Genomic DNA, 42,429 nt, shown 5'->3' on the forward strand with positions numbered 1-42,429 from the left:
CGGCGTCGGCGGCGGCCGCGGCTGTCGCGGCGGCGCGGCGGCGGCTCGGGAGGGCCAGGCCGATCACGGCGGCGACCGCGAGGGCGGCGGCCCCGACCCAGACGGCGGGGACGGCGGCGTCGACGTAGCCCGTCGGCGTCAGCGTGCCTCCCGCGCCCGTGAAGACCGCTGTCAGGACGGCCACGCCCAGGGCGACGCCGATCTCGCGGAGGGTGGAGTTGGCTCCCGACGCCTTCGCATGGTCGGCGGGGCGCATGTTGGCCAGGACCGCCGTCGAGCTCGGCGCGAAGACGAGGCCCATGCCGATGCCCGCCAGCAGGAACGGCGGCCACATCTCGGAGTACGGCAGGTCTGCGGAGAGGGTCAGTGCGATCCAGCCCATCGCGACGGCCATCAGGGTGAGGCCGGCGACGATCGGGAGGCGGGTGCCGGTGCGCGACGACAGCAGGCCGGTGAGCGGCGCGACGACCATCGGCGCCAGCGTCCACGGCATCGTCATGACGCCGGCCTCCAGCGGGGTGTGCCCCTGCACGACCTGGAGGAACTGGATGAGGATGAAGATCGCCCCGAAGATGCCGAAGCTGAACGTCACGCCGACGAGGTTCGCGACGGTGAAGCTGCGGTCGCGGAACAGCCGCAGCGGCAGCAGGGGAGCGGCGGCGCGCTGCTCCCACAGCACGAACGCGACGAGGAGGGCGGCGCCGAGGATCAGCGGGACGAGCACCTCAGCGCTGCCCCAGCCCGCGTCGTTGCCGCGGACGATGCCCCACACGACGCCCAGCACGCCGGGGCCGGCCAGCAGCAGCCCCACGATGTCGGCGCGGACCCGGGCGCCGAAGCTGTTCGGCAGGGCGGCGAGCACGAGCGGCACCGCGATGACGCCCAGCGGCACGTTCAGCCAGAAGATCGCCTGCCAGTTCCAGCCTTCGACCACGGCGCCGCCGATCAGCGGGCCGAGCGCCACGCCGAGACCGGAGATGCCGCCCCAGATGCCGATCGCGACCGGCCGCAGCCGCTCGCTGACGCTGCCGGCGAGGAGGGTGAGCGACAGCGGCAGCAGCGCGGCAGCGCCGACGCCCTGGATCGCGCGGGCGCCGATGAGCATCCACGGCTCGGTGGAGAGGGCGGCCGCCGCGCTGGCGAGCGTGAAGATCGCGATGCCGCCGAGGAAGACGCTGCGCCTCCCGAGCCGGTCGCCGAGGCCGACGGCCATCAGCATGAGCGTCGCGAAGGTCAGCGTGTACGCGTTGACGACCCACTGCAGCTCCTCGATCGAGGCCGAGAGGTCCTTCGCGATCACGGGGAGGGCGCTGGTCACGACGAGGTTGTCGAGGGTCGCCATGAACATCGGCAGGGAGGCGGCCACGACGGCCAGCCAGACAGGGATGCGCCGGCGCTGCGTGGCGCTCGCGGCGAGGGAGGCGGTCATGATGAGGTGCTCCTCCAGGGTGGGATGCAGTGGTTGTAATCGGATGATTACCACGACGATAAGTAATCGGCTGATAACCTGTCAAGAGTGAGCGACAAGATCAGCGAACGGATCCCCTCCGCCGAGCGGCGCGAGCAGATCCTCGCCGCGGCTGCCGTCGTGTTCGGCGAGCGCGGCTACTTCGGCGCGACCACCGACCAGGTCGCCCGCGCGGCAGGCATCAGCCAGCCCTACGTGGTGCGGATGTTCGGCAGCAAGGAGAACCTCTTCGTGGAGGTGCTCGGCCGGTCGCTCGACAAGCTGCTCACCGCCTTCACCCAGACGCTGGACGAGTGGAAGGCCGACGGCAGGCCGGTCTCCGACGAGCCGGGGCACAACGAGCTCGCGCGCCGCCTCGGGCTGGCGTACGTCAACCTCATCGAGGACCGCGGCATCCTGCTCTCGCTGATGCAGGCGTTCAGCATGGGCCACGACGCGGCGATCGGCGGCAAGGCCCGCGACGGCTTCATCACCATCTACCGGATGCTGCGCGAGGAGGGCGGCTTCGCGGCCGACGACGCGCGCTCGTTCCTCGCCGAGGGGATGCTGCTCAACACCCTGCTCGGCCTCCGCCTCCCCGACGAGTACGGGCACGACGCCTGCGCGACCGAGCTGCTGGAGAGCACCTTCCGCACCAAGCTCGACCTCGTGCTGCAGGCGACGGGGGGTCGCGCATGACCGCGAGCGGCCTCATCCTCGTCGACAAGCCGGGAGGCTGGACCAGCCACGACGTCGTCGCCCGCACCCGCCGCCTCGCCGGCACCCGCAAGGTCGGCCACGCCGGCACGCTCGACCCGATGGCGACCGGCCTGCTGATCCTGGGCATCAACTCGTCGACCCGGCTGCTGACCTACATCGTCGGGGCCGACAAGGAGTACCTCGCGACCATCCGGCTCGGCTCGGCGACGACGACCGACGACGCCGAGGGCGAGACGCTCTCGCACGCGCCGACGGAGGCGCTCGCCGCGGTGACCGAGGAGGCGATCGGCGACGGCATCGCCGCGCTCACCGGCGAGATCGAGCAGGTGCCGAGCGCGGTCAGCGCGATCAAGGTCGACGGCAAGCGGGCGTACGCCCGGGTGCGTGCCGGCGAGGAGGTCGTGCTGGAGCCGCGTGCGGTGACCGTGAGCGCGTTCGAGCTGCTCGGCGTCGAGCGCTCGGCGGCCGCCATCGACCTCCGGGTGCGCGTGGTCTGCTCGTCCGGCACCTACATCCGCTCGCTCGCCCGCGACCTCGGGGCCGGGCTCGGGGTCGGCGGCCACCTGACCGCGCTGCGCCGGACGCGTGTGGGCGCGTACACCGTCGATGAGGCGCACGACCTCGATACGCTCGACGTCGGTGCGGCACTGATCCCCGCCGCCGCTGCGGCCTCCCGGCTGTTCGAGCGGCTGGAGCTGACCGAGCAGCAGGCGATCGACCTCACGCACGGCCGCCGCATCCACATCGCCGACCGGGAGGGACCGGGCGGGGAGCCCGTCGCCGCCATCGCGCCGACCGGGCACCTGGTGGGGCTCGTCGAGTTCCGCGGAAAGGAAGCGAGGACCCTGGTGAACTTCCCGGCCGACGAGATCGCGACCGCATGATCGAGTGGTTCACCACCGTCCAGGTGGTCGTGGCCGTGCTGGCCGGGCTGCTCTGCCTCGTGCTCGGACTCGCCGGGCGCGCGCCCAACGACCTCTCGATGGGCGCCGTTGCGCTCGTTGAGGTGCTGCTGCTCGCCCAGGTGGTCATCGCCATCGTGGCGCCGCTCGCGGGCAACCCGCCGACGGGCAGCCTCCCGGAGTTCTGGATCTACCTCATCTCGGCCGTCATCCTCCCGCTGGCTGGAGGATTCTGGGCGCTGATCGAGCGCAACCGCTGGAGCACGGTCATCCTGGGCGGCGTCTGCCTCGCCATCGCGGTGATGGTGTACCGGATGGGGCAGATCTGGTTCGTGCAGGGCGCCTGAGCGCGAGAGCGAGTGCGGCTCCCGCGCGAATAGAATCGATCACGATGTCCCACCACACTCTGCCCGCCCACCACGACGCCGCCGAGCGACCGAAGCGCCGGCGCATCTCCGGCATCGGCCGGGTGCTCGTCTTCGTGTACTTCGTGCTGGCGCTGGCGGCGACCGGGCGCAGCGTGTTCCAGATCATCGACCGGTTCCAGGAGGCGCCGGTCGCCTTCACCCTGTCGGCCATCGCCGCGGTCGTGTACATCGTCGCGACGGTCGCGCTGATCGCGCCGGGCCGGGTCTGGTACCGCGTCGCGTGGGCCACCATCACGTTCGAGCTGGCCGGGGTGCTGGTCGTCGGATCGCTCAGCCTGTTCGCGCCCGCGACGCTCGGCCTCCACGACATCGACCCGTTCGGCCGCGACGCGACGGTGTGGTCGGTGTACGGGATGGGGTACCTCTTCGTCCCGCTCGTGCTGCCGGTCCTCGGGCTGCTGTGGCTGCGCGGGCACCGGCCCGCCGCGGGGGCCACGTCGTGAAGGTCTACACCTCCGTCGCCGAGCTGCCGGACGGCTTCGGGCCGAGCGCGGTCACGATCGGCAAGTTCGACGGCGTGCACACCGGCCACCGCGCGGTCATCGACCGGCTGCGCCAGGTGGCCGGCGAGCGCGGACTCACGACCGCGGTCATCACATTCGACCGCAACCCGCTGGAGCTGATCGCGCCGGAGAAGTGCCCGTCGTCGCTGGTCAGCAACGAGCAGAAGCTCGACCTCCTCGCGGGGACCGGCGTCGACGCGACGCTGATGCTCGCGTTCGACCGCACGCTCGCCGACCTGCCGCCCGAGGAGTTCGTGCACCGCATCCTCGTCGACCGCCTCCACGCCGCCGCCGTGCTCGTCGGCAGCGACTTCCGGTACGGGGCGCGCGGGGCCGGCGACGTGGAGCTGCTGCGCACGCTGGGCGAGAAGTACGGCTTCGAGGTCGTGCTCATCGACGACGTGCGGCCCGAGCACGGCCGCCGCGTCTCCTCCACCTGGATCCGCGAGCTGCTCGCGGAGGGCGACGTGCGGCACGCGGCACGGCTGCTCGGTCATGTGCCGACCGTGCGCGGCCTCGTCGTGCACGGCGCGAAGCGCGGTCGCGAGCTCGGCTTCCCGACCGCGAACCTCTCGCCGGAGTCGGAGGGCCTCATCCCCGCCGACGGCGTCTACGCCGGCTGGCTGACCGACGCGGGGGAGCGGTATCCCGCCGCCATCTCAGTCGGCAACAACCCGACCTTCGAGGGCGTGCCGCACAAGCAGGTGGAGGCGTACGTGCTCGACCGCGACCTCGACCTCTACGGCCACCGGGTCGAGGTGTCGTTCGTCGAGCGCATCCGCGGGATGGTCGCGTACTCCGGCATCGAGCCGCTGATCGCGCAGATCGCGGACGACGTGGAGCGGGCGCGGGGCATCCTGACGGCAGAGACGGCCTGATGTCCGATTCCACCGACGCCGCGGGAACGCCGCGGCCGCTCTGGCACGGGCGCGCGATCGCGCTGATCGGCATCCTGCTGGTCGCCGCGAACCTCCGCACCGCCGTGGCCGCGCTGTCGCCGATCTTCGCCGAGATCCGCACCGAGTTCGCCGTGTCGAGCATCGGGGTCGGGCTGCTCGGGATGCTGCCGCCGGTGTGCTTCGCCGTGTTCGGGCTGGTCACGCCGGCCTTCACCCGCCGGTTCAGCCTGGAGTCGGTGCTGCTCACCGCGCTCGGGGTCATGCTGGCCGGCCACCTCATCCGCGCGCTGGCCGGGTCGTTCCCGGTGCTCGCGCTCGGGTCGGCGATCACGTTCGCCGGGATGGGCGTCGGCAACGTGCTGCTGCCTCCGCTGGTGAAGCGTTACTTCCCCGACCGCATCGGGCTGGTCACCGCGCTGTACGCGACCGTGATGTCGGTGAGCACGCTGCTGCCGCCGCTGATCGCGGTGCCGGTGGCGGACGCAGCCGGATGGCATGTCTCCGTCGGCATGTGGGCGCTGGTGAGCCTCCTCGCCGTGCTGCCGTGGCTGCGGATCATCGTGACGCACCGGCCGGCGCATCCCACCCACGATGTGGAGGTCGAGGAGGCGCAGCCCGCGCTGGTGGGCCGGGTGTGGCACTCGTCGCTCGCCTGGGCGATGGCCGTCGTCTTCGCGGTGTCGAGCCTCAACGCGTACGCGATGTTCGCCTGGCTGCCGCAGCTGCTGCACGACGTCGCCGGGACTCCACCGGCCGCAGCTGGCGCACTGCTGTCGGTGTATGCCGCGATGGGAATCCCGGCCGGGCTCCTGGTGCCGCTGCTGGCGGCGCGCATGCGGAACGTCGCCGTGGTGATCTACGCCGCCGTCGCCTTCTTCGTCGTCGGATACCTCGGGCTCATCCTCGCGCCCGCCACGGCCACCTGGCTGTGGGTGACCCTCGCCGGGCTCGGGCCGCTGCTGTTCCCGCTGTGCCTGGTGCTGATCAACAAGCGCACGCGCACGCACGAGGGGGCGGTCGCGCTGAGCGGCTTCACGCAGGGGCTGGGCTACACGCTGGGCGCGCTGGGGCCGTTCGTCGTCGGGCTGCTGCACCAGCTCACGGAGTCGTGGACGGCCGCGCTGATCTTCCTCACCGCGACGGCGCTGGCGGCCGCCGCGGCGGGCGCGGTCGTCGCCCGTCCGCGCTACCTCGAGGACCGCTGACCCCGCAGCCAGCCGCCGAGCACAGGAAAAATGTCGCGATCCGACGGGATTCGCGACATTTTTCCCGTGCTCGGCGGCTAGCGGCTAGGCGGGGAGGAGGGACGCGCGGTGGACGAGGGCGGCGGCGCCGATGAGCGGGCCCTCGGAGGAGAGGGCGGAGGGGACGATCCGCACCTTGCGCACGAACGGGAAGTAGTGCGCCGCGATCACCTCGCGCATCCGGTCGAACAGGTCGGGCGTCGAGTGCGAGAAGCCGCCGCCGATCGCCACCAGCTCGAGGTCGAGGAGTGCGGTCGCCGACGCGATGGCGCGGCCCACGGCCTCCCCGGTGCGGGCGATCGCATCCCGCGCGATCGGGTCGCCGGCGGCGTAGGCGGCCGCCAGCTCCTCGCCGGTCGTGCCGGAGAAGCCCTGTTTGCGCGCCCAGGCGACCGTGTGCGGCCCTGAGGCCATCGCCTCCAGCGCCGAAGGGTTTCCGAAGGTGTCCTCGCCGACGATGTCGCCGACCTCCACGTGGCCGATGTGGCCCGCGTTGCCGGTCGGACCGGTGATGACGCGGCCGTCGACGATGAGACCGCCGCCGATGCCGGTCGAGATGACCATGCCCATCACGTTGTCGACGCCCTGCGCGGCTCCGACCCAGTGCTCGGCCATCGTGATCGCGACGCCGTCCATCTCGAGCGTGACGGGGATGTCGAGCCCGAGCCCGGAGACGACGGACGCGATGTAGTCGCGCAGCGGGTAGTCCCGCCAATCGGGGACGTTCAGCGGGGAGACCAGTCCGCGGCGGCGGTCGATCGGCCCGGCGCAGCCGATGCCGACGCCGACGATCTCCGCACCCGCGGGGAGCGTGGCCGCGGCGGCGCGCACGACGTCGCCGACCGACGACTCGAGGTCGGCGACCGAGGCGGTGCGGCCGGTGGGGCGGCGGTGGCGGGAGTCGGGGACGAGGCGGCCGTCGCTGTCGACGAGCGCGGCCTCGACCTTCGTGCCGCCGAAGTCGACGGCGAGGGCGAGGGGAGTCAGCACCCTGCAACGATAGACGAGAACCCGTTTGCTCATTTGAGCAGCCCGTGCGCATGCGTTGCTGCTCTGCCTACACTGTTCGGGTGGCCCTGAACGATACCGACGAGATCCTCGCCGTGAAAGCCGCAGAGCTGTACTACGAGGCGGGCAAGACCCAGGACGAGATCGGCGTCGCCCTCAACGTGAGCCGCTGGAAGGTCGGCCGGCTCCTGGTCGCCGCGCGCGAGCACGGCTTCGTCCGCATCGAGATCGTGCACCCCTCCGCCCGGCGGTTCTCGCTGGAGCGCGAGCTGTGCGGCTTCTACGGCCTGGAGGACGCCGTCGTCGTCCCGGCCGCCGAGTCCGACGCCGACGTGCAGGCGCGCGTCGCGCAGGCCGCCGCCGACTACCTCACCACCCTCCGCCCGGTGCCGCGCACGCTCGGCGTGAGCTGGGGCCGCACGCTGCACGCCGTCGCCGCGCGCCTGCGGCCCGGCTGGGCCGTGGGCGTCAACCCGGTGCAGATCAACGGAAGCGTGTCGAGCACCCGGCAGGCGACCGCGGCCGCGGACACCGCCGTGGTGATCGCGCGCAAGGCGCAGGGCACCGCGACGCTTCTCCCGAGCCCCGCCATCTTCGAGCACGCTGCCACCCGCCGCGCGATCGAGGCCGACCGCTCCGTCCAGTCCGTGCTGCAGCTGGCGCGCAGCGCCAGCGCCTATCTGTTCAGCGCGGGCGTCGTCGACGCCAGCTCGGTGCACGTCGACTCCGGCTACCTGTCGTCGTCCGATGTCGCCGACCTCGCCGCGAAGGGCGCCGTCGGCGACGTCGTCGGGCGCTTCATCACTGACAGCGGCGCCGTCGCCGATCCCGAGCTCGACAGCAGGACCCTCGGCATCTCGCTGGAGGAGCTGCGCACCGCCCGCACGAGCATCGCCGTCATCGCCGGCGAGCCCAAGCACCGGGTGGCCCACGCCGTCGTGGCGAGCGGGCTGTGCACCACGCTCATCACCGACGAGGCCACCGCCAACGACCTCCTGGGCCGCAGCGTCCCCGCCGAGGGACGCGCCGGCTCCGACGCCATCACAGTTAGGGAATGACGTGACCATCGAAACCACCACCCCGCCCGTGCGCGCGCTCGCGCCGGCGGCCCGCGCCGTGGAGGTGCTGGGCGGCGACCTGACCGAGGGCTCGCTGCGCCGCTACCTCGGCGGCATCCCCGGTGTCGACGCCGTCGGCCTGGAGCAGCGGGCCGCCGGGCTCGGCACCCGCTCCATCAAGACGTCCAGCAAGGCGTGGGCGCTCGACAAGGTGATCGAACTGATCGACCTCACCACGCTCGAGGGCGCCGACACCCCCGGCAAGGTCCGGTCCCTGGTGGCCAAGGCGATCACGCCCGACCCGTCCGACCCCTCCACCCCGCGTCCCGCCGCCGTCTGCGTGTACGGCGACATGGTGCCGTACGCCGTGGAGGCGCTGGGCGCCCACCACGTCGCGAAGAACCCGGGCGGGATCGCGGTCGCCGCGGTCGCCACCGCGTTCCCGAGCGGTCGCGCGTCCCTCCCCGTGAAGCTCGCGGACACCGCCGACGCCGTCGCCGCCGGAGCGGACGAGATCGACATGGTCATCGACCGCGGCGCGTTCCTCTCCGGCCGCTTCGGGCTCGTCTTCGACGAGATCGTGGCGGTGAAGGAGGCGTGCCGCCGCGAGGACGGCACGTACGCCCACCTCAAGGTCATCCTCGAGACCGGCGAGCTGAACACCTACGACAACATCCGCCGCGCGTCCTGGCTGAGCATCCTGGCCGGCGCCGACTTCATCAAGACCTCGACCGGCAAGGTGAGCCCGGCCGCGACGCTGCCGACCACCCTGCTGATGCTGGAGGTCGTGCGCGACTGGCACCTCCTCACCGGCGAGGAGATCGGGGTGAAGCCCGCGGGCGGCATCCGGTCCGCCAAGGACGCCATCAAGTACCTCGTCACGGTCGCCGAGACCGTCGGCGAGCACTGGCTGCAGCCGCACCTGTTCCGGTTCGGCGCCTCCAGCCTCCTCAACGACGTGCTGCTGCAGCGCCAGAAGGTGGCCACCGGCCACTACTCCGGCGCCGACTACGTGACGATCGACTGACCCTCCACCCCGAAGGCACATCATGAGCTTCCTCGAATACGCCCCGGCCCCCGAGTCGCGGTCGATCCTCAACCTGCTCGACCAGTACGGCCTCTTCATCGACGGCGAGTTCGTCGACGGCAGCGGGACGCCGTTCCAGACCATCTCGCCCGCGACGGAGGAGCGGATCGCGACCATCGCGACCGCCGACGCCTCCGACGTCGATCGCGCCGTCGTGGCGGCCCGGCGCGCCTACGACCGCGTCTGGTCCCGGATGAGCGGCAGCGACCGCGGCAAGTACCTCTTCCGCATCGCACGGCTCGTCCAGGAGCGCTCCCGCGAGCTGGCCGTGGCCGAGAGCCTCGACAACGGCAAGCCGATCAAGGAGAGCCGGGATGTGGACGTCCCGCTCGTCGCCGCCTGGTTCTTCTACTACGCCGGCTGGGCCGACAAGCTGGAGCACGCGGGCCTCGGCCCTGCGCCCCGCGCGCTCGGCGTGGCCGCGCAGGTCATCCCGTGGAACTTCCCGCTGCTCATGCTGGCGTGGAAGATCGCTCCCGCTCTCGCGGCCGGCAACACGGTCGTGCTGAAGCCCGCGGAGACCACGCCGCTGACCGCGCTGCTGTTCGCCGAGATCGTGCAGCAGGCCGATCTGCCCGCCGGTGTCGTCAACATCGTCACGGGCGCGGGGGAGACCGGCCGCGAGCTGGTCTCGCACCCCGACGTCAACAAGGTCGCGTTCACCGGCTCGACCGCGGTCGGCCGCGAGATCGCGCGCTCGGTCGCCGGCACCGACAAGAAGCTGACGCTGGAGCTCGGCGGCAAGGCCGCGAACATCGTGTTCGACGACGCCCCGATCGACCAGGCCGTCGAGGGCATCGTCAACGGCATCTTCTTCAACCAGGGGCACGTGTGCTGCGCCGGCAGCCGCCTCCTGGTGCAGGAGAGCGTGCATGACGAGGTCGTGGAGCGGCTCAAGCGCCGCCTGTCCACCCTCCGCCTCGGCGACCCGCTGGACAAGAACACGGACATCGGTGCCATCAACAGCGCCGAGCAGCTGCAGCGCATCCGCGAGCTGTCCGACATCGGGGAGGCGGAGGGCGCCGAGCGCTGGACCGCCGACTGCGCCATCCCGGAGAACGGGTTCTGGTTCGCGCCGACGATCTTCGACAACGTGTCGACCAGCCACCGGATCGCCCGCGAGGAGATCTTCGGCCCGGTGCTCTCGGTGCTGACCTTCCGCACCCCGGCGGAGGCCATCGCGAAGGCGAACAACACGCCGTACGGCCTCTCGGCCGGCATCTGGTCGGACAAGGGCAGCCGCATCCTGGCGGTCGCGGACAAGCTGCGCGCGGGCGTCGTCTGGGCCAACACCTTCAACCGGTTCGACCCGGCCAGCCCCTTCGGCGGCTACAAGGAGTCCGGCTACGGCCGCGAGGGCGGCCGCCACGGCCTCGGCGCCTACCTGGTGCCCGGGCGCTCGCTGCCCGCAGCCTCCACCATCCCCGCCCGCCTGACCCGCAAGGGAGCCACGAAATGAGCCGCCTGGCCGTGCCGAAGACCTACAAGCTCTACATCGGCGGGAAGTTCCCCCGCAGCGAGTCGGGCCGCACCTACGAGGTGCTCTCGGCGAAGGGCGCGTTCCTCGCCAACGCAGCCAAGGGCTCCCGCAAGGACGCCCGGGACGCGGTGGTCGCCGCCCGCGGTGCGCTCTCGGGCTGGGCGGGCGCGACCGCCTACAACCGCGGCCAGGTGCTGTACCGGATCGCGGAGCTGATGGAGGGCCGCCGGGCGCAGTTCGTCGACGAGATCCGCCGCGCGGAGGGTGTCTCGGAGGCGGCCGCCGTCGCCCAGGTGGACGAGGCGATCGACCGCTGGGTCTGGTACGCGGGCTGGGCGGACAAGTTCGCGCAGGTCGCGGGCAACGCGAACCCGGTGGCCGGCCCGTACTTCAACATCTCGGTGCCGGAGCCGACGGGTGTCGTCGCCGTGATCGCGCCGCAGGACTCCAGCCTGCTCGGCTTCGTCAGCGCGATCGCGCCGGTGCTCGTCGCGGGCAACACGGTCGTCGTGGTGGCGAGCGAGCGGTTCCCGCTCTCGGCGATCAGCCTGAGCGAGGTGCTCGCGACGAGCGACGTGCCGGGCGGTGTGGTCAACATCCTCACCGGGTCGCCGGCCGAGATCGCGCCGTGGCTCGCGTCGCACGCCGACGTCAACGCGCTCGACCTGGTCGGCGCGGGAGCGCTCGACTGGGTGGACCTGCAGATCGCCGCGGCGGACACGCTGAAGCGCGTGCTGCCGCCGGAGAACGGGCCCGATGCGGCCGCGCCGTCGCTCGACCGCATCGCGTTCTTCACCGAGACGAAGACGGTCTGGCACACCAAGTCGCTGATCTGAGCCGGCCGTCCCTCCCTGCCGACCCGTCTTCCGGCCTCGCTCGATGTGGGGGAGGATGGTGGGGAGGCGAGGAGGGCGCGGATGACGGACGGACACGGTGGCGGGCAGGGCCTGCTGGTCCTCGTCGGCGACAGCCTGACCCGCAACGGCGACTGGACGACGCTGCTGCCGGGCGAGGACATCGTCAATCTCGGGTTCGCCGGAGACACGTCCGACGACGTGATCGCCCGGCTCGACCAGGTGATCGAGACGCGACCGGAGGTCGTCGCCCTGCTGGTCGGCACCAACGACCTGGCCTGGCGGCGCTCCGTCGAGCACATCGTGCGGAACGTGGAGACCATCCTCGTCACCCTGCGCAAGGAGCTGCCGGAGGGTCGCATCCTGGCGCAGTCCGTGCTGCCGCGCGGGCGCGAGTTCGCCGACCAGATCCGCGACATCAACCGGCACCTGTGGCAGTTCGCCCCGACCGTGCACGCGGGCTGGCTCGACCTGTGGCCGGCGATGGCGCTGGAGGACGGGGAGCTGAACCCGGCGTACACCGACGACGGCCTCCACCTCACCGCGGACGGCTATCGGGCCTGGGCGTCCGAGCTGGCGCCGGCGCTGGAGCGGGTGCGGCAGCTGCCGCCGTCGAGCCGGGCGATCCAGTTGCCGAACCTGGGCGGCGCGGCCTGATCACGACCCGCGCCGAGTGGTGACTCGTTGCGGCTTCGCGCGCCGACACGTGACCTGAACTCACGAGTCGGCGGGGGAAGCCGCATCTGCTCACGACCCGGTGAGGAGATGCCGGTAGAAGGCGATGCCGCGGCGCCAGGTCGACACCCGGATGCGCTCGTCGCGCGCGTGCAGCGCGCCGCGCTCCTCCGCACTGAGTTCGAACGGGGTGAAGCGGTACACGGCCTCGGCGATGCCCGTGAAGTGCCGGCTGTCGCTCGCCCCGAGCATGACGTACGGCGTCACCACGGCACCCGGGTGCACCTCGGCCACTGCCGCGGCCACGCGCTCCCAGGCCGGACCCTCCATCGGCGACACCGGCGACGGCTCGCTCGGGTCGAGCACGTCGATGCCGACCAGCGGGTCGCGGATCGCGCGGCGCACATGCTCCACCGCCTCCGCCACCGACGAGCCGACCGCGATGCGCACGTTGACGACGGCCTCGGCGGTCTCGGGCAGCGCGTTCGCGGCCAGGCTGCCGCGCAGCTGAGTCACCGCGGTCGTGGTCCGCACGATCGCGCGGGTCTCGTCGCTCAGCCGGCCGAACACGCCGTGCAGCACCGGACGCAGGCGGCGCGCCCGGGTGAACACCGCGCGCAGCGGGCCGGTCGCGTGCGCGCCGAGGATCTCGACCATGCGGAGGTTCGTCTCGGTCAGCCGCGACGGGAACGGCCGCGCGTTGAGCCGCGTGATGGCGCGGGCCAGCCGCACGGTCGCGGTCATCGGCGGCGGGGTGGAGGCGTGGCCGCCGTTCTGCTCGACGGTGAGGCGGAGGCTCGTGATGCCCTTCTCGCTGACGCCGACCACGGCGATCGGCTTGGCGACGCTGGGGAAGACGCCCTCCACGATCGCGCCGCCCTCGTCCACCACGAGGGCGGGTCGCACGCCGCGCTCCCGGAGCGCCGCCGCGATGGCCTGGGCGCCCGTGCCACGCGTCTCCTCGTCGTGGCCGAAGCTCAGGTAGACGTCGTCGGCGGGGGTGAAGCCGGAGGCGGCCAGCGCCTCCACCGCCTCCAGGATCGCCACGAGCGCCCCCTTGTCGTCGATGGCGCCGCGCGACCACAGCAGCTGCTCGTCGCCGGTGCCGGTGAGGGTGGCCGCGAAGGGCGGATGCCGCCAGCCGTCGTCGGTTGCGGGCACCACGTCGTAGTGCGCCATGAGCACGGTCGGTGCGCCGGCGGCGGAGGAGCCGCGCCAGCGGTACAGCAGGGAGTGGCCGTGCCGCTCGCGCTCCAGGGTCGCGTGCAGGGCGGGGTAGAGCTCGGGCAGCGTGTCGATGAAGCGCTCGAAGACCGCCCCGTCCGTCAGCGCCGGGTCGGTGTGCGAGACGGTCGGGAGGCGGAGGAGGGTGCGGAGGCGTTCGAGGGCGGCGTCGGCGGCCGGCTCGTCGCTCATCCGCCGGCCGCCGCGCGGAAGGCGGCCAGCGCGTCGTCGTTGAAGAGCACGAACCGCGCCCGCTCGACCGAACCGACGCCCGACGAGAGCACGGCGCGGACGGTGCTGACCGCGATGCGCGCCGCGTCCTCCATCGGCCAGCCGTAGACGCCGGCCGAGATGGCGGGGAAGGCGACGCTCACGGCCCCGAGCTCGCGTGCGACCCGCAGCGAGGAGCGGTAGGCGTTCTGCAGCAGCGGCGTGCGGTCCTCGCGCGAGGACCAGACCGGCCCGACGGCGTGGATCACCCAGCGCGCGGCGAGGTCGCCGGCGGTCGTGGCGACGGCCTGTCCGGTGGGGAGGCCGTCCGGGAGGCTCGTCGCGCGGAGTTCGCGGCACGCTTCGAGGATGGCGGGGCCGCCGCGGCGGTGGATGGCACCGTCGACGCCGCCCCCGCCGAGCAGCGTGCTGTTGGCGGCGTTGACGATGGCGTCGACGGTCTCGTCGGTGATGTCTCCTGGGACGATCTCGATGGGGTCCGACACGTCAGCCCCGGTTGTTCGAGAGCTCGTACACCTTGAGCAGCTCGACGATCGCGTCGTCGCGCTGGTCGCCGCCCTCCTCGAACATCTCGGAGACGTGGGTCTTCAGGTGGTTCTCGACCAGCAGCTTGTTGAGCGAGCCGAGCGACTTCTGGATCGCGAGCGACTGGGTGATGATGTCGATGCAGTAGTCCTCGTTCTCGATCATCTTCTCCAGCCCCCGCAACTGGCCCTCGAGGATGCGCGTGCGGTGGAGGGCGCGCTTCTTGATGTCTGCGATCACCCCTCCAGGATAGCGCCGATCCCATATACCCCTATGGGGTACGTGATACGCTGCTGGCATGCAGACGACGTACGACATCCTGGGCATGACCTGCGACCACTGCGCCCGCGCGGTGACGGAGGAGCTGACGACGATCGACGGCGTGAGCGCTGTGGCGGTGGATGTCGCCGCCGGCACGGCCTCGGTCGAGAGCGAGGCTCCGCTCGCCGAGGCCGACGTGCGCGCGGCCGTCGAGGAGGCCGGGTACTCCCTGGGCCGCGCCGACCGCCTCCCGCTGCTCTGAGCGGCATGCCCACCACCGACTCCGCCGTCCGGATCGACCTCGCCGTCGAGGGCATGACGTGCGCGAGCTGCGTCGCCAGGGTCGAGAAGCGCCTGGGCCGCGTCGACGGCGTCACGGCCACCGTGAACCTCGCGACCGAGCGGGCCACCGTGACGGCCCCGCCGGAGGTCGACGCGGCCGCGCTGATCGCCGAGGTCGAGAAGGCCGGGTACGCGGCGCGCGTGGTGAGCGACTCCCGCGAGGAACGCGCCACCGCCTCCGGCGCTGCGGCCGAGGGGGAGCAGCAGGGCGATTCGCGCCGCCTGCTGCCGCGCCTCATCGTGTCGGCGGCCCTCAGCATCCCGATCGTCCTGCTGGCGATGGTCCCGGCCTGGCGGTCGATGCCGGGGGAGTGGGTCTCGCTCGCATTGGCGGCGCCCGTCGTGCTGTGGGGCGGCTGGCCGTTCCACCGCTCTGCGGCGGTGAATCTCCGGCACGGCGCCACGACGATGGACACACTGGTCTCGCTGGGCACCCTCGTCGCCTTCGCCTGGTCGGTCGCGGTGCTGGTGGGAGGCTCCGGCGGCCACGTCTACTTCGAGGTCGCCGCCGTCGTGACCACGTTCCTCCTGCTCGGGCGGTTCGCCGAGCAGCGCTCCCGGCGCAGCGCGGGCGCGGCGCTGCGCGCGCTGCTCTCGGCCGGGGCCCGCGAGGTGTCGCGGATCGACGCGGACGGGCGCGAGGAGCGCGTCCCTGTCGAGGCGCTGCGTCCGGGCGACCGGTTCGTCGTGCGGCCCGGCGAGCGCATCGCCGCCGACGGCGAGGTCGTCGACGGCTCCGCAGCGGTCGACGCGTCGGCGCTGACCGGGGAGTCGGTGCCGGTGGAGGTGGCGGCGGGAGACGCCGTGTCGGCCGGCACGATCGCCGCGGGCGGCTCGCTCCTCGTGCTGGCCTCCCGGGTCGGCGAGGACACCCGCCTCGCTCGCCTGGCCGAGCTGGTCGAGGAGGCGCAGCTCGGCAAGACGCGGGCGCAGCGGCTCGCCGACCGCGTGTCCGCGATCTTCGTCCCCGTGGTCATCGGGCTGGCGGTGCTGACCTTCGCCGTGTGGACGGCGGTCACGGGCGACCCGGCCGCGGCCCTGTCGCCGGCGGTGGCGGTGCTGATCGTCGCGTGTCCGTGCGCACTCGGGCTGGCGACGCCGACCGCGCTGCTCGTCGGCACCTCGCGCGCGGCGCAGCGGGGCATCCTGCTCTCCGGAGCGGACGCGCTCGAACGGGCCGGCCGCATCGACACGGTCGTCTTCGACAAGACCGGGACGCTGACGACCGGGCGCATGACCGTCGTGAGCGTGCAGGCGGCGGCGGGCGTGGACGCCGACGAGGCGCTGCGACTCGCGGCGGCCGCCGAGCGCGGCTCGGAGCATCCGCTCGGGCGGGCCATTGCGGAGGCGGCTCCCTCGGCCGCCGCCGTCACGGCCTTCCGCGCGGTCGCGGGCGTCGGGGTGACTTCGGAGGTCGAGGGGCGCGCCGTGGAGGTGCGGTCCGCGGGCGAGGGCCTGCCCGGGCCGCTCGCGATCGCGGCCGACGAGCTGCGGAGCGCCGGGTCGACGGCGGTCGTGGTGTCGGCGGACGGCGAACCGCTCGCCGTGATCGGCGTCGGCGACCCCCTCCGCGAGGACGCCCGCCGGGCGGTGGACGCCGTGCGCGCGCTCGGCGCCGAGCCGATCGTGCTGAGCGGCGACCACGAGCGGACGGTCCGCGCCGTCACGGCGCCGCTCGGTGTCGGCCGCGCGGTCGGCGGCGTCGCCCCCGAACGCAAGGCGGGGGAGATCGCGCTCCTCCAGCGGGACGGCCGGCGGGTGGCGATGGTCGGCGACGGCGTGAACGACGCCGCGGCGCTCGCGACGGCCGACCTCGGCATCGCGATGGGGACCGGCTCCGACATCGCGATCGCGGCCGGCGACCTGACACTGCTGCGGCCGGAGCCGGCGCTCGTCGCTGACGCGCTGCGGCTGTCGCGGCGGATGCTCGCGATCATCCGGGGCAACCTGTTCTGGGCCTTCGCGTACAACGTGGCCGCGCTCCCGGTCGCAGCGCTCGGGCTGCTCGACCCGATGATCGCGGGAGCGGCGATGGCGTTCTCGAGCGTGTTCGTGGTGCTCAACAGCCTCCGGCTGCGGCGCTTCTGATAGCAGACATGCGCTTTCCGGACAGGTAGGCATGCGGCGTGTCATCACTCGTCCCCCCAACGGGGGGTGGGGAGGACATACCGTTTCGTCTATCCTCAATCGCAGGGGTTGAGAAATATTCGTTTTACAGGAAAGGCCCGACTTTGCTGAAGAACCTCAGCCCGCTGCTGTCCGGATCACTCTTGAGCGCTCTGGATTCCATGCACGACGGCGACACGCTTACCCTTGTCGGCAGCGGCTATCCCGAAGACACCATCACCACGCCCGTCGTCCACCTCGGTGACGACACCACCACGGAGGCCGCAGCCGAAGCGATCCTCAGTGTGTTCCCGCTCGACAACGCCAGCCCGTCCCCGATCGTGTTCCTGGATCTCGCCGACGAGCCCTATGAAGTCCCAGACGTCGCCTTCGCGGTCAACGGCATCGCCTCCGATGCCGAGCTGCGCCGCGTTCCCATGACGCGTCTCGAGCTCGACCCGTTCCTCGAGCTCGCCCGTTCCTCGTCCGTCGTCGTGCGCGTGGGGTCGGACGCCCCGCCGTGCGCATTCCTGTTCCGCCGGGGCAGCCTGTAGCCCCTTCACATTCCGCACGCGCCCGCCGGGAGGTCTCGCCCGGCGGGCGCGCTGCGCTTTGCGGCCCCGCCCGTAGACTCGACTACCGTGTCGACCTCACGCACCCCGCAGCCTCCCGCCGTCAATCGCGCCGCGCTGGCGCCCGGGCTGCTGGGCGCGATCGTCCTGCTCGCCGGGCTCGGCCTGCTGGGCGGCGAGTGGTACCTGTTCGTGCAGTACGGCGCGAGCATCCTGGCGCTCATCCTCTGCGTGTTCGCCGGACAGGCGCGGGCGTGGTGGTGGCTGGTGGGGCTGATCCCGCTCGCCGTCGTCTTCAACCCGGTGTGGCCGCTGCCGCTCGACGAGACGGTGCTGCGGGTGCTGCACGTCGCGGGAGCCGTGCTGTTCGTGTGCGCGGGCATCCTCATCAAGATCCCAGCGGACGGGCGTCGCTGAGCGCCGCGCCCTCGGGTAGACTGGTCACGCGCGGCCGTTCCTGAGCCGTGCTCCCGGCGTCTCGCACGCGCGGGCGGAACCACTCGGTCAACCGCCCCGCCACCGCGCCGGCCCCTCATGCCTACGGCGCCGAGCCCTCCGTCAGTGCGCGGCGCACCTACTGGAGGACCATGTCTCGTTCCGGTCAGCGCACTTCCGATCAGCGCACCAGCCCGTCGCGCCCGCAGCAGCGACGCAACCGGCACGCCAACAACGACGGCCTCATCCCCGTGCTCGCCCGCAAGGTGCGCGAGGTGGAGGCCAAGGCCGCCGACGGCAAGAAGCTCGGACCGACGAACCGGACCAAGTTCCAGGTGATCGCGTTCCTCATGCGCGAGGAGCGCGCCCGCGCCAAGGCCGACCCCGAGCTGACCGACGCGCAGCGCGCCGAGCAGCTGAAGCGCCTCGACGGCATCGCGACCATCCTCGCCAAGACCGCCGCGCGCGACACCTCGCTGATCGCGCTGCTCGAGAGCGACTCGCCGCCCACCGCGACCGCGCAGAAGCTGCGCCGCGACTGGCTGCTGGAGTCCGGCACCGAGCTCAGCCCCGACGACCTGATCATCACGGTGGAGGCGCCTCCGCTCAAGCAGGACAGCGTCATCCCCCCGGAGCTCGCGCAGAAGCAGGTCGTGCCGCCGTCGGTGAAGGCGCGGCAGCTGTCGAACCCGTTCCTCGCCCCCGACTTCAGCAAGCTGGCGGCACCGCCGTCGACGCCGCGCCGCCGGCTCGACTCGTGGGAGCTGCTCGGCCCGCTGTTCAAGTCGTTCGAGTACGGCTCGGGCGGGCAGGCCGCCAGCATGGAGCTGCCGCCTGCGCCGCTGATCGACCGCTACTCGCCTCCCGGCATGGAGCTCATGCACCACCAGGCGCGGCTCATCGAGAGCGTGCGCCAGGGCCACCGCACCTTCCTGCTCGCCGACGAGCCCGGCCTCGGCAAGACGGCGCAGTCCCTCCTCGCCGCCTCGGTGGCCGGCGCCTACCCGCTGCTCGCGGTGGTGCCCAACGTCGTCAAGATGAACTGGGCGAGGGAGGTCGAGCGCTGGACTCCGCACCGTCGCGCCACGGTCATCCACGGCGACGGGGAGGGCCTCGACGCCTTCGCCGATATCGTCGTCGTCAACTACGAGGTGCTCGACCGGCACCTCTCCTGGCTGAGCACCCTCGGCTTCAAGGGCATGGTCGTCGACGAGGCGCACTTCATCAAGAACCTGCACTCGCAGCGCTCGCGGCTCGTGCTCGGGCTCGCGGAGGCGATCCGCTCCTCCACCCCCGACCCGCTGCTGATCGCGCTCACCGGTACGCCGCTGATCAACGACATCGACGACTTCAAGGCGATCTGGCAGTTCCTCGGCTGGATCCAGGGCGACAAGCCCGCCGACCCGCTGATGGAGCGGCTGGAGGAGACCGGGCTGACCCCGGCCGACTTCGGCTTCTACGCCGCCGCCCGGGAGTCCGTGATCGACCTCGGCATCGTCCGCCGGCGCAAGCTCGACGTGGCCGCCGACCTGCCGAGCCGTCGCGTGGTCGACCTCCCCGTCGAGCTCGACGACGACCTGGGCCGCTCGATCCGCCAGGCGGAGCGCGAGCTCGCCGCGCGCCTGGTCGCGCGCTTCCACCGGGCGGCCGCCGCCGGTCGCCCCGACTCGTTCGACGGCGACGACGACGCGCACCGCAGGCACCTCATCCGGCTGGTCGCCCAGTCCGAGCTCGAGGAGGCGAAGTCGGCCAAGACCGGCGACAACGTCTTCACGATGGTGCGCCGCATCGGCCAGGCGAAGGCCGGGCTCGCCTCCGACTACACCGCGCAGCTGGCGCGCTCGGTCGGCAAGGTGGTCTTCTTCGCCAAGCACATCGACGTGATGGATGCGGCGGAGGAGGCGTTCGCAGCCCGCGACCTCAAGACGATCTCCATCCGCGGCGACCAGTCGGCGCTCGCGCGGCAGAAGGAGATCGACGCCTTCAACAACGATCCGGAGGTGTCGGTCGCGGTGTGCTCGCTGACCGCCGCCGGCGTCGGCCTCAACCTGCAGGCCGCCTCCAACGTGGTGCTCGCCGAGCTGTCCTGGACGGCCGCCGAGCAGACGCAGGCGATCGACCGCGTGCACCGGATCGGCCAGGAGGAGCCGGTCACCGCGTGGCGGATCATCGCAGCGCAGACCATCGACTCCAAGATCGCCGAGCTGATCGACGCCAAGCAGGGCCTGGCGGCGCGCGCGCTCGACGGCAGCGACCAGGAGGTCGGCTCGACCGACTCGGTGCAGCTCGACGCGCTCATCCACCTGCTGGAGGACGCACTGGAGGCGTAACCCTCCCGCCGTCAGCCGTCGAGCACAGGAAAAAGGTCGCGGATCCCGCGAATCGGCGACGCTTTTCCTGTGCTCGCGGGCTGCGCTAGGCGATCTCGGCGTCGTCGGGGTCGATCGGGACTGGGCGCTCGTCGTCCGGGAGGAGGCGGTCCTCGTCCTCCTCGTCGTCCTCGACCGGCACGTCGTCGGGGTCGTGCACGACCGGCTCCGGCTCGTAGTCCGTCTCCTGGGCTTCGCGGAAGTCGTCCAGGTCGTCGTCTCGTCCCGTGTCGCTCATACCGCGAGGGTACCGCCGGTGCGTGCGCCGGTGAAGGCCGACCTCGTCAGGCCGGGTCGAAGACGAGGAACGGCCCGCGGTCGTCGTGCCGGATGCGCGCAGCGCCCGTCCAGCCGGCGAAATCCCCGGTCCCCGTGCCCGGGACGATGTACCCGAACGCCGACGGGTCGTCCGGGTGCTGCAGCGCGCCGTGGTGCACCGTCACCGAGCCGGAGCGCCCGTCCGGCAGCGTGCCGGTGATGCGCTCGGCGGCGAGGTAGCCGCGGCCGCCCTCCTCTGTTCCGGACGAGACGAAGTGGGCGATCGACTCGCCGACGAGTCCCTCCGTGTACCGCTTGCGCATGACGACGGCGCCCACCCAGTCGCCGTCCCCCTCGAGCCCGGCCAGGGGCGCCGGATCCCAGCCGGTGACCTCGAAGCGGGCGGTGATCGTCTGCGATGCGTCCATGCCCGCAGCCTACGGGCCGCGATCCGGCGCCTCTTGTGATTTCGCGACAGCGCCGAAGTGGACTAGACAGGGGGTCATGCCCCAGCACAGCCAGGTCGAGATCGAGCGCAAGTACGACGTCGACGCGGACACGACCCCGCCGGTGCTGGTCGGCGTCGGTGCTGTGGCGGTCGAGGCGGAGCCCGAGACCGCGGAGCTGGTCGCGACCTACCTCGACACCGCGGAGCTCACGCTCGCCCACGCCAGGATCGCGGTCCGCGTCCGCCGCGGCGGCCTCGACGAGGGCTGGCACGTCAAGCTGGCGCCGGGCGACGAGGGCCGGGTCGAACTGCACTGGCCGCTCGACGCCGGCGAGGGCGCCGGCGAGGGCGACGGCGATCAGCCTCCCGCCGCCCTGCGCGACGCCATCGCCGAGACGCTCGGCGACCGTCCGCTCGTCCCCGTCGCCCGCATCGTCAACACCAGGGTGACGACCGTGCTGCGCGACGCGGCCGGCTTCGACCTCGCCGAGCTGTGCGACGACCACGTGCGCGGCGAGAACCTCCGCTCCGGAGGCTCCGAGAGCTGGCGCGAGTGGGAGGTCGAACTGCTCGGCGGCGCCCCGGACACCCCGCAGGGCCGCGCGGCGCTGCTCGACGGGATCGAGGAGCGGCTGCTCGCGGCCGGCGCCCGACCCGCGGCGAACGACTCCAAGCTGCAGCGCGTCCTGTCGCTCTGACGCCCCGGCCCCGCGCTTTTGTGCTGCGGCGGAGGCGTCGGGCATGATTCTCGGGGGACATCGAAAGGGAGCGGCACACAGCATGAAGATCGGCATCCTCACCAGCGGCGGCGACTGCCCGGGCCTGAACGCGGTCATCCGCGGCGCGGTCCTCAAGGGCGACCGGGTCTACGGCTCGGAGTTCGCCGGTTTCCGCTACGGCTGGCGGGGTGTCGTCGAGGGCGACATCGTCCCGCTCGACCGGCACAGCGTCCGCGGCCTCTCCCGCCAGGGCGGCACCATCCTCGGTTCCAGCCGCACCAACCCGTTCGAGGGCGACCAGGGCGGACCGGAGAACATCCAGCGGATGATGGACGAGAACGGCATCGACGCCATCATCGCGATCGGCGGAGAGGGCACGCTGACAGCGGCCCGCCGCCTCACCGACGCCGGCCTGCGCATCGTCGGCGTCCCGAAGACCATCGACAACGACCTCGCGGCGACCGACTACTCGTTCGGGTTCGACACCGCCGTCGAGATCGCGACCGAGGCCATCGACCGCCTCCGCACCACCGCGGAGTCGCACCAGCGCTGCATGGTTGTGGAGGTCATGGGTCGTCACGTGGGCTGGATCGCCCTGCACTCGGGCATGGCGGGCGGCGCGCACGCCATCCTCATCCCCGAGCAGCCGCAGTCGATCGAGCAGATCTGCGAGTGGGTGGAGTCGGTGCGCGACCGCGGCCGCGCGCCGGTGATCGTCGTCTCCGAGGGCTTCCACCTCGACACGATGGAGGAGGCGCACTCGCACAAGGGCCTCGACGCGTTCAACCGGCCCCGGCTCGGCGGCATCGGCGAGATGCTCGCACCGATGATCGAGGAGCGCACCGGCATCGAGTCGCGCGCGACCGTGCTCGGCCACATGCAGCGCGGCGGCGTCCCCAGCGCCTACGACCGCGTGCTCGCGACCAGGCTCGGCATGGCCGCGGTCGACGCGGTGTACGAGGGCCGCTGGGGCTCGATGGTGTCGCTGCGCGGCACCGACGTCGTCAACGTGTCGATCGCCGACGCCACAGGCGGGCTCAAGACCGTGCCGCCCGCGCGTTACGAGGAGGCCGCCCTCCTCTTCGGCTGAGAGTCGCTCCTCGCCGCTGCCGGTCCGGCGAACCGGGGGCTAGGCTCCCTCCTACCGGAGTGGAAGGAGCGCGTGTGCCCAGATTCGTCCAGCTCGAGGAGTTCGGCTCCCGCGACTTCCTGCACATCGTCGACCGGGAACGGCCGTGGCCAGGCCCCGGTCAGGTGCTCGTGCGCGTCATGGCGGCCGGACTCAACCCGATGGACGTGACGTCGTACCGCGACGAGGGCGCCGCCGCGCGGATGGGCGTGACGCTCCCGAGCGGGATGGGGCAGGACTTCGCCGGGTTCGTCGAGGAGATCGGCGACGGCGTGACGCGCTTCGCCGTCGGCGACGCCGTGCTCGGGACCGCTCCCTTCGCCGCCCTCGCGGACTTCGTCGTGGTGCCGGAGGACGGCCAGATCATCGTCAAGCCCGAGGCGCTCACCTTCGAGGCCGCTGGTGCGTTGGGAGTGGTCGGACGGACCGCGATGGCGAGCGTGGCCTCCCTCGGGCTGAGCGAGCACGACTGCGTGCTGGTGAGCGCGGCGGCCGGCGGCGTCGGCGTGCTCGCGGCGCAGCTGGCCGTGCGCGCCGGGGCGAGTGTCGTCGGGACGGCGGGGGAGGAGAACCACGAGTTCCTCGAGACCCTCGGCATCCTCCCGGTCGCATACGGCGACGGCCTGACGGACCGGCTGCGCGAGCTGCTGGACGACGGCAACCCGATCACGGCGGTGCTCGACAACCACGGCTCCGACACCATCGATGTGGCGCTGGAGCTGGGCGTGCCTCCCGAGCGGATCAACACCATCGCGGCGTTCGGGCCTGCGGCACGTGGCGCGCGCACGGTCGGCGGAGCGGCGGCCGGCAACGACGAGCTGGCCGAGCTGGCCGAGCTGCTCGCCGAGAACGAGCTCGTGCTGCCGATCGACTCGATCTTCCCGATCGAGCGCACGGTGGAGGCGTACGGGCGGCTGGAGACCGGCCACGTGCGCGGCAAGATCGTCGTCGTCACCGACTGACCGGACGACGCGGACCGAGAGGAGAACGCTTGTGATCGACGACGACCTCGCGCGGCAGCTGCGCCAGGCGGGGCTGCGCTGGCAGCCGGCCTCGGGCGACACCTTCGCGATCGACCGCCCGGACATGGGCGGCGAGCGGTTCACGGTGAGCGAGATGACCATCGAGCCGCACCACTTCGACACCGGGACGATCCTCGGGTTCAACGGCACGACGGAGTGGGCGCTCGACTCGCTCGCGGTGGAGGATGCGCTGTGGATCCCGCGCGAGGACCAGCTGCGGGAGCTGCTAGGCGGCTCGTTCCGTCACCTCGCGCGGACACCCGACGGCTACCGCGTTGCGATCCTGCTCGGCGGGGAGGAGCGGATGTACGAGCACGAGGACGCGGCGACCGCCTACGCGCACGCGCTGCTGTCGCTGATCGGCGCGGCGGTGCGGTAGAGCGTTCAGCCTCTGAAATACAAACATTTTCATCTCGCGTCGGATGTGATACTCAAGATGTATGAGTTCACTGCGCTTCTCCACGAGTGCCCTCGCCGATGCGGCGGGGAGGTTCACCGGGCTGCCTTCACGGCCGTCCCCGTCCCTCGCTGATCCGCGCCGCCTCCGCTCGGCGACCGAGGCGATGACCGCCGACCGGGTGCGGGTGCGGGGAGCGCTGTCCGCCGACGACGCGCGCCTGCCCCGCGGGCTCCGTCTGACCATCGACACGTTCGCGGAGCTCGACGCGAGCCTCGCCCTGGCGGCAGCGTCGTGACCGAGCTGGGGGAGGCGACCCACCCGCGCCAGCTGATCCCCGGTGATCCCGGCGCGGTACGCGCGCTGGCGGCCGCCTGGCGGGCGGACGGCGAGGAGCTGGCCGACGCGGCCGCGCGGAACGGTCGCCTCGATCTGCGCGCCGACTGGACGGGAGCCGCGTCGGATGCCTTCCACGCCGCACTCGCCACCCACTGCGCACGGCTCCGCGGCGCGGCGCAGACCTACGGGGAGGCGGCGGACGCCCTGACCCGGTTCGGAGAGGAGCTCGAGGAGGGGCACCGGCTGGCGTGGAAGGCGATGGCCCTGTGGGAGGAGGCCGAGTCGCTCGCACCCGGTGCGGGTGCCGCGCCCGCTGCCCTGTTCTGGCAGCCTGCGGACGAGCTGCGACGGTCGGCGCACCGCCTGCTGCAACGGGCCCGCGACGACGTGGATGACGCGGAGCGCGTCGCGGCACGCCGCATCGAGTCCCTGCTCGGGCGCGACCCGGTCGACTCCGTCTTCGCGGCCGAGCCGGTGCGGACGGCGGCGTTCGCCGCGGTCCTCCCGGACGCGCCGCTGCCGCCGTTGCTGGAGCGGCTGGCGGGGCTCTCCGTTGACGAGCTGCAGCGCTACGCGCTGGCGCATCCCGGGCTCCTGGCCTCCCTGCTGGCGCTGGGGGCGGCGACGATCGCGCGTTGGTGGCGGCGGCTGAGCGCCGATCAGGCCGCGGCCGTGGCCGCCGGACTGCCACGCGTCGTCGGCAACCTGGACGGCGTGCCGGCCGGCGTGCGGTCGGCGGTGAACGCGCGGCAGCTGAAGGCGGATCTCGCCGCAACGCGGGCGTCGCTGGCGGACGCGCGACTCGCGCTGTCCGCCCATCCGACCGACCCCAAGCTCCAGGTGAGCGAGCAGGTGTTGGAGGCCCGGCTGGAGACGCTGCGGCGCATCGAGCGCGCCTACGGCCGCGGACCCGAGGGCGCGCCGCCGCACGAGCTGTACGCCTACTCGACGGACGGGACCGTGAAGGTGGCGCTCAGCACCGGGCTGATCGAGACGGCGGAGCACGTGACGCTCATCGTGCCGGGGATGGGGACGACGGCGGACGATGTGGGGCGGTATGCGGGGGCGTCCGCGCGATTGGCTGAACGGCAGGGGCGCGTCGCAGGGGTCGGCGACTCACGACTGGCCGTGGTGGCCTGGCTCGATTACGACCCACCCGGTCCCGCGGACGTCTGGGGCGTCTCTCACGACGATCTCGCGCGGGCAGGTGCGTTCCGCCTCGGCCGTACCCTGCAGGGCATCGAGTCCTCGACCGCGCCGGGCACTCCGGCGGTCTCAGTGGTGGCGCATTCGTACGGGACAGCGGTGGCGACGCTCGCACTCGCGCAATCCGGAGTATCGGCCCAGAACGTCGTGCTGCTCGGGTCGGCCGGAATTCCTTCCTGGGTGCCGGACGCGGATTCGCTCCATGTCCCTGCCGGTCAGGTATTCGCCACCGAGGGACTCGACGACGAGTGGGCGGGAACGGGCCGCTTCATCTCGGGCCGTGCCGATCCCACCGCCGATGATTTCGGAGCGCGTGTGTTCACGTCCGAGGATGCCGTCATCGACGGGGAGCGGCTTCACGGGATAACTCAGCACGGCCCGCTCGCGAACAGCGAATCGCATCCGGAGCGGTTCAGCTACTTCGACCAGCAGACGTCGGCGCAGTACGGAACAGCCAAGGCGACGATGGGATTCGGTGACGATCTGCCCGAATCCGGAGATGCCGAGGACCGCCGCCACGCTCGCCTTCTGACGGAACTCTCGCGATGATGCGCAACCGGAAGCGAGTGCGCCGCGTCGCCATCGTTCTGCTCCTGTGCATGTCATCGCCGCTCACCGCCGGCTGCGCTCAAGGAATCCCGTTCGTCTCGATACCGCAGAGGAAGGCGCCCACCATGTCGAAAGCAGCAGCAGAAGAGCGCATCCGAACCCTGTATGCCAAGACAGCCGAGGCCGTCGGCGCCGGCTGGGAAGACGACTACACCAATTGGCAGTACGGCGGCGACTTCGACGACGGCACACCCTTCGACACGTTCTGCGCCTCCGCGTCGCGACGGGGTGCCCTCGGCCGCAGCCCGCAGGAGGTTGCAGACAGCGTTGCGGCGGCATGGCTCGCGCTCGGCTACCCGGTGACCGTCGAAACCGATGACACCATCCGGCCGCCGCAGAAGATCGTCGCCTACCCGGCCTACTTGACGGGCAAGGACGAGACCGGCTTCTCGGCGGAGTTCAGCGTCGGTGAGGGCGTCGCCTACTTCATGGCGGAGTCGCCACCGTATCCCGGCAAGCCGTATGCGGAGGACGAGTGATCAGCGCCGGCGGCCGCGGTTCTTCCGGGCCGCTGCTGCATTGCCGGAGGGGGAGCGGCCGGCCTTGCCGGACGCTGCCTTGCCTGACCCGGTCTTGCCGGATCCGGCCTTGCCTGACCCGGTTCTGCCCGACCCGGCCTTGCCCGACCCGGCCTTGCCTGACCCTGCCTTGCCCGCCGCCGACTTCCCGGCCCTCTCCTTGCCGTCCGCCGCCTGGCCCTCGCGCTCGGCCACCGCCGCGTTGCGGGAGCTGTGGGCCGTGCGTCCGCGGACGATGCCGATGAACTCGTCGACCAGCTCGTGCTGATCGTCTTTGGGCCAGGTGAGGCCGATCCGGCTCTGGGGGGCGTCGTCGAGGCGCATCGCGGTGACGTCCTTGCGGCGCAGAGCTTTCGCAACCGAGGCGGGCAGGAGGGCGATGCCGTCGCCCGCGGCGACGCTGCGCATCAGGGCCTCCGACGGCTCGCCCGCGACGCGGGGCTCGTCGGCGAGGTCGGCCAGGGTGAGGCGCTCCTCCAGGGTCAGGAGGTGCTCGTGGTGCATGACGACGACCACGTCCTCCGCGTACAGGGGGATGAGGTGCCGGTCGTCATCGGGATCCGCGTCGCGCGCGAACGCCATGTCGGCGTTCCGCGCGGCCAGCTCGGCGAGCGGGTCGGTGCTCGGGCGGACCACGAGCTCGACGTCGGGCAGGCGGCGCTCGAACTCGCGCGTCCACTTGCCGACGGTGACGCCGAGCGGGAAGACGAGCGCGAAGCGGCTGGGCATCCTCCGAGCGTACCGGCCGGTACCCTGGAGAGCATGAGCGGTGAGAAGCGTACCCAGACGATGAAGGCGGCGACGGCGGCCAAGAAGCTGGGGGTCTACCTCCCGGCCACGCCCGACGACTTCCAGGGGCGCGACATCAGCCGCACCGAGCTGGACGACCTCACGACGAACCCGCCCGAGTGGCTGCAGACGCTGCGCGCCGACGGCCCGCACCCGCGCGACGTCGTCGCCCGCAAGCTCGGCGTCTCCAACTCCGGCCTCGCCCGCGGCGGCGTCACCGACCCGCTGACGACGGCGCAGATCAAGGAGCTGCTCGCCGACCCGCCCGCGTGGCTGGTGACCGAGCGCGCCACCCAGGCCGCCGTCCGCGCCGAGAACGCCCGCGTCAAGGCGCGCGACGCCGAGCGCGCCGCCCGGACGGCCGACGACGACTGAGAACGAGCCCGGCACCGAGCGACGAGGCCGAGCGGCCGAGCCGGGCCGGGCGGGAGGTGCGATGACCGAGCGAGCACGGGCCCGCAACGCGGGCGTCGACCTCGTCCGCGTCGTCGGGGTCGCCGCCGTCGTCTTCGGACACGTCTACGGCACGGCCCCCGCCACCCACCAGTGGATCTACGCCTGGCACGTGCCGCTCTTCTTCGTGCTCAGCGGCTACTTCTGGCGCGCGAGCGGCGCCCCGCGCAGCCCGCAGCGCCGGACGTTCGCCGACGAGTTCCGCATCCGCGCACGCACGCTGGCTCTGCCGTACATCAGCTGGTTCCTCGTCATCGCCGTGCTCGGCAGGCTCATCCCGAACCCGTCCGGAAACATCGACGCCTCCCTCCTGATCGTCCTCGCGCAAGGCGGCAGCCACGCCACCGGACCATTCGGGACGTTCTGGTTCGTCTCCACCCTGTTCTTCACCTGCCTGCTCTACCGGCTGATCGACCGGCTCCCGTGGCCCTGGCAGGCGGCCATCGCGGCGGTCGGGCTCGTCGCGGGGATCGTCGCCGGGCCCTGGCTCGGCGCCACCCCGCTCGGCATCGGGCAGGCCCTCCCGTGCGTCGTCTTCATCATGGCGGGGCGACTGCTGCGCTCCGTCGAGCCGCGGTTGGCGCGACCGGTCATCACGGGCGCGGCGGCGATCGCGGTCTCCGCCGTCCTCATCGCCGTGGTCCCGATGGTGCCGATCGACCTCAAGTCGGGCGGGTGGGGGCTCCCGGTGCTCGGACCGCTGCTCGCCGTGCTGATCAGCGGCGGGATGATCCTCGTCGGGTCGCGGCTGCCGCTCCCGGTGCGTGCGTCCGCCCCGATCACGGCGCTCGCCTCCGTGGCCATCGCGGTCGTGCTGTTCCACCCCTACCTGATCTGGCTGCTCAACGGATGGGGCGTCGCGCACCGCTGGACGCTTCTCGTGGCGCTGATCGTGCCGTGGGCCGTCGCTCTCCTGCTGCGGCCCACGCCGCTCGCCTACCCGCTGCTCGGCATCCCGCGGGCGCGGCGGCGGCCACGCGCCGTCCCGAGCGCGGCGGCCGGGTCGCATGCCCCGCGGACTCCCGCGGTGCGATGAACGTCTAGGAGCGCTCACCCGCCGGCGCGCCGGGGCCGCCGTCGTTCGCTGTCGACTCTCCCGAGCGCCGGACGGCGTGGGCCAGCACCTGCGGCCCCGTCACCAATGCGCGCCGCCAGGGCGCGACGCCGTCGATCTCCACCTGCAGCGAGAAGCTGAGAACGGTCCGGATCCCGACGATGATGGCCAGCACGAAGGCGTCGGTGAGGGTCGGGTTCGAGGTCACCGTCCGCACCAGGTCGGCCGCGACCAGGATCTCCAGCCCGAGCAGGATCACCCCGCCGAAGGTCTCCCGCAGCGTGCGGAATCCGGCGCGGCCGCCCTCCCGGCGCCACGCCACGACCGCCAGCGCGAGCGCGACGACGAAGCCGATCGCCATCGAGGCGACGCCGGCGAACTCGAACGTGACGCCGACGACCTGGAAGAACGCCTTCGAATCCATGGGGTCATGCTCCCACGCCGCGCGGCCCGCGCGGCCGCGACGCTCAGGAGACGTGCACGGCCGGGCGCCGCTTGACGTCCTTCTCGGCCTCCCGCAGGACCTCCCGCGTCACCGGCGCGACCTCGCCGACGCCGGTGATCAGGTAACGCCACATGTTCGACACCGGGTTGCCCTCGGTCCACTGGAAGTAGATGGACGGCACGATGCCGGTGATGTCGCGGATCTCCAGCAGCACGGCCGCGATCGTGTTCGGGACGTTGCCGCTCCTGACCTGCAGCACGCGGAAGCCGTGCTTGACGACGCCGTGCACGACGAGGTCCTCCTCGAAGTCCGACGAGTCGGAGGGCAGGACCTCGAGGAAGATGGTCCTGGCGCGCTGGGGGATGTGGCTGAACTTGCGCTCGTCCTTGTTCTTCTGCGTGTACTCGCGCGTGGTGTCGACGTCGGGCTCGTGCGAGATGATGCGGATCTCGCCCTCCTCCGCATCCTCCAGCACGAAGTCGAGCGCGCTCACGTCGAGCGTGACGGAGGTGGCGCGCAGCTGGAACGACCGGCCGACGCGCGACACGATCGACACCACGAGGATGCCGAGGATGAACAGGAGGGCGATGCGGATGCCGTCGGGGCGCTCGATGACGTTGACGATGGTCGTGTAGACGAAGATCGCCGTGATCACCCCGAACAGGACCGTGCGCCGCGGCTGCTTCTTGCGGCGCGCCGACAGCGCCACCGCCAGCGACGCGGAGGTGATGAGGACCAGCACGCCGGTCGCGTACGCGCCGCCCTGCGCATCCACCGACGCCTCGAAGACCAGCGTGATGATGAAGGCGATGGCGGTGAAGACGAGCACGAGCGGACGCACGGCGCGCGCCCACTGCGGCGCCATCCCGTACCGGGGGAGGTAGCGCGGCACCAGGTTGAGCAGCCCGGCCATCGCCGAGGCCCCCGCGAACCACAGGATCAGGATGGTGCTGAGGTCGTAGACGGTGCCGAAGCCGTTGCCCAGGTACTCGTGGGCGAGGTAGGCGAGCGCGCGGCCGTTGGCGGCGCCTCCGGGCTGGAACTCCTGCTGCGGGATGAGCAGCGTCGTCGTGAAGCTCGACGTGATGAGGAAGCAGCTCATGATGATGGCCGCCGTGGTCAGCAGCCTCCCGGCGCCGCGGATGCGTCCCGCCGGGTAGGCGGGGTCGTCGTCCGGGCGACCCTTGATCTGCGGCATGACGGCGACGCCGGTCTCGAAGCCGGAGAGTCCCAGCGCGAGCTTGGGGAACACCAGGAGGGCGACCCCAACGATCAGCAGCGGATTGCCGTTGTTGCGGAACAGCGCCTCCCACCAGTCGTCGATGGCGCTCGGATGCTGGAACACCTCGACGATGGAGGTGCTCACCACGACCACGTTGAGGGCGAGGTACACGGCGACGAGCACGACCGCGATGCCGATGGCCTCTTTGAACCCCTTGAGGAACACCGCGCCGAGGAGGGCGAGCAGCACGAGCGTGATGGCCACGTTGTTGCCGTGGAACCACTCGGGCGCGTACGGGTTCTCGATCGCGTGCGCGGAGGCGTCCGCCGCCGAGAGCGTGATCGTGATCATGAAGTCGGTCGCAGCGAAGCCGAGCAGCACCAGCACGAACAGCTTGCCCGCCCACCAGGGCAGCAGGCGCTCGAGCATGGCGATGGAGCCGGAGCCGCGGAAGCTCTCGCGCGCGACGCGGCGGTACACGGGCAGGGCGCCGAGCAGCGTCAGGGCGACGAGGACGAGCGTCGCGAACGGCGAGATCAGCCCGGCGGCGAGGGCGGCGATGGCCGGCTGGTAGCCGAGGGTGGAGAAGTAGTCGACGCCGGTGAGGCACATGACCTGCCACCAGGTGTGGGTGCGCTCCGGATTGCGGCCGTGCGGGCCCTGCTGGGTGCCGCGCTCATCGATGAGGCCGGAGAGCAGCCAGTGCTTGAGACGGTTGGGCCGCCGCTCGGGGGCGCGCTGGGGGCGTGCCTGGCCGGGGACCGGGACGGTCTCGCGCGGCATGACGCGGGGAGGGGTGGAGGTGGTCGCCGCGGCATGTGCGCCGGTGACCGGTGCGCCGGTGACCGGGGCATCGGTGGCGGAGTCATCGCCGCCCCTGCGACCGCTGCTCGGTGCTTCGGGATGCGACGTGTCGCTCATCGGCCCTCTCTCGATCTGTCCGTCGCGGTCACTGTACCTCGCCGCGTCACCACGCCGACGGCCGGTAATCCTTCAGGAAGACCCCGTGGACGTCCTCCCCGGCCTCGCCGCGCACGATCGGGTCGTAGACGCGGGCCGCTCCGTCGACCAGGTCGAGCGGGGCGTGGAAGCCCTCTTCGGCCAGGCGGACCTTCGTGTGGTGCGGTCTCTCGTCGGTGATCCAGCCGGTGTCCACGCTCGTCATGAGCACGCGGTCGGTCTCGAACAGCTCGCCGGCGCTCGTGCGGGTGAGCATGTTGAGCGCGGCCTTGGCCATGTTGGTGTGCGGGTGGCCTGCGCCCTTGTAGCGGCGGCCGAACACGCCCTCCATCGCCGAGACGTTGACCACGTACGCGCGGCCGGCCGCTGCGGCCCCGGCCGCGAGGGAGGGGCGGAGGCGGTCGATGAGGATGAACGGCGCCGTCGTGTTGCAGAGCTGCACCTCCAGCAGCTCGAGGGGGTCCACGTCGCCGAGCGCCTGCGTCCAGCTGTTGACGTGCTGGACGTCGGGGACGAGTCCGCCGGCGTCGATCGCGGTGCCGTCGGCGTGCCGGGCGAGCGAGGAGGAGCCGGGCGCCATCGCCAGGGACGCGAGGTCGCCGGCGGTGATCGCCGCCGGTCCGGCCAGCTCGGCGATCGTGCCGCGGACGTCGGCCGCCGAGAGCAGCGGATGGGCGGCGACCGACGCCTGCAGCGCCTGCGGGTGCGGGTCGGCGGTGTGGCCGAAGGTCTCCAGCTCGGGCAGCTGGCCGTCGGGGAGGGGCTGCGTCTCGGCCTCCGCCAGCAGCGAGTAGGCGCCGGGGGAGCGCCGCACGGTCTGGGCCGCGTTGTTGATGAGGATGTCGAGGGGGCCGCGCGAGGCGACCGAGTCGGCGAGGGCGATCACCTGCGACGGGTCGCGCAGGTCGATGCCGACGACCCGGAGGCGGTGCAGCCACTGCGCGGCGTCCGGAAGCTGCGAGAACCTCCGCACGGCGTCGCGCGGGAAGCGGGTGGTGATGGTGAGGTGCGCGCCGTCGCGCAGCAGCCGCAGCGCGATGTGCATCCCGATCTTCGCGCGCCCGCCGGTGAGCAGCGCGCGGCGGCCGGTGAGGTCGGTGCGCGCGGTGCGCTTGGCGTGGCTGAGCGCCGCGCAGGACGGGCAGAGCTGGTGGTAGAACCAGTCGACGTCGGCGTAGTGCTGCTTGCAGATGTAGCAGGCCTGGGTCCGGCGCAGGGTCCCGGCCGTCGTCGAACCGGTGGAGCTGGAGGTCAGCTCGCGGCCGCGGGTCTCGTCGTCGATGCGGTCGGCGGCACCGGTCGCGGTCGCCGCGATGACGGCGCGGTCGTGCGCCAGCTCCTCGTCGCGCAGCTGACGGCGCCGCGCCTGCTTGACCGCCTTGAACATGTGGCCGGTCGCGCGGCGCACGGCGATGAAGTCCGGGTGCTCCTGGTCGAGGGCGTGGAGGCTCGCGAGCACGCGCAGCGTCGTCGCGAGGTCGTCGGGGTCGATGCCGGCGGAGGCGGGAGGCGCGGTGGGCTCGGTGGATTCGGGGAGCACCGTGGTTTCGGGGAGCACCGTGGAATTCTACGTGGTGTCGAGCTCGAGCCAGGCCAGCCCACGGAGGTCGAGGCAGAGCCTCCCGTCGCGCTCGGTCGCCTGCGCGATCACCTCGCCGCAGACGCTGCAGCGCAGCACGAGGCCGTGATCGTCGGGATAGAGCCGGGCACGGGCGACGACGCTGATGTCGCCGCAGTGCGCGCAGCGCCCGCGCGCCGACGTGACATCGACGGCGAACACCTCGGAGAGCATCCCCGCGGCCGCGTTGCCGTCGAGGTACTGCATGGACGGATCGGTCATCCGGCACCTCCGATGCCGCCGTAGCGCTCGGTGCGGACGCGCGCCGGGTCGTGGCCGGCATCGATCAGCCAGCCGGACACCGCCTCCACGAACGGGGTGGAGCCGCACAGGTAGAAGGTGGGCGCGACCTGTGCGGGCAGCACGAGGTCGGCCACGGCCGCGGCGGTGAGCCGCGCGGGAGGGGCGGGCCAGCCGGCCGGCGCCTCCCTGGTGTAGGCGTAGTCGACGCGCAGCGGCGCGCCGGAGTCGGCCGCGAGTGCCATCAGCTCCTCGCGGTAATAGCCGGAGCCGGGCGTCCGCAGCGAGTACAGCAGCCGGAAGGGAGCCGAGCTGGCGGCCGCGTGGTGGGCGCGCGCCATGGACATCAGCGGCACCACGCCGGAGCCTCCGGCGATGAGCTGCACCGGGCCCTCGTCTCCCGGCCGCCACACGAACCAGCCGCCGACCGGGCCGCGCACCTCGAGCTGCTCACCGACCTGGAGGCCGCGCACGAGATACGGGGAGACCTCGCCGTCCGCGAGCTCCTCGACGGTCAGCTCCAGCTCGTCATCGGCGAGACCGGCCCCGGTGGCGGACGCGATCGAGTACGAGCGCACGGCCTGGTAGCCGTCGGGGGCGGTGAGTCGCACATCCACGTGCTGGCCGGCGAGATGGCCGTGCAGGCCGGGGATGCGGAGGCGGATGGTGCGGGCGGTCGGTGTCTCGAGCCGCGCGTCCACCACGTCGGCCACGCGCCAGACGGTGCTCACCAGTAACGCTGTTCCTTCCAGGGGTCGCCGTACATGTTGTAGCCGTTCTGCTCCCAGAAGCCGGGCTGGTCCTGCGGCAGCATCTGCAGGCCGTTGACCCACTTCGCGCTCTTCCAGAAGTAGAGGTGCGGCACGAGGAGGCGTGCAGGGCCGCCGTGCTCGGGGGCCAGGTCCTCGCCGTCGAAGCTGTGCGCGATCCAGGCCTTGCCGTCGAGCAGGTCGGCGAGGGGGACGTTGGTCGTGTACCCGCCGTAGCTGTGCGCCATCGTGTACTCGTAGGAGGTGTCGACCTCGGCGAAGAGGGTGTCGAGCGAGACGCCGCGCCACGAGGTCCCGAGCTTGGACCAGCTGGTCACGCAGTGGATGTCGGTGGAGACGTCGTCCTGGGGGAGGGCCATGAACTCGTCCCAGCTCCAGGTGCGCTTCTCACCCTTCTCGTTCGTGATGGTGAAGGCCCACTCGTCCTTCGAGATGCGCGGCGTGGGTCCGGCGCTCAGCACGGGGAAGCCCTCGGTCAGATACTGACCGGGTGGGAGGCGGGGGTCGTCGGTCCGGCGACGACCGAGGAAGCCGGAGGAGATGATGCCCATGTCTCGAAGCCTAATGGCCAGGCGCCCACGCGGTCTATGGTGAAGGCATGGCCGCTGTGAATCTGGGGATGCCGCTCAGCGCGATGCTGGGCGCGGCGGCCGCTGCCACCGCCCCCAGCCTCGAAGGGCGGCCGGAGCATCCCGGGCTGATCGACCGCTACGGCCGCGTCGCGCGCGACCTGCGGGTCTCGGTGACGGAGAAGTGCTCCCTGCGCTGCACGTACTGCATGCCGGCGGAGGGGCTGCCGGCGATCCCCCGCGAGGACCTGCTGACCGCTCCCGAAATCGCCCGCCTGGTCGGGATCGCCGCGCGCGACCTCGGCGTCAGGGAGGTGCGGTTCACCGGCGGTGAGCCCCTCATGCGCGCCGACCTCGCCGAGATCATCGGCCTCTCGGCGGCGGCAGCGCCGGGCATCGACCTGTCGATCACGACCAACGGCATCGGGCTCGACCACCGTCTCCCGGCGCTCGTGGAGGCCGGGCTCACCCGGGTGAACGTGTCGCTCGACACCGTGGACCGGGCGCACTTCGCCGAGCTGACGCGGCGCGACCGGCTGCCGGCGGTGCTCGCCGGCATCCAGGCCGCACACGACGCGGGACTCACCCCGCTCAAGCTGAACGCCGTGATGATGCGGCAGACCCTGGCCGGCGCCCCGGACCTCCTCGCCTGGGCGATCGAGCACGACTGCCGGCTGCGCTTCATCGAGCAGATGCCGCTCGACGCCGACCGCACGTGGATCCGCGACAACATGGTGTCCGCGGCCGAGCTGCTGGAGGTGCTGGGCACACGCTTCGTCCTCACGGAGGCCGGCCGCGATGATCCGTCCGCGCCGGCCGAGGAGTGGCTCGTGGACGGCGGCCCCGCGACGGTCGGGATCATCGCCTCGGTGACCAGGAGCTTCTGCGCGGCCTGCGACCGGACGCGGGTCACCGCGGAGGGCACGGTGCGTTCGTGCCTGTTCGGCGACGACGAGACCGATCTGCGGGGGCTGCTCCGCGGCGGCGCGGACGACGAGGAGATCGCGCGCTGGTGGCGCGGCGCGATGTGGAACAAGCAGGCCGGGCACGGGATCGACGCGGCCGGGTTCGCGCCGCCCGTGAGGAGCATGGGAGCGATCGGTGGCTGACATCCTGGTGCGGTACTTCGCGGCGGCCGAGGAGGCCGCAGGCCGGGCGGAGGAGCGCGTCGCACTCGCCGACGCCACCGTCGGGTCGCTGCGCGCCGAGCTGGTGGCGCGGCACGGGGAGCCGATGGAGAAGGTGCTGCGGTCGGGGTCGTTCCTCGTCGGCGGCGTGGTGTCGCGGGATCCGTCGCGCGAGGTCGACGGCACCGTGGATGTGCTGCCGCCGTTCGCGGGCGGGTGACGGGACGGCGTCCGCCACGGAGACGGCCGGCGCTCAGCGCGGGTAGATGACGACGTCCTCCGGTGCGACCAGCAGGTCGACCGGGCTGCCGATGCCCAGGGCCGCGTCGGCGACGGCGGCCGGCGGCACGAGTGCGGCGAGCGTCGTGGTGCGGACGCGCACGAGGTCGGCGTGCGGCTCCAGCGCCGTGACGCGCGAGGGGATGCGATTCGCCTCCATGGGGACGCCAGGACCGGCGACGGCGAGGGTGACGGCGGAGGGGCGCACGACCGTCGCCACCGGGGAGCCGACCGGGATGTGCTGCGTCGCGGTGCCGTGGAGGCGCAGGCCGTCCGCGGTGACCAGGCCGCTCGACGTGCGGCCTCCGCTGAGCAGGGTCAGGCCGGAGAGCTCTGCGGTGAACGGGTGGCGGGGCCGCTCGAGCACCTGGCGGGTGCCGCCGTGCTCCACCACCCGGCCGTCGTGCAGCACGGCGACGCGGTCGGCGAGGAGGTAGGCGTCGAGCACGTCGTGGGTGACGAGCACGGTGGTGCGGTCGCGGAGCTCGGTGGCGAGCATCCCGCGGATGTCGGCGGCCACCGCGACGTCGAGCGCGGCGAGCGGCTCGTCGAGCAGCAGGAGGCGCGGCTCTGCGGCGAGAGCGCGGGCGATCGCGACGCGCTGGGCCTGGCCTCCGGAGAGGGAGCCCGGGTGGCGGTCCGCGAATGCCAGGGTGCCGGTGCGGCGCAGCCAGGCCTCCGCCCGGTCGCGCGCGGCCGACCGGGCAGCGCCGGTCGAGCGCGGGCCGAACTCCACGTTGTGCCGCACCGAGAGGTGCGGGAACAGCAGCGCGTCCTGCGCCAGCAGGGCGACGCCACGGCGATGCGGCGGTGTCCAGGCGCGCGGGAGGTCGAACAGCACCCGGCCGTCGAGGGTCGCCCGTCCGGCGTCCGGGCGCACGAGCCCGGCCAGCATCCCGAGGACGGTCGACTTGCCTGCGCCGTTGGGGCCGAGCAGCGCGAGCGTCTCCCCGGCGGCGACCGACAGCTCCACCGCCACGTCGCGGCCGGCGTGCGTCGCGGTCGCGCTGAGGCTCACGGCGTCGCCCCCGCCGGGGTGTCGTTGCGCACCCCGCCGCGCGTCGCACCGCCGCCGCGGCGACGACGGGACGGCTCGCCGGCGCGGTGCGCCACCGCGACCACCAGCACCGCGACCACGATGAGGACCAGGGAGAGGGCGACGGCGGCGTCCGGGTCCGTCTCGCGCTGGAGGTAGATCTCCAGCGGGAGGGTGCGGGTCACGCCCTGCAGGCTTCCCGCGAACGTCAGCGTGGCGCCAAACTCGCCCAGCGCCCGGGCGAACGAGAGGATCGCTCCCGAGACGACCGCGGGGAGGACGAGCGGGAGCGTGACGCGGAACAGCACCGTCGACGGGCGGGCGCCGAGCGTGGCGGCGACCGCCTCGTAGCGGTCGCCCGCGGCCCGCAGCGCGCCCTCCAGGCTCAGCACCAGGAAGGGCAACGCGACGAACGTCTGCGCCACCACGACGGCGGGGGTCGAGAACGCGATGACGAGCACGCCGCCGAGCGCTCCGCGCTTTCCGTACAGGGAGAGCAGCGCCAGACCGCCGACGACCGGCGGAAGCACCAGCGGCAGCAGGACGAGCGCGCGCAGCAGCCGACGCCCCGCGAACGGCACCCGCGCCAGCACGATCGCCATCGGCACGCCGAGCACGAGGCAGCCGAGGGTCGCGAGCAGCGAGGTCCGGAGGCTGAGCAGCAGCGCATCCACCGACGACGGGGAGGTCACCAGCGGCACGAACTGCGACCAGTCCACACGCCCGACCATCGCCGCGAGCGGGAGCAGCACGAAGAGGGCGCCCGCGACCGCCACGGCCGCGATCCAGCGCGGAACGCCGAGCAGGGCGGTCGAGCCCTGGCCGCTGGTCACGGCGCCCCGAAGCCGGCGGCCTCGAGCACGGCGCGGCCATCGCTCCCGGTGACGGCGGCGATGAACGCGCGGGCGCCGGCCGGATTCGGCCCGTCCGCGACGGCGACGATCGGGTAGCGGTTGACCGTGCCGGCGGCCTCCGGGAACGGCACGGACTCCACCGCATCCCCGGCCGCCTTCACATCGGTGGCGTACACGATGCCGGCGTCCGCCTCGCCGGACGCGACCTTGCCCAGCACATCCGTGACGGACGACTCCTGGCTCACCGGCGACAGGGTCACGCCGCTGGAGGCCTCCACCTTCGCGGTGGCCGCGCCGCACGGCACCTGCGGCGCGCAGACGACGGTGTCGACCCCGGGCTTCGCGAGGTCGGCGAACGTCGTGATCCCGGCCGGATCGCCGGGCGGCACCGCGATGGCGAGCACATTGGTGGCGAAATCGACCGGGTCGCCGTCCGTGACGCCGGCCTTCTGCGCCTTCTGCAGGTTGCTCTCGTCGGCCGACGCGAACACGTCGGCGGGCGCGCCCTCGGAGAGCTGCGTGACGAGGTCGGAGGAGCCCGCGAAGCTGAACCGGACGGTGGTGCCGGGGTGCTCCTGCTCGAACCGCTTCCCGAGTTCGGTGAAGGTCGCGGTGAGGGAGGCGGCGGCGAAGACGGTGATCGTGCCGCCGACCGCGGGGGAGCCGGAGCCCGAGCCCGTGGACGTCGCGGCGGGCGCCCCCGCGGAGGAGGCGCATCCACCGAGCAGCAGGGCGGCCGACAGCACGGCGGCGACGCAGGCGAGGGTGCGGGTGGCCGGATGGGTGCGCACGCTCAGCTCCGCCCGGCCGGGGTCTCGACGATGACGTTCGTCGCCTTGACGACGGCGACGGCGACCGAGCCGGGTTCGAGGCCCAGCTCGCGCACGGCCTCGCTGCTCATGAGCGAGACCACGCGGTGCGGGCCGCACTGCAGCTCCACCTGGGCCATCACCCGGTCCTGCACGACCTCGGTCACGATGCCGACGAAGCGGTTGCGCGCAGAACGGCCGACCTCGGACGGGTCGGCGGGCAGCACGGCGTTCTGCTTGGCGAGGCGGGCGAGGTCGAGACCGTCGACGACCGTGCGGCCGGCGGCGTCCTTCGCGCTCGGGATCAGCCCGCCGTCGATCCAGCGGCGGACGGTGTCGTCGCTGACGCCGAGGTAGAGCGACGCTTCTTTGATCCGAATCTGCGGCATGAAAGCCATGCTAGATCCGCAGGTGCGGAGAGAGAAGCGTTACAGGCCCACCCATTCGGACGCGCCGTCGGTGAAGTGCTGCCGCTTCCAGATCGGCACGCGCGCCTTGATGATCTCCACCAGCTCCGCGCACGCCGCGAACGCCTCCGCCCGGTGCGGCGCGGCGACCGCGGCGACGAGGGCGAGGTCGCCGATGGTGAGCGAGCCGACGCGGTGCTGCGCGGCGACCCGCAGGCCGGTGCCGCGCGCCACATCCTCGCAGCAGGCCCGGAGGAACGACTCGGCGTCGGGATGGGCGCGGTAGTCCAGCGACACCACGCCACGGCCGCCGTCGTGGTCCCGCACGATGCCCTGGAACGAGACGACGGCGCCCGCGTCCTCCCGCCACACGAACTCGTCGAGCGTGGAGGGGTCGAGCGGGAGGTCGGTGACCTCCGCGAGCACGTCGGTGCGCGGGGGCTGGGTGCTGTCGGGGGTTCCGGCGGTCATCGGTGGTCGCCTCCGCTGAGCTGGTCGAGCAGATGGGGGAGCAGGTCGTCGAGCACGGCGAGGCCGTCGGCGACGCCGCCGCGCGAGCCGGGAAGGTTGACGACGAGGGTGGGGCCGGCGACGCCCGCGAGCCCGCGACTCACCGCGGCGAGCGGGGTGGAGGCGGATCCGCGCGCCCGCAGCGCCTCGGCCACCCCTGGCAGTTCGCGGTCGAGGACGGCCGCGGTCGCCTCCGGCGTGCGGTCGGTGGGGGAGATGCCGGTGCCCCCGGTCGTGATGACGACGGACGGGTGCTCGGAGAGGGCGGTGCGGAGGGCTTCGGCGATGTCGGCGTCGGCGACCACGCGCACGTCGGCCGGCAGGCCGGCCGCGTCGAGCCACGCGGCGATGACGGGCCCGGTGGTGTCCTCGCGCGTGCCGGCGGCGGCGCGGGTGGAGGCGACGAGGACGATTGCGCGCGGCTCGGCGGCGCGCGACTCGGCGGCCTGTGCTGCGGCGGCGCTCGCCGCGGCCGACTGCGCTCCGGCATCCTCCCGCGTCCAGTGCCCGCGCTTGCCGCCGCGCTTCTCGACCAGCTGCACGTCGGTCAGCGTCGCCGCCGGGTCGACCGCCTTGACCATGTCGTGGAGGGTGAGGCCGGCGACCGCGACGGCGGTCAGCGCCTCCATCTCGACGCCGGTGCGACCGCGGGTCTTCGCGACGGCCTCGATGCCGATGGTGCCGGCCGCGGGGTCGAGCGAGAAGTCGACGCGGACGGACGTCAGCGGCAGCGGGTGGCAGAGCGGGATCAGGTCGCTGGTCCGCTTGGCCCCCGTGATGCCGGCGATGCGCGCGGTGGGCAGCACGTCGGCCTTCGGCAGGCCGTCTGCGGCGACCAGGCGCACCACCTCCGCGGTGGTCACCAGGCGGCCGCGGGCGACGGCCTCGCGCTCGGTCTCTTCTTTCGCTCCGACATCGACCATGCGCGCACGGCCGTCGGCGTCCAGGTGGCTGAGCTCGGTCATAGCGTCCAGACTGTCACGTCCTGGCCGGCCGCCAGCGCCTCCACCTCGACCGGGATGTCGATGAGCACGTCGGCGCGCGCCATCGCCGCGACCAGGTGCGAGCCGGGGCCGGCGACCGGCGTCACCGCGTCGCCGTCGGAGCGCCCGCGCAGGAACTGCCGCTTGCCCGGCACCGAGCGGACCGCCTCGGTCAGGGTCGCCCGCCGGCGGGGCGCGGGCGGCAGACCGGCCGCCGTCCGCAGCAGGTCGCGCAGGAACACGGTGAAAGAGACCTGCGTGCTCACCGGGTTGCCCGGGAAACAGATGACCGGCACGCCGTCGATCAGCGCCGTGGCCTGCGGGCCGCCCGGCTGCATCGCGACGGAGGCGACCTCGCCGCCGCGCGGGACCACGACCTCCCGCACCACCTCGTACGCCCCGCGGGAGATGCCGCCGGAGGTGAGCACGAGGTCGCTGACGGAGACGGCGCGGTCGAGCACCCGGCCGAAGGTCTCCGGATCGTCGCCGCAGGCCTCGCGCAGCGAGACGACCGCGCCCGACTCCTGCACCAGGGCCGCGAGGGCGACGCCGTTCGCGTCGAACACCTGCCCGAAGCCGGCGCGATCGCCGGAGGCGACCAGCTCGGAGCCGGTGGACAGCACCGCGATGCGCAGGGGCTCGCGGACCGCGACGGTCTCGACGCCGGCGGAGGCCAGCGCGGCGACGTGGCGCGCGGCGAGCCGGGTCCGCGCCGGCACGAGCAGGTCGCCGCGGCGGAGGTCGCTGCCGCGCTCGCGCACGTACTCTCCGGTGCTGCGCGGGCGCCGCACCTCCACGACCGCTCCGCGGAGGTCGTCGTCGCGGCCCAGCACCATCTCGGTGTCCTCGACCGGGATGATCGCGTCGGCGCCGTCCGGGACGGGGGCGCCCGTCATGATCCGGATCGCCGTGCCCGCGTGCAGCGTGACCGGGACCGTGTGCCCCGCCGGGATGTCGCCCGCCACCTCCATCGCGAGCGGTGCACCCGCGACATCGGCGGCGCGCACCGCGTAGCCGTCCATCTGGGAGTTGCGGAACAGCGGGAGGTCGACCTCCGACCGGATGTCGTCCACCGTCACCCGGCCGGCCGCCTCGGCGCGCGCGACGGCGACGGCCGCCGGCTCGGTGCAGAGCGGCACCAGCAGCCGCTCGATGGTCTCGGCATGCTCCTCGACGCTGCGCGGCCCGGTCATCTCCCCAGTATCCCGCCCCGGTCCCGCTCCGCCGCAATCGCTTCCGGACTTGTGCACGCGACACGCCGGCTGCAGGCGTGCAGAAGTCCGGAAGCG

48 protein-coding genes are annotated in these 42,429 nt (G+C 72.7%); 27 read left to right on the forward strand and 21 right to left on the reverse strand.

Annotation, left to right across the window (positions count from 1 at the left end; translation table 11 throughout):
- Window positions 1–1,483 (reverse strand): DHA2 family efflux MFS transporter permease subunit (locus tag ACR9ZG_RS04925; RefSeq protein WP_481283706.1); only part of this gene is annotated, 1,483 nt, incomplete at its 3' end.
- A 33-nt stretch (window positions 1,484–1,516) separates the two neighbouring features.
- On the opposite strand from ACR9ZG_RS04925, the gene ACR9ZG_RS04930 reads away from it, so the two are divergent.
- The 6 genes from ACR9ZG_RS04930 to ACR9ZG_RS04955 are packed head-to-tail and all read left to right on the forward strand — an operon-like array spanning window position 1,517 to window position 6,104.
- A complete protein-coding gene (locus ACR9ZG_RS04930; RefSeq protein ID WP_481283707.1) occupies window positions 1,517–2,146 on the forward strand; it encodes a TetR/AcrR family transcriptional regulator in 630 nt (209 codons plus the stop codon).
- A complete protein-coding gene (truB, locus tag ACR9ZG_RS04935) occupies window positions 2,143–3,051 on the forward strand; it encodes a tRNA pseudouridine(55) synthase TruB (RefSeq protein WP_481283708.1) in 909 nt (302 codons plus the stop codon). The genes ACR9ZG_RS04930 and truB overlap by 4 nt, the downstream gene beginning before the upstream one ends.
- Window positions 3,048–3,416, forward strand: coding sequence for a hypothetical protein (locus ACR9ZG_RS04940; protein WP_481283709.1), 369 nt, complete (start codon window positions 3,048–3,050; stop codon window positions 3,414–3,416). Before truB ends, ACR9ZG_RS04940 begins: the two co-directional genes overlap by 4 nt.
- A gap of 44 nt (window positions 3,417–3,460) precedes the next feature.
- Complete coding sequence (locus tag ACR9ZG_RS04945) at window positions 3,461–3,940, forward strand: hypothetical protein (protein ID WP_481283710.1); 480 nt, start codon at window positions 3,461–3,463, stop codon at window positions 3,938–3,940.
- The gene (locus tag ACR9ZG_RS04950) at window positions 3,937–4,878 is read left to right on the forward strand and encodes a bifunctional riboflavin kinase/FAD synthetase (protein WP_481283711.1); all 942 of its coding nucleotides are present in this window, start codon (window positions 3,937–3,939) and stop codon (window positions 4,876–4,878) included. Before ACR9ZG_RS04945 ends, ACR9ZG_RS04950 begins: the two co-directional genes overlap by 4 nt.
- On the forward strand, window positions 4,878–6,104 hold the full coding sequence (locus ACR9ZG_RS04955) for an MFS transporter (protein ID WP_481283712.1): 1,227 nt from the start codon (window positions 4,878–4,880) through the stop codon (window positions 6,102–6,104). Before ACR9ZG_RS04950 ends, ACR9ZG_RS04955 begins: the two co-directional genes overlap by 1 nt.
- Before the next feature lie 84 nt (window positions 6,105–6,188).
- Here the strand turns inward: ACR9ZG_RS04955 and ACR9ZG_RS04960 are convergent, their stop codons facing one another.
- On the reverse strand, window positions 6,189–7,130 hold the full coding sequence (locus ACR9ZG_RS04960; RefSeq protein ID WP_481283749.1) for an ROK family protein: 942 nt from the start codon (window positions 7,128–7,130) through the stop codon (window positions 6,189–6,191).
- Window positions 7,131–7,213: 83 nt separating this feature from the next.
- Between ACR9ZG_RS04960 and ACR9ZG_RS04965 the strand changes: the two genes are divergently transcribed.
- The 5 genes from ACR9ZG_RS04965 to ACR9ZG_RS04985 all read left to right on the forward strand — a co-directional run bounded on the left by ACR9ZG_RS04965 (window position 7,214) and on the right by ACR9ZG_RS04985 (window position 12,287).
- The gene (locus ACR9ZG_RS04965; protein ID WP_481283713.1) at window positions 7,214–8,209 is read left to right on the forward strand and encodes a sugar-binding transcriptional regulator; all 996 of its coding nucleotides are present in this window, start codon (window positions 7,214–7,216) and stop codon (window positions 8,207–8,209) included.
- A gap of 1 nt (window position 8,210) precedes the next feature.
- Complete coding sequence (deoC, locus tag ACR9ZG_RS04970; RefSeq protein WP_481283714.1) at window positions 8,211–9,236, forward strand: deoxyribose-phosphate aldolase; 1,026 nt, start codon at window positions 8,211–8,213, stop codon at window positions 9,234–9,236.
- Window positions 9,237–9,258: 22 nt separating this feature from the next.
- Window positions 9,259–10,755: an aldehyde dehydrogenase family protein gene (locus tag ACR9ZG_RS04975; protein WP_481283715.1), complete on the forward strand. Its 1,497-nt coding sequence runs from the start codon at window positions 9,259–9,261 to the stop codon at window positions 10,753–10,755.
- The gene (locus ACR9ZG_RS04980) at window positions 10,752–11,612 is read left to right on the forward strand and encodes an aldehyde dehydrogenase family protein (protein WP_481283716.1); all 861 of its coding nucleotides are present in this window, start codon (window positions 10,752–10,754) and stop codon (window positions 11,610–11,612) included. Before ACR9ZG_RS04975 ends, ACR9ZG_RS04980 begins: the two co-directional genes overlap by 4 nt.
- Window positions 11,613–11,693: 81 nt before the next feature.
- Window positions 11,694–12,287, forward strand: coding sequence for an SGNH/GDSL hydrolase family protein (locus ACR9ZG_RS04985; protein WP_481283717.1), 594 nt, complete (start codon window positions 11,694–11,696; stop codon window positions 12,285–12,287).
- A gap of 90 nt (window positions 12,288–12,377) precedes the next feature.
- Here the strand turns inward: ACR9ZG_RS04985 and ACR9ZG_RS04990 are convergent, their stop codons facing one another.
- Genes ACR9ZG_RS04990 through ACR9ZG_RS05000 form a run of 3 tightly spaced genes read right to left on the reverse strand, consistent with a single transcriptional unit; the run spans window position 12,378 to window position 14,525 of the window.
- Window positions 12,378–13,721 carry a M20/M25/M40 family metallo-hydrolase gene (locus ACR9ZG_RS04990; RefSeq protein WP_481283718.1) on the reverse strand — a complete coding sequence of 448 codons (1,344 nt, stop codon included), beginning with the start codon at window positions 13,719–13,721 and terminating at the stop codon, window positions 12,378–12,380.
- Window positions 13,718–14,245 (reverse strand): O-acetyl-ADP-ribose deacetylase, encoded by a 528-nt coding sequence (locus ACR9ZG_RS04995; protein ID WP_481283719.1) that lies wholly within the window; start codon window positions 14,243–14,245, stop codon window positions 13,718–13,720. The genes ACR9ZG_RS04990 and ACR9ZG_RS04995 overlap by 4 nt, the downstream gene beginning before the upstream one ends.
- Before the next feature lies 1 nt (window position 14,246).
- Window positions 14,247–14,525 (reverse strand): metal-sensitive transcriptional regulator, encoded by a 279-nt coding sequence (locus ACR9ZG_RS05000; protein ID WP_301212592.1) that lies wholly within the window; start codon window positions 14,523–14,525, stop codon window positions 14,247–14,249.
- A gap of 58 nt (window positions 14,526–14,583) precedes the next feature.
- Between ACR9ZG_RS05000 and ACR9ZG_RS05005 the strand changes: the two genes are divergently transcribed.
- The 5 genes from ACR9ZG_RS05005 to ACR9ZG_RS05025 all read left to right on the forward strand — a co-directional run bounded on the left by ACR9ZG_RS05005 (window position 14,584) and on the right by ACR9ZG_RS05025 (window position 20,331).
- Window positions 14,584–14,808: a heavy-metal-associated domain-containing protein gene (locus tag ACR9ZG_RS05005; RefSeq protein WP_481283720.1), complete on the forward strand. Its 225-nt coding sequence runs from the start codon at window positions 14,584–14,586 to the stop codon at window positions 14,806–14,808.
- A gap of 5 nt (window positions 14,809–14,813) precedes the next feature.
- Window positions 14,814–16,976: a heavy metal translocating P-type ATPase gene (locus ACR9ZG_RS05010; protein WP_481283721.1), complete on the forward strand. Its 2,163-nt coding sequence runs from the start codon at window positions 14,814–14,816 to the stop codon at window positions 16,974–16,976.
- Window positions 16,977–17,119: 143 nt separating this feature from the next.
- Window positions 17,120–17,548 carry an RbsD/FucU domain-containing protein gene (locus ACR9ZG_RS05015; protein ID WP_481283722.1) on the forward strand — a complete coding sequence of 143 codons (429 nt, stop codon included), beginning with the start codon at window positions 17,120–17,122 and terminating at the stop codon, window positions 17,546–17,548.
- 87 nt (window positions 17,549–17,635) lie between these two features.
- Window positions 17,636–17,983: a DUF6804 family protein gene (locus tag ACR9ZG_RS05020; protein ID WP_481283723.1), complete on the forward strand. Its 348-nt coding sequence runs from the start codon at window positions 17,636–17,638 to the stop codon at window positions 17,981–17,983.
- 170 nt (window positions 17,984–18,153) lie between these two features.
- Entirely contained in the window at window positions 18,154–20,331 is a 2,178-nt protein-coding gene (locus ACR9ZG_RS05025; RefSeq protein ID WP_481283724.1) for a DEAD/DEAH box helicase, read from the forward strand.
- A gap of 85 nt (window positions 20,332–20,416) precedes the next feature.
- Here ACR9ZG_RS05025 and ACR9ZG_RS05030 read toward each other — a convergent pair whose 3' ends face one another.
- Window positions 20,417–20,608, reverse strand: a complete 192-nt coding sequence (locus ACR9ZG_RS05030) for a hypothetical protein (RefSeq protein ID WP_481283725.1) — start codon at window positions 20,606–20,608, stop codon at window positions 20,417–20,419.
- A 46-nt stretch (window positions 20,609–20,654) separates the two neighbouring features.
- Complete coding sequence (locus tag ACR9ZG_RS05035) at window positions 20,655–21,056, reverse strand: DUF3224 domain-containing protein (protein ID WP_481283726.1); 402 nt, start codon at window positions 21,054–21,056, stop codon at window positions 20,655–20,657.
- 76 nt (window positions 21,057–21,132) lie between these two features.
- Here ACR9ZG_RS05035 and ACR9ZG_RS05040 point away from each other — a divergent pair, with 76 nt between their 5' ends.
- The 7 genes from ACR9ZG_RS05040 (at window position 21,133) to ACR9ZG_RS05070 (ending at window position 26,976) form a co-directional block, all read left to right on the forward strand.
- Entirely contained in the window at window positions 21,133–21,774 is a 642-nt protein-coding gene (locus ACR9ZG_RS05040) for a CYTH domain-containing protein (RefSeq protein ID WP_481283727.1), read from the forward strand.
- Window positions 21,775–21,856: 82 nt separating this feature from the next.
- Entirely contained in the window at window positions 21,857–22,885 is a 1,029-nt protein-coding gene (locus ACR9ZG_RS05045; protein ID WP_481283728.1) for a 6-phosphofructokinase, read from the forward strand.
- Between the two features lie 74 nt (window positions 22,886–22,959).
- Window positions 22,960–23,886 carry an NADP-dependent oxidoreductase gene (locus ACR9ZG_RS05050; RefSeq protein ID WP_481283729.1) on the forward strand — a complete coding sequence of 309 codons (927 nt, stop codon included), beginning with the start codon at window positions 22,960–22,962 and terminating at the stop codon, window positions 23,884–23,886.
- A gap of 31 nt (window positions 23,887–23,917) precedes the next feature.
- Window positions 23,918–24,325, forward strand: coding sequence for a cupin domain-containing protein (locus ACR9ZG_RS05055; RefSeq protein ID WP_481283730.1), 408 nt, complete (start codon window positions 23,918–23,920; stop codon window positions 24,323–24,325).
- A 61-nt stretch (window positions 24,326–24,386) separates the two neighbouring features.
- The gene (locus tag ACR9ZG_RS05060) at window positions 24,387–24,641 is read left to right on the forward strand and encodes a hypothetical protein (protein WP_481283731.1); all 255 of its coding nucleotides are present in this window, start codon (window positions 24,387–24,389) and stop codon (window positions 24,639–24,641) included.
- Window positions 24,638–26,437: an alpha/beta hydrolase gene (locus ACR9ZG_RS05065; RefSeq protein WP_481283732.1), complete on the forward strand. Its 1,800-nt coding sequence runs from the start codon at window positions 24,638–24,640 to the stop codon at window positions 26,435–26,437. Before ACR9ZG_RS05060 ends, ACR9ZG_RS05065 begins: the two co-directional genes overlap by 4 nt.
- A 125-nt stretch (window positions 26,438–26,562) precedes the next feature.
- Entirely contained in the window at window positions 26,563–26,976 is a 414-nt protein-coding gene (locus ACR9ZG_RS05070; RefSeq protein ID WP_481283733.1) for a hypothetical protein, read from the forward strand.
- On the opposite strand, the gene ACR9ZG_RS05075 is transcribed toward ACR9ZG_RS05070, so the two are convergent.
- Entirely contained in the window at window positions 26,977–27,744 is a 768-nt protein-coding gene (locus tag ACR9ZG_RS05075; protein WP_481283734.1) for a LysR substrate-binding domain-containing protein, read from the reverse strand.
- 33 nt (window positions 27,745–27,777) lie between these two features.
- On the opposite strand from ACR9ZG_RS05075, the gene ACR9ZG_RS05080 reads away from it, so the two are divergent.
- Complete coding sequence (locus ACR9ZG_RS05080) at window positions 27,778–28,179, forward strand: DUF5997 family protein (RefSeq protein WP_481283735.1); 402 nt, start codon at window positions 27,778–27,780, stop codon at window positions 28,177–28,179.
- Window positions 28,180–28,240: 61 nt separating this feature from the next.
- Window positions 28,241–29,293: an acyltransferase family protein gene (locus ACR9ZG_RS05085; RefSeq protein WP_481283736.1), complete on the forward strand. Its 1,053-nt coding sequence runs from the start codon at window positions 28,241–28,243 to the stop codon at window positions 29,291–29,293.
- A 4-nt stretch (window positions 29,294–29,297) separates the two neighbouring features.
- Here ACR9ZG_RS05085 and ACR9ZG_RS05090 read toward each other — a convergent pair whose 3' ends face one another.
- The 6 genes from ACR9ZG_RS05090 to ACR9ZG_RS05115 all read right to left on the reverse strand — a co-directional run bounded on the left by ACR9ZG_RS05090 (window position 29,298) and on the right by ACR9ZG_RS05115 (window position 35,117).
- Window positions 29,298–29,735 (reverse strand): DUF1622 domain-containing protein, encoded by a 438-nt coding sequence (locus tag ACR9ZG_RS05090; RefSeq protein WP_481283737.1) that lies wholly within the window; start codon window positions 29,733–29,735, stop codon window positions 29,298–29,300.
- A gap of 43 nt (window positions 29,736–29,778) precedes the next feature.
- The gene (locus ACR9ZG_RS05095; protein ID WP_481283750.1) at window positions 29,779–31,761 is read right to left on the reverse strand and encodes an APC family permease; all 1,983 of its coding nucleotides are present in this window, start codon (window positions 31,759–31,761) and stop codon (window positions 29,779–29,781) included.
- A 184-nt stretch (window positions 31,762–31,945) separates the two neighbouring features.
- The gene (locus ACR9ZG_RS05100) at window positions 31,946–33,478 is read right to left on the reverse strand and encodes an SDR family NAD(P)-dependent oxidoreductase (RefSeq protein ID WP_481283751.1); all 1,533 of its coding nucleotides are present in this window, start codon (window positions 33,476–33,478) and stop codon (window positions 31,946–31,948) included.
- Between the two features lie 27 nt (window positions 33,479–33,505).
- Window positions 33,506–33,778: a DUF6510 family protein gene (locus ACR9ZG_RS05105; RefSeq protein ID WP_481283738.1), complete on the reverse strand. Its 273-nt coding sequence runs from the start codon at window positions 33,776–33,778 to the stop codon at window positions 33,506–33,508.
- Window positions 33,775–34,527 carry an FAD-binding oxidoreductase gene (locus ACR9ZG_RS05110; protein WP_481283739.1) on the reverse strand — a complete coding sequence of 251 codons (753 nt, stop codon included), beginning with the start codon at window positions 34,525–34,527 and terminating at the stop codon, window positions 33,775–33,777. Before ACR9ZG_RS05110 ends, ACR9ZG_RS05105 begins: the two co-directional genes overlap by 4 nt.
- Window positions 34,524–35,117 (reverse strand): sulfite oxidase-like oxidoreductase, encoded by a 594-nt coding sequence (locus tag ACR9ZG_RS05115; RefSeq protein ID WP_481283740.1) that lies wholly within the window; start codon window positions 35,115–35,117, stop codon window positions 34,524–34,526. The genes ACR9ZG_RS05110 and ACR9ZG_RS05115 overlap by 4 nt, the downstream gene beginning before the upstream one ends.
- A 47-nt stretch (window positions 35,118–35,164) precedes the next feature.
- On the opposite strand from ACR9ZG_RS05115, the gene moaA reads away from it, so the two are divergent.
- Together moaA and ACR9ZG_RS05125 are read left to right on the forward strand one after the other, a co-directional pair.
- Window positions 35,165–36,244, forward strand: a complete 1,080-nt coding sequence (gene moaA, locus ACR9ZG_RS05120) for a GTP 3',8-cyclase MoaA (RefSeq protein ID WP_481283741.1) — start codon at window positions 35,165–35,167, stop codon at window positions 36,242–36,244.
- Window positions 36,237–36,482, forward strand: a complete 246-nt coding sequence (locus tag ACR9ZG_RS05125; RefSeq protein ID WP_481283742.1) for a MoaD/ThiS family protein — start codon at window positions 36,237–36,239, stop codon at window positions 36,480–36,482. Before moaA ends, ACR9ZG_RS05125 begins: the two co-directional genes overlap by 8 nt.
- 33 nt (window positions 36,483–36,515) lie before the next feature.
- Here ACR9ZG_RS05125 and ACR9ZG_RS05130 read toward each other — a convergent pair whose 3' ends face one another.
- Genes ACR9ZG_RS05130 through ACR9ZG_RS05160 form a run of 7 tightly spaced genes read right to left on the reverse strand, consistent with a single transcriptional unit; the run spans window position 36,516 to window position 42,333 of the window.
- The gene (locus ACR9ZG_RS05130) at window positions 36,516–37,559 is read right to left on the reverse strand and encodes a sulfate/molybdate ABC transporter ATP-binding protein (RefSeq protein ID WP_481283743.1); all 1,044 of its coding nucleotides are present in this window, start codon (window positions 37,557–37,559) and stop codon (window positions 36,516–36,518) included.
- Window positions 37,556–38,410: an ABC transporter permease gene (locus ACR9ZG_RS05135; RefSeq protein ID WP_481283744.1), complete on the reverse strand. Its 855-nt coding sequence runs from the start codon at window positions 38,408–38,410 to the stop codon at window positions 37,556–37,558. The genes ACR9ZG_RS05130 and ACR9ZG_RS05135 overlap by 4 nt, the downstream gene beginning before the upstream one ends.
- Window positions 38,407–39,228, reverse strand: coding sequence for a molybdate ABC transporter substrate-binding protein (modA, locus tag ACR9ZG_RS05140; protein WP_481283752.1), 822 nt, complete (start codon window positions 39,226–39,228; stop codon window positions 38,407–38,409). Before modA ends, ACR9ZG_RS05135 begins: the two co-directional genes overlap by 4 nt.
- Window positions 39,225–39,629 carry a TOBE domain-containing protein gene (locus ACR9ZG_RS05145; RefSeq protein WP_481283745.1) on the reverse strand — a complete coding sequence of 135 codons (405 nt, stop codon included), beginning with the start codon at window positions 39,627–39,629 and terminating at the stop codon, window positions 39,225–39,227. The genes modA and ACR9ZG_RS05145 overlap by 4 nt, the downstream gene beginning before the upstream one ends.
- Before the next feature lie 39 nt (window positions 39,630–39,668).
- On the reverse strand, window positions 39,669–40,118 hold the full coding sequence (locus ACR9ZG_RS05150) for a molybdenum cofactor biosynthesis protein MoaE (protein WP_481283746.1): 450 nt from the start codon (window positions 40,116–40,118) through the stop codon (window positions 39,669–39,671).
- Complete coding sequence (gene moaCB / locus ACR9ZG_RS05155) at window positions 40,115–41,122, reverse strand: bifunctional molybdenum cofactor biosynthesis protein MoaC/MoaB (protein WP_481283747.1); 1,008 nt, start codon at window positions 41,120–41,122, stop codon at window positions 40,115–40,117. The genes ACR9ZG_RS05150 and moaCB overlap by 4 nt, the downstream gene beginning before the upstream one ends.
- Entirely contained in the window at window positions 41,119–42,333 is a 1,215-nt protein-coding gene (locus ACR9ZG_RS05160) for a molybdopterin molybdotransferase MoeA (RefSeq protein ID WP_481283748.1), read from the reverse strand. The genes moaCB and ACR9ZG_RS05160 overlap by 4 nt, the downstream gene beginning before the upstream one ends.
- Window positions 42,334–42,429 lie beyond the last annotated feature (96 nt).

It is taken from the genome of Leifsonia sp. KNZ12-8B, from assembly GCF_056755495.1.

Bases quoted from the DNA above. Each gene is read 5' to 3' on its own strand.
- truB (WP_481283708.1), top strand. From the start codon at position 2,143: ATGACCGCGAGCGGCCTCATCCTCGTCGACAAGCCGGGAGGCTGGACC.
- ACR9ZG_RS04940 (WP_481283709.1), top strand. From the start codon at position 3,048: ATGATCGAGTGGTTCACCACCGTCCAGGTGGTCGTGGCCGTGCTGGCC.
- ACR9ZG_RS04945 (WP_481283710.1), top strand. From the start codon at position 3,461: ATGTCCCACCACACTCTGCCCGCCCACCACGACGCCGCCGAGCGACCG.
- ACR9ZG_RS04955 (WP_481283712.1), top strand. From the start codon at position 4,878: ATGTCCGATTCCACCGACGCCGCGGGAACGCCGCGGCCGCTCTGGCAC.
- ACR9ZG_RS04975 (WP_481283715.1), top strand. From the start codon at position 9,259: ATGAGCTTCCTCGAATACGCCCCGGCCCCCGAGTCGCGGTCGATCCTC.
- ACR9ZG_RS04980 (WP_481283716.1), top strand. From the start codon at position 10,752: ATGAGCCGCCTGGCCGTGCCGAAGACCTACAAGCTCTACATCGGCGGG.
- ACR9ZG_RS04985 (WP_481283717.1), top strand. From the start codon at position 11,694: ATGACGGACGGACACGGTGGCGGGCAGGGCCTGCTGGTCCTCGTCGGC.
- ACR9ZG_RS04990 (WP_481283718.1), bottom strand. From the start codon at position 13,721: ATGAGCGACGAGCCGGCCGCCGACGCCGCCCTCGAACGCCTCCGCACC.
- ACR9ZG_RS05005 (WP_481283720.1), top strand. From the start codon at position 14,584: ATGCAGACGACGTACGACATCCTGGGCATGACCTGCGACCACTGCGCC.
- ACR9ZG_RS05010 (WP_481283721.1), top strand. From the start codon at position 14,814: ATGCCCACCACCGACTCCGCCGTCCGGATCGACCTCGCCGTCGAGGGC.
- ACR9ZG_RS05025 (WP_481283724.1), top strand. From the start codon at position 18,154: ATGTCTCGTTCCGGTCAGCGCACTTCCGATCAGCGCACCAGCCCGTCG.
- ACR9ZG_RS05030 (WP_481283725.1), bottom strand. From the start codon at position 20,608: ATGAGCGACACGGGACGAGACGACGACCTGGACGACTTCCGCGAAGCC.
- ACR9ZG_RS05035 (WP_481283726.1), bottom strand. From the start codon at position 21,056: ATGGACGCATCGCAGACGATCACCGCCCGCTTCGAGGTCACCGGCTGG.
- ACR9ZG_RS05040 (WP_481283727.1), top strand. From the start codon at position 21,133: ATGCCCCAGCACAGCCAGGTCGAGATCGAGCGCAAGTACGACGTCGAC.
- ACR9ZG_RS05045 (WP_481283728.1), top strand. From the start codon at position 21,857: ATGAAGATCGGCATCCTCACCAGCGGCGGCGACTGCCCGGGCCTGAAC.
- ACR9ZG_RS05060 (WP_481283731.1), top strand. From the start codon at position 24,387: ATGAGTTCACTGCGCTTCTCCACGAGTGCCCTCGCCGATGCGGCGGGG.
- ACR9ZG_RS05070 (WP_481283733.1), top strand. From the start codon at position 26,563: ATGTCGAAAGCAGCAGCAGAAGAGCGCATCCGAACCCTGTATGCCAAG.
- ACR9ZG_RS05075 (WP_481283734.1), bottom strand. From the start codon at position 27,744: ATGCCCAGCCGCTTCGCGCTCGTCTTCCCGCTCGGCGTCACCGTCGGC.
- ACR9ZG_RS05080 (WP_481283735.1), top strand. From the start codon at position 27,778: ATGAGCGGTGAGAAGCGTACCCAGACGATGAAGGCGGCGACGGCGGCC.
- ACR9ZG_RS05085 (WP_481283736.1), top strand. From the start codon at position 28,241: ATGACCGAGCGAGCACGGGCCCGCAACGCGGGCGTCGACCTCGTCCGC.
- ACR9ZG_RS05090 (WP_481283737.1), bottom strand. From the start codon at position 29,735: ATGGATTCGAAGGCGTTCTTCCAGGTCGTCGGCGTCACGTTCGAGTTC.
- ACR9ZG_RS05095 (WP_481283750.1), bottom strand. From the start codon at position 31,761: ATGCCGCGCGAGACCGTCCCGGTCCCCGGCCAGGCACGCCCCCAGCGC.
- ACR9ZG_RS05105 (WP_481283738.1), bottom strand. From the start codon at position 33,778: ATGACCGATCCGTCCATGCAGTACCTCGACGGCAACGCGGCCGCGGGG.
- ACR9ZG_RS05115 (WP_481283740.1), bottom strand. From the start codon at position 35,117: ATGGGCATCATCTCCTCCGGCTTCCTCGGTCGTCGCCGGACCGACGAC.
- moaA (WP_481283741.1), top strand. From the start codon at position 35,165: ATGGCCGCTGTGAATCTGGGGATGCCGCTCAGCGCGATGCTGGGCGCG.
- ACR9ZG_RS05145 (WP_481283745.1), bottom strand. From the start codon at position 39,629: ATGCCGCAGATTCGGATCAAAGAAGCGTCGCTCTACCTCGGCGTCAGC.
- ACR9ZG_RS05150 (WP_481283746.1), bottom strand. From the start codon at position 40,118: ATGACCGCCGGAACCCCCGACAGCACCCAGCCCCCGCGCACCGACGTG.
- moaCB (WP_481283747.1), bottom strand. From the start codon at position 41,122: ATGACCGAGCTCAGCCACCTGGACGCCGACGGCCGTGCGCGCATGGTC.
- ACR9ZG_RS05160 (WP_481283748.1), bottom strand. From the start codon at position 42,333: ATGACCGGGCCGCGCAGCGTCGAGGAGCATGCCGAGACCATCGAGCGG.